Source organism: Rhodanobacter sp. MP1X3, from assembly GCF_014207165.1.
GTDB lineage: Bacteria > Pseudomonadota > Gammaproteobacteria > Xanthomonadales > Rhodanobacteraceae > Rhodanobacter.
This window is the reverse complement of record NZ_JACHCO010000008.1, coordinates 173014-230684: the sequence shown is the minus strand read 5'-3', so window position 1 is coordinate 230684 and position 57671 is coordinate 173014. Positions and strand designations below refer to the sequence as shown.

48 protein-coding genes (2 of these 48 only partly in view) are annotated in these 57671 nt (G+C 55.5%); 19 read left to right on the top strand and 29 right to left on the bottom strand.

Translation table 11 applies throughout. The features are described 5' to 3' along the window. The 4 genes in view from HDE79_RS19210 to lexA are tightly spaced (at most 12 nt apart) and all read right to left on the bottom strand, a layout consistent with a single transcriptional unit that may run on beyond the window. Nucleotides 1–2420, bottom strand: the 5' portion of a protein-coding gene (locus tag HDE79_RS19210; protein ID WP_184604445.1) for an error-prone DNA polymerase. The gene continues 685 nt to the left of window position 1, outside the view; the window shows 2420 of its 3105 coding nt (coding positions 1–2420); its start codon is at nt 2418–2420; its stop codon lies off the left edge, out of view. Next, on the bottom strand, nt 2393–3790 hold the full coding sequence (locus HDE79_RS19205; protein ID WP_184604443.1) for a DNA polymerase Y family protein: 1398 nt from the start codon (nt 3788–3790) through the stop codon (nt 2393–2395). The genes HDE79_RS19210 and HDE79_RS19205 overlap by 28 nt, the downstream gene beginning before the upstream one ends. A 12-nt stretch (nt 3791–3802) precedes the next feature. Then, nucleotides 3803–4426, bottom strand: coding sequence for a translesion DNA synthesis-associated protein ImuA (imuA, locus tag HDE79_RS19200; RefSeq protein ID WP_184604442.1), 624 nt, complete (start codon nt 4424–4426; stop codon nt 3803–3805). Continuing rightward, nucleotides 4426–5046 carry a transcriptional repressor LexA gene (gene lexA, locus HDE79_RS19195; RefSeq protein ID WP_184604440.1) on the bottom strand — a complete coding sequence of 207 codons (621 nt, stop codon included), beginning with the start codon at nt 5044–5046 and terminating at the stop codon, nt 4426–4428. Before lexA ends, imuA begins: the two co-directional genes overlap by 1 nt. A gap of 199 nt (nt 5047–5245) precedes the next feature. Between lexA and HDE79_RS19190 the strand changes: the two genes are divergently transcribed. The 6 genes from HDE79_RS19190 to HDE79_RS19165 all read left to right on the top strand — a co-directional run bounded on the left by HDE79_RS19190 (nt 5246) and on the right by HDE79_RS19165 (nt 10816). Beyond that, nucleotides 5246–7654, top strand: coding sequence for a DEAD/DEAH box helicase (locus HDE79_RS19190; RefSeq protein ID WP_184604438.1), 2409 nt, complete (start codon nt 5246–5248; stop codon nt 7652–7654). After that, nucleotides 7651–8475, top strand: coding sequence for a ribonuclease H-like domain-containing protein (locus tag HDE79_RS19185; RefSeq protein WP_184604437.1), 825 nt, complete (start codon nt 7651–7653; stop codon nt 8473–8475). Before HDE79_RS19190 ends, HDE79_RS19185 begins: the two co-directional genes overlap by 4 nt. A gap of 131 nt (nt 8476–8606) precedes the next feature. Beyond that, the gene (locus HDE79_RS19180; protein WP_184604435.1) at nt 8607–9212 is read left to right on the top strand and encodes a flavodoxin family protein; all 606 of its coding nucleotides are present in this window, start codon (nt 8607–8609) and stop codon (nt 9210–9212) included. A 47-nt stretch (nt 9213–9259) separates the two neighbouring features. Then, nucleotides 9260–9490 carry a hypothetical protein gene (locus tag HDE79_RS19175; protein WP_184604434.1) on the top strand — a complete coding sequence of 77 codons (231 nt, stop codon included), beginning with the start codon at nt 9260–9262 and terminating at the stop codon, nt 9488–9490. Nucleotides 9491–9547: 57 nt separating this feature from the next. After that, nucleotides 9548–10186: a GIY-YIG nuclease family protein gene (locus tag HDE79_RS19170; RefSeq protein WP_184604432.1), complete on the top strand. Its 639-nt coding sequence runs from the start codon at nt 9548–9550 to the stop codon at nt 10184–10186. A 54-nt stretch (nt 10187–10240) separates the two neighbouring features. Then, nucleotides 10241–10816, top strand: a complete 576-nt coding sequence (locus HDE79_RS19165) for an alpha-ketoglutarate-dependent dioxygenase AlkB (RefSeq protein WP_184604430.1) — start codon at nt 10241–10243, stop codon at nt 10814–10816. A 30-nt stretch (nt 10817–10846) separates the two neighbouring features. On the opposite strand, the gene HDE79_RS19160 is transcribed toward HDE79_RS19165, so the two are convergent. Beyond that, nucleotides 10847–11830, bottom strand: a complete 984-nt coding sequence (locus HDE79_RS19160) for an SDR family oxidoreductase (RefSeq protein ID WP_184604429.1) — start codon at nt 11828–11830, stop codon at nt 10847–10849. A 281-nt stretch (nt 11831–12111) separates the two neighbouring features. Between HDE79_RS19160 and HDE79_RS19155 the strand changes: the two genes are divergently transcribed. Continuing rightward, a complete protein-coding gene (locus HDE79_RS19155; protein WP_184604428.1) occupies nt 12112–12381 on the top strand; it encodes a hypothetical protein in 270 nt (89 codons plus the stop codon). Then, complete coding sequence (ligD, locus tag HDE79_RS19150; RefSeq protein WP_184604426.1) at nt 12378–14939, top strand: DNA ligase D; 2562 nt, start codon at nt 12378–12380, stop codon at nt 14937–14939. Before HDE79_RS19155 ends, ligD begins: the two co-directional genes overlap by 4 nt. A gap of 10 nt (nt 14940–14949) precedes the next feature. Here the strand turns inward: ligD and HDE79_RS19145 are convergent, their stop codons facing one another. Then, nucleotides 14950–15879 (bottom strand): Ku protein, encoded by a 930-nt coding sequence (locus HDE79_RS19145; protein WP_184604425.1) that lies wholly within the window; start codon nt 15877–15879, stop codon nt 14950–14952. Nucleotides 15880–16789: 910 nt separating this feature from the next. On the opposite strand from HDE79_RS19145, the gene HDE79_RS19140 reads away from it, so the two are divergent. Next, nucleotides 16790–17632, top strand: a complete 843-nt coding sequence (locus HDE79_RS19140; RefSeq protein ID WP_184604420.1) for a hypothetical protein — start codon at nt 16790–16792, stop codon at nt 17630–17632. Nucleotides 17633–17864: 232 nt separating this feature from the next. Here HDE79_RS19140 and HDE79_RS19135 read toward each other — a convergent pair whose 3' ends face one another. Beyond that, nucleotides 17865–18182: a helix-turn-helix transcriptional regulator gene (locus HDE79_RS19135; RefSeq protein ID WP_184604418.1), complete on the bottom strand. Its 318-nt coding sequence runs from the start codon at nt 18180–18182 to the stop codon at nt 17865–17867. Nucleotides 18183–18342: 160 nt separating this feature from the next. Between HDE79_RS19135 and HDE79_RS19130 the strand changes: the two genes are divergently transcribed. Both HDE79_RS19130 and HDE79_RS19125 read left to right on the top strand, forming a co-directional pair. Further along, complete coding sequence (locus HDE79_RS19130) at nt 18343–19122, top strand: hypothetical protein (protein ID WP_255488506.1); 780 nt, start codon at nt 18343–18345, stop codon at nt 19120–19122. A gap of 382 nt (nt 19123–19504) precedes the next feature. Beyond that, complete coding sequence (locus HDE79_RS19125; RefSeq protein WP_184604416.1) at nt 19505–22582, top strand: Tn3 family transposase; 3078 nt, start codon at nt 19505–19507, stop codon at nt 22580–22582. Nucleotides 22583–22742: 160 nt separating this feature from the next. Here HDE79_RS19125 and HDE79_RS19120 read toward each other — a convergent pair whose 3' ends face one another. Beyond that, entirely contained in the window at nt 22743–23318 is a 576-nt protein-coding gene (locus HDE79_RS19120; RefSeq protein ID WP_184604414.1) for a hypothetical protein, read from the bottom strand. Nucleotides 23319–23449: 131 nt separating this feature from the next. Between HDE79_RS19120 and HDE79_RS19115 the strand changes: the two genes are divergently transcribed. Together HDE79_RS19115 and HDE79_RS22115 are read left to right on the top strand one after the other, a co-directional pair. Beyond that, a protein-coding gene (locus HDE79_RS19115) for an IS3 family transposase (RefSeq protein WP_255488505.1) occupies nt 23450–24537 on the top strand; the annotation gives its coding sequence in 2 pieces (ribosomal slippage) (nt 23450–23702 and nt 23702–24537; 1089 coding nt in all). 261 nt (nt 24538–24798) lie between these two features. Then, on the top strand, nt 24799–25230 hold the full coding sequence (locus tag HDE79_RS22115; protein ID WP_343206007.1) for a DUF3253 domain-containing protein: 432 nt from the start codon (nt 24799–24801) through the stop codon (nt 25228–25230). An 83-nt stretch (nt 25231–25313) separates the two neighbouring features. Here the strand turns inward: HDE79_RS22115 and HDE79_RS19105 are convergent, their stop codons facing one another. Continuing rightward, nucleotides 25314–27512, bottom strand: a complete 2199-nt coding sequence (locus HDE79_RS19105; RefSeq protein ID WP_184604412.1) for a S8 family serine peptidase — start codon at nt 27510–27512, stop codon at nt 25314–25316. A gap of 1065 nt (nt 27513–28577) precedes the next feature. Between HDE79_RS19105 and HDE79_RS19100 the strand changes: the two genes are divergently transcribed. Next, on the top strand, nt 28578–29591 hold the full coding sequence (locus HDE79_RS19100) for a methyltransferase (protein WP_184604410.1): 1014 nt from the start codon (nt 28578–28580) through the stop codon (nt 29589–29591). A gap of 806 nt (nt 29592–30397) precedes the next feature. Here the strand turns inward: HDE79_RS19100 and HDE79_RS19095 are convergent. From HDE79_RS19095 to HDE79_RS19055, 9 genes are all read right to left on the bottom strand, one after another. Then, entirely contained in the window at nt 30398–31663 is a 1266-nt protein-coding gene (locus HDE79_RS19095) for an MFS transporter (protein WP_184604408.1), read from the bottom strand. A gap of 53 nt (nt 31664–31716) precedes the next feature. Then, nucleotides 31717–33162, bottom strand: coding sequence for a 3-deoxy-7-phosphoheptulonate synthase class II (locus HDE79_RS19090; protein WP_343206006.1), 1446 nt, complete (start codon nt 33160–33162; stop codon nt 31717–31719). 197 nt (nt 33163–33359) lie between these two features. Further along, nucleotides 33360–34571 (bottom strand): cation:proton antiporter, encoded by a 1212-nt coding sequence (locus tag HDE79_RS19085; RefSeq protein WP_343206005.1) that lies wholly within the window; start codon nt 34569–34571, stop codon nt 33360–33362. Nucleotides 34572–34648: 77 nt separating this feature from the next. Continuing rightward, nucleotides 34649–35170, bottom strand: coding sequence for a flavin reductase family protein (locus tag HDE79_RS19080; protein WP_184604406.1), 522 nt, complete (start codon nt 35168–35170; stop codon nt 34649–34651). A gap of 34 nt (nt 35171–35204) precedes the next feature. Further along, nucleotides 35205–36746 carry a tryptophan 7-halogenase gene (locus HDE79_RS19075; RefSeq protein ID WP_184604405.1) on the bottom strand — a complete coding sequence of 514 codons (1542 nt, stop codon included), beginning with the start codon at nt 36744–36746 and terminating at the stop codon, nt 35205–35207. 90 nt (nt 36747–36836) lie between these two features. Beyond that, the gene (locus tag HDE79_RS19070; RefSeq protein ID WP_184604403.1) at nt 36837–37847 is read right to left on the bottom strand and encodes an iron-containing redox enzyme family protein; all 1011 of its coding nucleotides are present in this window, start codon (nt 37845–37847) and stop codon (nt 36837–36839) included. Nucleotides 37848–37898: 51 nt separating this feature from the next. Continuing rightward, nucleotides 37899–39533: an AMP-binding protein gene (locus tag HDE79_RS19065; protein WP_184604401.1), complete on the bottom strand. Its 1635-nt coding sequence runs from the start codon at nt 39531–39533 to the stop codon at nt 37899–37901. A 58-nt stretch (nt 39534–39591) separates the two neighbouring features. After that, on the bottom strand, nt 39592–40089 hold the full coding sequence (locus HDE79_RS19060) for a heme-binding protein (RefSeq protein ID WP_184604399.1): 498 nt from the start codon (nt 40087–40089) through the stop codon (nt 39592–39594). Nucleotides 40090–40173: 84 nt separating this feature from the next. Next, entirely contained in the window at nt 40174–42723 is a 2550-nt protein-coding gene (locus HDE79_RS19055) for a beta-propeller fold lactonase family protein (RefSeq protein WP_184604397.1), read from the bottom strand. A 712-nt stretch (nt 42724–43435) separates the two neighbouring features. On the opposite strand from HDE79_RS19055, the gene HDE79_RS19050 reads away from it, so the two are divergent. Beyond that, on the top strand, nt 43436–44047 hold the full coding sequence (locus HDE79_RS19050; RefSeq protein ID WP_184604395.1) for a TetR/AcrR family transcriptional regulator: 612 nt from the start codon (nt 43436–43438) through the stop codon (nt 44045–44047). 85 nt (nt 44048–44132) lie between these two features. On the opposite strand, the gene HDE79_RS19045 is transcribed toward HDE79_RS19050, so the two are convergent. The 5 genes from HDE79_RS19045 to HDE79_RS19025 form a co-directional block, all read right to left on the bottom strand. Continuing rightward, entirely contained in the window at nt 44133–44534 is a 402-nt protein-coding gene (locus HDE79_RS19045) for a VOC family protein (RefSeq protein WP_184604393.1), read from the bottom strand. Nucleotides 44535–44546: 12 nt separating this feature from the next. Continuing rightward, nucleotides 44547–45962, bottom strand: a complete 1416-nt coding sequence (locus tag HDE79_RS19040) for a chorismate-binding protein (protein ID WP_184604391.1) — start codon at nt 45960–45962, stop codon at nt 44547–44549. Beyond that, complete coding sequence (locus HDE79_RS19035; protein WP_255483878.1) at nt 45959–47113, bottom strand: 3-deoxy-7-phosphoheptulonate synthase; 1155 nt, start codon at nt 47111–47113, stop codon at nt 45959–45961. The genes HDE79_RS19040 and HDE79_RS19035 overlap by 4 nt, the downstream gene beginning before the upstream one ends. Nucleotides 47114–47170: 57 nt before the next feature. Further along, nucleotides 47171–47947 carry a 2,3-dihydro-2,3-dihydroxybenzoate dehydrogenase gene (locus HDE79_RS19030; RefSeq protein ID WP_184604387.1) on the bottom strand — a complete coding sequence of 259 codons (777 nt, stop codon included), beginning with the start codon at nt 47945–47947 and terminating at the stop codon, nt 47171–47173. Between the two features lie 210 nt (nt 47948–48157). Then, entirely contained in the window at nt 48158–48796 is a 639-nt protein-coding gene (locus HDE79_RS19025) for an isochorismatase family protein (RefSeq protein ID WP_184604385.1), read from the bottom strand. 128 nt (nt 48797–48924) lie between these two features. Here HDE79_RS19025 and HDE79_RS19020 point away from each other — a divergent pair, with 128 nt between their 5' ends. Further along, a complete protein-coding gene (locus tag HDE79_RS19020) occupies nt 48925–49707 on the top strand; it encodes an aldolase (protein ID WP_184604384.1) in 783 nt (260 codons plus the stop codon). Nucleotides 49708–49925: 218 nt separating this feature from the next. Here the strand turns inward: HDE79_RS19020 and HDE79_RS19015 are convergent, their stop codons facing one another. Further along, nucleotides 49926–51224, bottom strand: a complete 1299-nt coding sequence (locus HDE79_RS19015) for a hypothetical protein (RefSeq protein WP_221437674.1) — start codon at nt 51222–51224, stop codon at nt 49926–49928. Nucleotides 51225–51794: 570 nt separating this feature from the next. Here HDE79_RS19015 and HDE79_RS19010 point away from each other — a divergent pair. Beyond that, on the top strand, nt 51795–52277 hold the full coding sequence (locus HDE79_RS19010; RefSeq protein ID WP_184604381.1) for a cupin domain-containing protein: 483 nt from the start codon (nt 51795–51797) through the stop codon (nt 52275–52277). A 409-nt stretch (nt 52278–52686) separates the two neighbouring features. Here HDE79_RS19010 and HDE79_RS19005 read toward each other — a convergent pair whose 3' ends face one another. Further along, nucleotides 52687–53103: a 4-oxalocrotonate tautomerase gene (locus tag HDE79_RS19005; protein ID WP_179476494.1), complete on the bottom strand. Its 417-nt coding sequence runs from the start codon at nt 53101–53103 to the stop codon at nt 52687–52689. Nucleotides 53104–53439: 336 nt separating this feature from the next. Next, complete coding sequence (locus HDE79_RS19000) at nt 53440–54294, bottom strand: SDR family oxidoreductase (protein WP_184604379.1); 855 nt, start codon at nt 54292–54294, stop codon at nt 53440–53442. 101 nt (nt 54295–54395) lie between these two features. On the opposite strand from HDE79_RS19000, the gene HDE79_RS18995 reads away from it, so the two are divergent. Together HDE79_RS18995 and HDE79_RS18990 are read left to right on the top strand one after the other, a co-directional pair. Then, nucleotides 54396–55337, top strand: coding sequence for a LysR family transcriptional regulator (locus HDE79_RS18995; RefSeq protein WP_184604377.1), 942 nt, complete (start codon nt 54396–54398; stop codon nt 55335–55337). A 529-nt stretch (nt 55338–55866) separates the two neighbouring features. Further along, nucleotides 55867–56151, top strand: coding sequence for a hypothetical protein (locus HDE79_RS18990; protein WP_184604375.1), 285 nt, complete (start codon nt 55867–55869; stop codon nt 56149–56151). Here HDE79_RS18990 and HDE79_RS18985 read toward each other — a convergent pair. The 3 genes from HDE79_RS18985 to HDE79_RS18975 all read right to left on the bottom strand — a co-directional run. Beyond that, complete coding sequence (locus tag HDE79_RS18985; protein WP_343206004.1) at nt 56133–56630, bottom strand: GNAT family N-acetyltransferase; 498 nt, start codon at nt 56628–56630, stop codon at nt 56133–56135. The genes HDE79_RS18990 and HDE79_RS18985 overlap by 19 nt on opposite strands. Before the next feature lie 68 nt (nt 56631–56698). Next, nucleotides 56699–57232 (bottom strand): tail fiber protein, encoded by a 534-nt coding sequence (locus HDE79_RS18980; protein WP_184604374.1) that lies wholly within the window; start codon nt 57230–57232, stop codon nt 56699–56701. 52 nt (nt 57233–57284) lie between these two features. Further along, nucleotides 57285–57671, bottom strand: the 3' portion of a protein-coding gene (locus HDE79_RS18975) for a tail fiber protein (RefSeq protein WP_184604372.1). It continues 144 nt past the right edge of the window; 387 of the gene's 531 nt are visible here — the last part of the coding sequence; the start codon falls outside the window, past its right edge; its stop codon occupies nt 57285–57287.

Genomic DNA, 57671 nt, shown 5'->3' with positions numbered 1-57671 from the left:
AAGCCCAATCGAATCAGCGGCGAGCCATCGGCCTGTCGCGGATCGCTTTCCAGCGTGCAATCCCAGTGGCTGTAACGCACATCCACGGGATGGACACGAATGCGATGCCGCTGGGCATCCTGGACGATCTGACTGGCCGAGTAAAAGCCCATGGGCTGGCTGTTCAACAGTGCGCAGGCAAAGGCGGCTGGCTCGTTTGACTTGAGCCAGCACGAGGCGTAGACGATGCCCGCAAAACTGGCCGAGTGTGACTCAGGAAAGCCATAGGAACCGAAGCCCTTGATCTGCTCGAAGAGCTGCGCCGCAAACTCGACGGTATACCCCCGTTCGACCATGCCGGTCATGATGCGCTCGCGATGCTTTTCCATCCCGCCGTGACGCTTCCACGCGGCCATGGCACGTCGCAGTTGATCGGCTTCACCGGGCGTGTAGCCGGCTGCCACGATGGCCAGCTTCATCACCTGCTCCTGAAACAGCGGCACGCCCAATGTGCGCTCAAAAACTTCTTTGAGGTCGTCGGAGGGATACGTCACTGGCTCTTCGCCGCGCCGCCGCCGCAGATACGGATGCACCATGTCGCCTTGAATGGGGCCGGGCCGCACAATGGCCACTTGAATCACCAGATCGTAGAAGTTCTCGGGTCGATGCCGCGGCAGCATCGACATCTGCGCCCGGCTCTCGATCTGAAAGACGCCCAGCGTGTCGGCGCGCTGGATCATCGCGTAGGTCTGAGGATCTTCCGATGGCAGGGTAGCCATGGTGTAGTCCTGCCCTCGATGCTGGCGCAGCAGGTCCAGACATTTACGCACGCAGGTCAGCATGCCCAACGCGAGGCAATCGACCTTAAGCAGCTTCATGGTGTCCAGATCATCCTTATCCCACTGAATGATCGTGCGGTCGGGCATCGCCGCGTTTTCCACGGGCACCAATTCGCTCAACGGTGCATCGGCGATCACAAACCCACCCACATGCTGTGACAGATGCCGCGGCTTGTTCAGCAGCTCGCCGGTGAGCCGAAGGACCCGACGCATCACGGCACTCTCAGGATCAAAGCCGCGCTCACGAAGTAGGTCGGCGATATCCGCGTGGCCATCCCACCACGCAAACACGCGACTGAGCTGGTCCACCTGATCCAGCGGCAGCCCCAAGGTCTTGGCCACATCGCGCACTGCACTCTTGCCCCGATAACAAATGACGGTGGCGGCCAGCGCCGCCCGGTCCCGGCCATATTTCGCATAGATGTATTGAATGACTTCTTCGCGCCGTTCGTGCTCGAAGTCGATATCGATGTCCGGGGGTTCGTTGCGCTCTTTGCTGATGAAGCGTTCGACCAACAGGTTCATGCGTGCTGGATCCACTTCCGTCACGCCCAGCACAAAGCAGATCACGGAGTTGGCGGCCGATCCCCTGCCCTGACACAGGATGCCAACGCTTCGTGCAAACCGCACGATGTCTTGAACGGTCAGGAAATACGATTCGTAGCGAAGGTCCTCGATAAGGGCGAGCTCGTGTTCAATCTGAAGACGGACTTTTTCGGTCGGACCCTCAGGCCATCGCCAGTGCGTGCCCACCTCGGTTAACTGACGCAACCAACTGATGCCCGTGTGCCCCTCAGGAACCAGCTCGGCGGGGTAGCGGTATTGCAGCTCGGCGAGCGTAAATGTGCAGCGCGCGGCGATCACCGCACTCTCGGCCAACAGCGCTTCGGGGTAGATTGACGCCAGCTTGGGTAGCGCGCGCAGGTGTCGCTCGCCGTTGCGCGCCAGCACTGCGCCCGCTTCGGCGATCGGCAAGCGATGGCGGATCGCCGTGAGGGTGTGCTGTAACGCCAAACGCTTGCGGATGTGCATGTGAACATCGCCCGTTGCCACCATCGGAAGGTTCAGCACATGACTGAGGCGTTCGAGCTCGCGCAGCCGCTTGGCGTCATCGGGACCGTGATGAAGTTCAACCGCCATCCATGCGCGATCGCCAAATCGATCGCGCACCCAACGCCCCTGCTCCACCGCCAGCTCGGGATCGGGCACCCACAAGACCAACGTGCCAGGCAGCCCGTTGTCGAGATCCGCGCAACGCAATCGATACGTACCTTTTTCAGAGGCACGCCGTCCCGTGGTGATGAGCTGACACAGCGAGGTATAGCCCTGCTTGGTCTCGCACAACACGACGATCGTGGGGCCATCGACCAACTGGATTTCGCTGCCGACGATGAGTGGCATCCCGGTGTCGCGTGATGCCTCGAGCGCACGCACGATGCCCGCCAGCGAACACTCGTCGGTGATGGCCAGCCCGCTATAGCCACACGCCTTGGCACGCTCAAACAATTCGCGCGCACTCGACGCGCCACGTCCGAACGAAAAGTCGGAGAGGCAATGCAGTTCCGCATACGCGCTCACGCAAACCAGCCGTGAATCATCCATCCCGCTTGCTCGCCCGGTGGGCAAAACGCCCAAGCATGCTGACCCTGCGCGGTCTCGACGACGTAGTAATCCCGACAGACCTCGCCGTCATCCCACCAGCCGGTTTCGAGCCGCTCGGGTCCCGACAAAATCAGCGGTGCCATCCCCCGCAGTGGAATCGGACGATCCAGCAGCCACGTAGGGCGTGGATGGACTTCAACGGTCACGTACGCGCTAGCAGCGACCTGTTGCGCCCGTTCCGGTCGTGGGTCGGTTGTGCTTCCCAGGCGATAGACGGCCGAATCCCCCAGACGGGCACGCAACCGTTCTCGTAGTTGTTCAATAGGCAATGCGTTCGCGGGCCGCTCATCGAAAAGATCTCGACCGACTGGCACGAAAGCCGGCAGATCACGCGCAATCAAACGCAACGCGATCACGGGTCCCGGTAGCGCCACGTGTTCCAATCGGCCACGGGCAAACTCAAACAGCATGCCGGCATCGCGCTCGGCGGCAAGCAGACCCACAGAAATATCCGTATGGCCACCATCGCGATGTTCAAGCCGCAGCAGGAACCGTTGGACACCGCCATCACGACCAGCCAAATACGCCGCCAGGTCACCCGTCATGCGGCGAACAGGAAAGACCAGCATCGCTTGATTTTCTACTTCGTGAAGCAACTCGATGCGCAGATCGAAGACATCCGGCGGTCGAAAGCTTTCCAATCCCGACGGGATGTCACCGGTCAGACGATCCAGCGTCACCAACAGTTCGGCGCCGAAGCGTCGGCGAAGGCCATCGCGCGGGAGCGCCATGAGTTGGCCGAGGGTTCGAACGCCCATCCCTGGCAAGCTGGCGGAGGATGCAGGAAGACGACTTTTGAGGATGGGTACGTGGCGAAGCGCACCTCTGAGCGTGTCGGCGGTCAGCACCGCTTGCCCATCGCTCACGCCGGCCAACACGTAGGCCGCATGCGGTGTCGGTGCGGCGGCGATGCGGTGCCGAAAACCCAGATCCGTGAGGTCTGAACGCAGGAGCGATTCGAGTTTGGGCCAGGGGCCAAACAACCCCATGCTTTTGTTTACCTCCAGCACGATGGCATGGGGTAGCAAGCAAACCTCGGAGCTGTAACGGTAGGCGACAGCGGCGAGAAACCGATGCCAGTTGTCGACGCCGTCCCTGTCGTAAGGCACCGCATCAAACTGAGCCAACAACGCCTGTGCGGCGGTCAGTCGTTGGCCGATTCGCAAGCCCGCCGCACGCGCCGATTCATTGGCGGCAACGATCGTGCGTGCATTGACTGGTCCATCCACCAAGACCAACGGTCCGTCGTTGGGCCGGCGTCGGAGGATCCCATCCAGTGCCAGATGCGGCAGTAAGAGACACGCCCACATCGCCGGCCGCCATCAATGCACGTGGCGCGGGAGGGGAATGGGCTGGCTGGGCACGTTGGCACCGCGACATTTGCGCACCCAGATCTGAGCATGCGGCGTCGCTTCCAGTTCCAACCGCAGGGCGGCGGGTGACGCATTGGACAGATGGCGACGGTCGCGAAATACAAAGGCCAGTGCCTTGCCGGTATCCGCTGCCACTTGAAGTCGGCGTAGCGCACGATCGTCCGCCCGATGCGGCCACGCCAGCACCGCCGAACAACTGCCCGAACGCAGGCATTGCTCGGTTGCCCAAAGCACATCGTTCTCCGCCGAATTCACAATCTCCACTCGGCGCATGTCCACGCCGTGTTGCCGCCAACCCGCGACACAGGGCACGTAGGGCGGTGCCACGATCACCACGCTGCGCTTGTTCTTCGTCAAACGCGCCAGCGTTGGCAGCACCAGTTGGAGTTCGCCCACGCCATCCACCGGCAACAGGATTTCCGAGAGTGACGCGTCTGGCCAGCCGCCCGTCGGTAACACGGCGTCCAACGCATGCCAGCCCGTCGGCTGATCGCCGGTGGGAACCGGTGCTGCCCGTCCACGCCAAACTTGACGTGCATCGAACATCGAAGAAAGTTGAACCACGGCGCTCATCAGCTGCCCCGCAACAGGCCTGCAAATAGACCTTCAATCGCAAAGTCTTCCGTGGGGTCCACATCGATGGGTTTGAAGCCGGGACTGTTCGGCATCAATCGGATCACATCGCCTTTCCAGTGAAGACGCTTGATCGTGAAGCGGTCGCCGTCCACGCGTGCTGCAACTACTTGGCCATGGCGAGCCACGGGCGTGGCATGCACCGCCACCAGATCCCCATCCAGGATCCCCTCCCCACGCATCGAATCGCCAACCACTTTCACCAGGTAGTCCGGTCGCAAACGAAACAGCGAACGGGACACGCGCAGGCTGCGATCGACCCGCGCTTCCGAAAACATGGGTTCGCCCGCCGCAATCCGGCCGATCAAAGGAAGTTCCAACGTATCCGCATCCATTGGATCGGGTTCGCGCACCAGCCGAATGCTCCGAGCGTGGTTGGGTTCGACCGTCAGTCGGCCCTTCGCTTCCAGCGACCGGACGTGTTTGAGCACCGCGCTGACATTGCCAATCCCCAACGCATCACCGATTTCTTCCAGTGTGGGCGACTGCCCATCCCGCTCGATTCGTGCGCGGATGAAAGCCAGGACGTTCGATTGGCGACTGGTGATCTGGATGGTCATGGTTCGCATAGTTTCACCTAAATAGGTGAAAATGGAAGATAGAAAAATGCCGCGTTGATTCGCTCCAAGCGGATCAATGACTTACGTCGCCGATCGCATCCGACTTTGAGTGCGGGTTCGTCCCAGCGTCGCGCGGAGCGATCTCACGGGATGAGATAGCTCCCGGATTAACTCCTTCCACCGTCCAATAGGCCTTCCCATGAACGCTCTACCCGACCGCTATGCTTCCGACGAACTGGTGCTGCGTCATCCCAGCGATGGCCGCACACTGGCTCAGCGCCTCTCGAAGCGGTATGCGGCGAGGATCACCGGTGCATTCATGGTGCCGGGGCGCGAGGGTTCATTCGCGCAGCTGCCGGATGCTCTGCCACGAGCTCTCGCCGAAGCCCTGCGCTTGCGTGGCATCGACCAGTTGTATAGCCATCAAGCTGAAGCATGGGCGGTGACGCAATCGGGCGCCCATGCCGCCATCGTCACGCCTACGGCCTCCGGCAAGTCGCTCTGCTACACCCTGCCCGTCATCACTGCCGCGATGACGCAGCACGCCAAGGCGCTGTATCTGTTTCCGACAAAAGCGCTGGCCCAAGATCAGGTTGCCGAGCTACTCGAACTCAATCAAGCCGGTGATCTGGGCGTCAAAGCCTTTACCTTCGATGGCGATACCCCGGGCGACGCGCGCCAAGCCATCCGGCTGCATGGCGACATTGTGGTGAGCAATCCGGACATGCTGCATCAGGCGATCTTGCCGCATCACACCAAGTGGGCGCAGTTCTTCGAGAACCTGCGCTATGTCGTGATCGACGAAGTGCACACCTATCGCGGCGTATTCGGCTCGCATGTGGCCAATGTGATTCGTCGGCTGAAACGCGTGTGCGCATTCTACGGAGTCACCCCGCAGTTCATTTTGTGCTCCGCCACGATCGGTAACCCGAAGGAACACGCCGAAGCGCTGATTGAGGATGCAGTCATCGCGATCACTGAGAGTGGAGCCCCCACGGGTGATAAGCATGTGCTGCTATGGAACCCGCCAGTGGTCAATCCGGATCTCGGCCTGCGTGCTTCGGCGCGTTCGCAAACCAATCGCATTGCACGGCTGGCCATCAAGTCCGGGATGAAAACGCTGGTGTTTGCCCAGTCACGCACGATGGTCGAAGTGCTGACCAAGTATCTGAAAGACGTGTTCGACAACGATCCACGCAAACCCGCGCGCATTCGCGCCTACCGGGGCGGCTACCTTCCCAAGGAACGACGTGCCGCGGAACGCGAGATGCGTGCCGGCACCATCGACGGCATCGTGAGCACTTCAGCACTGGAACTGGGCGTGGACATTGGCAGCCTCGATGTCGTGGTCCTCAACGGGTATCCCGGCTCGGTGGCTGCTACATGGCAGCGGTTTGGACGCGCGGGTCGGCGTCAGCAATCCGCGTTAGGCGTGTTGGTGGCCAGCTCTGATCCGTTGGATCAATACCTCGTGCGTCACCCTGAGTTTTTCCAAGGTGCCTCACCCGAACATGCGCGCATCCTGCCCGATCAGCCGCTTATTCTGCTCGATCACATCCGATGCGCCGCGTTCGAGTTGCCCTTCGTGGGCGATGAGCTGTTCGGCAACGAGTTGGCCACACCCTGGCTCGAAGTCCTCGGCGAGGAAGGCGTGCTCCACCACGAAAGTGACCGATGGGAATGGATCGCCGACAGCTATCCCGCCATCGCGGTGTCCCTGCGTTCGGTGTCCGACGGTAATTTCGTCGTTGTTGATCGCACGAACGGTCGGCAAACCATCATCGCGGAAGTCGATTTCACTGCGGTACCCGTCACGCTCTACGAAGGTGCCATCCATATGATCCAGTCCGTTCCCTACCAAGTGGAACGACTGGATTGGGAGGGCCGCAAGGCGTACGTCACACGCACGCAAGTGGACTACTACACCGACGCGATCGACTACACCAAGCTCAAGGTACTCGATTGTTTTGACACTTCTTCTGCCGGCTGTGGCCAAGCCCATCACGGTGAAGTGCACGTGGTGCGGCGTGTGCCAGGCTACAAGAAAATTCGCTTCTACTCGCACGAAAACATTGGCTACGGTCGGGTTAATCTGCCTGATCAGGAACTACATACGACCGCCGTCTGGTGGCAGCTCGCCCAAAACGTCTTGGGCGCCGCCTTCGAAGATCGTCAGCAGGCGCTCGATGGTTTCTTGGGCGCTGCTTACGCTCTGCATGTAGTTGCTACGGTGGCCGTCATGGCGGAAGCGCGCGATCTGCAAAAATCCGTGGGCAGCGGCGATGGCGCATGGTTTGTCAGCGCGGATATCAGCGGGCGTGGGCAACTTCGCGGTGGAGACGGTCAGCCGACCACATTGGCTCCCGATGCGCCGTTTACACCAACGGTCTATCTCTACGACGCCTTCCCCGGTGGCATCGGCCAGAGCGAGCCCTTGTTTGAACGCCGTGAGGATTTGATTGCACAATCGGTCACCCTCATCGAACGTTGCGACTGTCGCGTCGGCTGTCCTGGCTGTGTCGGCCCTGTGTTGGCTGCAGACGAAGACGCGGCAACCACACCCAAGGCCCTCGCGCTACGCGTCTTGGCCTTACTGGTTGCCTTATGAGCGTCGCCGTCGACAAATTGCGCTTGCTCCGCGCGCAAGCGGGACAGACTTCGACATCAAAGATAGCCACGCCGACGATGCCTGCGAATGTGCGCCTCTTGCTCCAGCGACATGCGCAGCTCAAACAAGGGCTAACGGTGGTGCGCGCATCGCGCGACCGCGAGGTGCCCGGAGAAGAAATCGCTCCAGGTCTGCGCTACACCGAAGCCTTCATGGATTGGTTACAACCTCCCTCATGGATTGACACGACCTTTGCTCGATGGATCGATCCCGTTCATCACGGCAGGCTTTTGCATTTCGATACGGAAACCACCGGCTTAGCCGGTGGCACGGGTACGCGTGCCTTTATGATTGGTGCGGCCGATTGGGTCGATGGGCGATTTCGGTTGAGGCAACTCACCATCACTTCGATGGCGGCGGAAGTCGCCATGCTGCGGGTGTTTGCCGGATGGTTCAACGAAGACACCGTACTGGTGAGCTACAACGGCAAGAGCTATGACGCGCCGCTGCTGTCAACCCGTTATCGCCTCGCGCGACTGCAAAACCCCCTGCAAGGTCTAGGTCATCTGGATCTGCTTCATCCCGTTCGCCGACGCTGGAAAGGAGCTTGGGACAACTGCAAGTTGGCCACGGCTGAGCGGCAGCTGTTGGGCGTGGTGAGAGAGGATGATTTACCGGGATCTGAAGCCCCCGCTGCATGGCTAACGTATCTGCGAGGCGGCTCTGCTGCCAACTTGCGCCGAGTCGCCCAACACAACGCACAAGATCTAAAAAGTCTCACAGGTATTTTGCTTCACCTAGCGACAATGTCTCAAACGTAATAGGCCATTTCTCGCGGTGCCATCGGCGATGGCCATCAGAACGGCGCAAGCTCGTAAAGTTTGTCTCAATGACATCCGCTCCACGAACGGCGGAGCAGTCTGGATTTCATTGACGATTAGGAGGCATCACGATGGCGCTAAAGGCTTACGGTTTGAACTGCACCCTGAAAGCAGGGCCTAAAACATCGTCCACGCAAAAACTATTGGACCAGTTGCTGAGCTCTCTGGAAGAACATGGTGTCAAATGCTCGTATGACCGCGTTGTGGATCACGACATTAAACCCGGTGTCAGCAAGGATGAAGGCAACGGTGACACGTGGCCGGCGATGCTCAAAAAGATTATGGATGCGGACATTTTCGTTGTGGCTACGCCAATATGGATGGGCCAGCCCTCCAGCGTGAGCAAACGCGTGATGGAGCGCTTGGATGCCGTGCTCGATGACATTGACAAGCAGGGTCGCTATCCGACTTTCGGCAAGGTCGGCATTGTCGCCGTGGTCGGTAATGAAGATGGTGCTCATCATGTTACCGCCGAGATTTACCAAGCGCTCGCTGACGTCGGATTTACGATACCCGGAGGAAGCAGCACCTATTGGGTGGGCGAAGCGATGGGTAGGAAAGAATACAAAGGCCTCAAGAGCACGCCAAAGAAAGTTGCGGAGGCTACGAAGACCTTGGCGAGCAACGCTGCACACCTTGCGAAGCTTCTGAAAAAGTCACCTTATCCGGCACCGTGAATATGTCGAAATTCCCCTGCCTTTAGATTTAACAGGAGGGTTGCCCTTTGGAAATTTTTTACATCCCATTAAACGCCGATGCAAAGCATGGATGGACGATTCCCATACCACGAGACGGTGAAAAGCAGTTTGCCACTCGTCTGGAGGCGCTCGCTTTCGCCCGCAAGCTTGCGCAAGAGGAGAGCTCCATCAAGCGCGAAAATAACTACCTTTGCGTGGAAGGTGGCGACAGGAGATGGCGACTATTTACGGCTGACCTTATGCCCGTCGCCGAGTAAGGACGGTTGCCTGAATTCAGATTTCACGCCGATGGCCGCTAGCGCGAATAGAAAGCGATGAAGTCAGAGCCTGCGCAAGAAAACTTTTTTAACCTTCCCCGCCGAGCACATCAGGGGCGCACATTCGTGTACGTGCTTCGATGCAAAGGAGAAGATTTACTCAAGGTTGGCTTTTCCCATGATCCGATAAGTCGGTTTCATACGCTACATCCGAAGTTCTACAAATTCTTCGACTTTAACGAAAGCCTGTTGATCGAAACCGACCGGATTAAGGAAGCGCGTCGTCTTGAGCGACTCTTTATCGAGCGTTGGCCTGAGCATCGCGCACCAGCGCCACTGACCATAAATCCTCAGGCCGGCGGACATACGGAGTGGTTCCGCGGTATTGGCGATTCCATTACTACGGTCGGAGAGCGGCTGACCGAACGCTACGGCCATCGCATGTATTCACCATTATTTGGCTGGATCCGTGACCGATTGTTGGAGCGAACCGATTTGCTCTTTGCATGGTCCGACCGCATGTACCAGATTATCGACTGGCAACTGCAAAATCAGCATGCACTGGTGCGAGATACAAGCTATGCCGATAGCCTCCGCGACGCACTCGATGCGGTCGAAGCGGTTGGCATAGATAGCGAACCTCTGGTGCCCGAATCCGTATACCAATGGTATCTGACGCACCGTTTAACGCTGTGATGCCGCGCAGCTGCATTCTTAAATCTTGATACGAACATTGCGCAGAATAAATTCATGGTTCAGCCCTCTCTCTTCTGCACTGATTCCGCGCCCCTGTTGAGCGGTGACGAGGGAGAAGTCAGTTACTACCCGAACGTCATATCATCGGAAAAGGCGGCTCAGTGGTTTGCTTATTTCCATGAACACATGGCATGGCAGGCCGAGCGTCGTCAAATGTATGACCGAGAAGTCGACGTCCCAAGACTTCATACCCATTTTTCGCTGAGCGACAACGTGGACCCGCCACTGCGTGAGGCCTTCGGCTTAGTAAGCCACTATCTCCACACGCCTTTCAACAGTGTCGGTATGAATCTGTATCGGAATCAGCACGACAGTGTGGCTTCGCATCACGACAAACTCGAATTCCTCCGAGCCGGTCAGCCCATTGCGATTCTTTCACTGGGCGCCACACGTCGAATGGTTATCCGCCAAAAGAAAGTGTCTCGTCGGCACCTGAACTTCGATCTGGAAGAGGGAAGCCTCCTTGTGATGTCGTGGACAAGCCAGTTGCACTATGACCATGGCATACCCAAGGAACGTGACACCGTCGGGCCACGAATCAGCCTCGCATTCCGTGTAAGCGGAACGTAAGGTCGAGCTACCAATTCGAGACCAGCCCATTTAGTTTGATGGGCCACCCATCACAGGAAGTATGGCTCCGGATATGTAACTGGAGCAGGAAGGCGCGGCAAGGAAGACATAAGCAGGCGCGATCTCCTCTGGCTGTGCTGGACGCCCCATGGGGCTCGATTTGCCGAAATCTTTTATTTTCTTGGATGATTGATCGGCGGGGTTGAGTGGCGTCCAGACGGGTCCCGGTGCCACCGCATTGACGCGGATGCCCTTAGCGACGAGATTTCGCGCAAGCGCTTTGGTGAACGCGTGGATGCCGCCTTTGGTCATGGAGTAATCGAGCAGATTTTCGTTACCGAATAACCCCGTCTCCGAACCGGTATTGATGATGCAATCACCGCTTGTAAGATGGGGAAGCGATGCCTTGGCCATGTGGAAGTAGCCGAACAAATTTGTTCTCAAGGTTAGGTCGAAGTGCTGTTCGGTAATGTCTTCCAATTGATCCGCATGCTCCTGAAAGGCTGCGTTATTGATCAGGATCGATAGTTTTCCGAGCTTCTTGATGGTCTTCGCAACGGCTTTCTTGCAAAAACTGAAGTCCCGCACGTCTCCATCTATCAATAAGCATCGGCGACCTTCGGCTTCTACGTAATCCCTAGTTTTTCGAGCGTCCTTATGCTCATTCAAATACACAATGGCTACGTCTGCCCCCTCCCGTGCGAAAAGCACCGCAACAGCGCGGCCAATACCCGAGTCGCCACCGGTGATAATGGCGACGCGACCGTCCAGTTTGCCGCTGCCATGATAAGCAGCGGCTTCAAACTGCGGCGCTAGAACAAGATCAGCTTCCAAGCCAGGCTTTCGTAAATGCTTCTTGGGTAATGGATTGGTCGGATAATTTTTTGCACCGGCTTGTGCCGGCTTTTTGGCTTTCTTTCGACTGTTCTTGGTTGCGTCTTTTGCATCCGTCGCACTCTGGATTCGGCGTTGCTGGCGCGCCGTTTTTAAAGCAGCCCTTTTTGTTGATGCCATGCTTATCTCCACCTTTCCGCTGTTACCCGATCGAGCGACGGGTGCAGCGTCATCATCAGCCACATGAAATGAAAGCCACGTCGCATGCGAGAGAGCAAAACGTGAAGGCAGGTCTCCTTCTCACCGCCTGCAATGAGTATTGGTCTGTGCATCTACCTCGGAATGAAAATAGGCGATTCGGCGAAGCGTTAGAGAGATTGAAGGCGGAGATGGCCGACCTAAAGTTCTCGGTACTTTCACAGACGCGGTCGCACTTTAGCGGCAGTTGCCGGAGGCCACCCATGCTTCAACTCAACCCGCCCATTCCGATGAATACGCCTAAAGGCGAAGGGTTTGCTCACGTGATGCTCGATTACGGCCCGGAGTCTGATCTGTATTGGGTCGTGCTGATCACAGAAACCGGTGAAATCTGGACCTATGCCAATCGCTACGTGCGAGCGTCAAAAAACATTACGCTCGGACGAACAAACCCTACGCTTCCTATGACCCCAACGGTGGTCGAACGCACCCCGATGAGGCCGCGCGCCGTGGAAACATCGGATAACGCGTGAGTCTCCACGACTACCAGCGCAAACGCGATTTCAGCAGAACCTCGGAACCCAGTCCCGATGGTCCCAAAGGGAAAGCGAGCCGCGCGATCTTTGTGGTCCAGCTGCATCATGCCAGTAGCCGTCATTTTGACTTTCGCCTCCAAGTTGGCGACACCCTGAAAAGTTGGGCCGTGCCCAAAGGCCCCAGTTATGATCCCGCGGTTAAGCGTCTCGCGGTCGAGGTGGAAGACCATCCTGTGGCCTACGCCGATTTTGAAGGCGACATTGAGGAAGGCTACGGCAAGGGACACGTGGATCAGTTCGACAAAGGGGTATGGGCGACACAGGGCAATCCAGAGGCCCAGCTTCAAAAAGGCCACCTTGAGTTCGAGCTGTTCGGAAAACGCCTCAAAGGTCGTTGGCACCTGGTTCGCAGCGGCCGCAAAGAACGGCAGCCGGCATGGTTCCTCATCAAAGCCAAGGACGCGTTCGCGGGTGACATCGAAGCCAACGATCTTCTGGACGCAACCATGAAGGCGAGCACTCGCAAGGCGGCGAAGACACCGATCACGAAGGTCGCTGCTAAAAAGGCAACCTCGCGGAAAAGGGCCGCGCCGAAGCCAAGGGCGGTGGGAAGCTTAGCGCTCGCGAAATCGGCAGCTAGCTTGGAAGGTGTCGTCAAGGCACGGCCAAAAGCTGAGTTCTTCCAACCCCAACTGGCGAAACTGCACGAGCATCCACCTGCCGGAGATGAGTGGATTCATGAGGTCAAATGGGACGGCTATCGTATCCTCACTACGGTCACAAATGGGGTTGTCCAGCTCTGGTCTCGCAATGGCTTGCCGTGGAACGACAAGCTTCCTGAAGTCGTCCAGGCTATCGAAGGGCTAGGTTTGTCTTCGGCGCAACTGGACGGCGAACTGATCGCGCTCGATAGCAAAGGTCATAGTGATTTCAACGGGCTGCAGAGGACGCTTTCAGGCGACGCGCAACTCCCATTGGCCTACATGATCTTCGACCTGCCCGCCTTCGAAGGCCTAGATTTATCGCGTGCGCCGTTGATCAAGCGAAAGGCATTCCTCAAACGATTGCTTGCTCACGCGTCGCATCCATTGGTCTTCGGCAGTCACAGCGTGGGCAATGGCGAGGCAGCATTTGAGATGGCCAATGAGCAGAAGCTTGAGGGCATCATCTCCAAGCGCGCGGATGGTGACTATCACGCCGGCCGTAGTGGCGATTGGCTGAAGGTTAAGCGACTGGAGAGTGACGAGTTCGCCGTCTTGGGCTATACGCATCCCAAAGGCAGCCGCACGGGTTTTGGTTCGCTTTTGTTGGCGATGCCTGATCCAAAGAATGCACGCGGATGGATCTACGTGGGCCGAGTCGGCACGGGCTTCACTGATACTCAACTGGGCGATCTCGCCAAGACACTCGCCACAAAAGGTTCCAAGCAGCCACCGGTGCCGCTCACCGCGGTCGATCCGCAACTGAGGGGTGCACTCTGGATCAAGCCAACTGCCGTAGTCGAAGTGTTTTACCGCGGCATCGGCAATCATCAGCTGCTCCGCCAGCCGAGCCTAAAAACCTTGCGCTCCGACAAAACGCCATCTGATCTGCGTGACTCCGATCGAAGCGTGCCAGCGACGAAATCATCTAGCAGACCCACGAAAAAGTCCAAGGCCATAACGACGGCGGCCATCAGAATCACACACCCGGATCGGGTGGTCTACGCCGACGAAGCCATCACCAAGCAAGATGTCGCCGATTACTACACCAAGGTCATGGATTGGTTCTTGCCCGGCGTGATCGATCGGCCGACCTCAGTGATCCGCTGTCCCGAGGGCACAGCCAAAGTGTGCTTTTTTCAGAAGCATTTGATTCAAGGTTTGCATCACGTCGGAAGCACGAAACTCAAGGAAGAGAACGGCGCACAAGCGGTATATATCTATCCGGAAAGTGCCGTCTCAGTTATCGAGTTGGTCCAATTCGGTGCTTTGGAGTTTCACCCATGGGGATCCAAGGTAATAGACACTGACAACGCCGATCGCATCGTGTTCGACCTGGACCCAGGACCTAACGTGCCATGGGATCGCGTGGTCACTACCGCACGTTTAGTGCGCAAGCTGCTCTTGCAAATGGGTTTGGAATCATTAGTGCGCACGACCGGGGGCAAAGGCCTTCACGTCGTTGTTCCACTCAAACCTAGCTGTGCATGGGACACCGTCCGGACCTTCGCCGAGGCGTTTGCCAACACCCTTGCGAACGCACACCCGCTGGAGTTAGTGGCAACGGCAACTAAAGCCAAACGTGGTGGAAAAATCTATGTGGACTACCTGCGCAATGGACGTGGCGCCACCAGTGTGGCGTCCTATTCGCTTCGCGCACGACCGCATGCGCCCGTGGCCACACCATTGCGATGGGAAGAGCTGGGCAAGATAAAAAGCGGCGCAGCGTTCACCATAAAAAACCTTCCAGCGCGCCTCGCCAGACTACACAGCGATCCATGGAAAGCTCTCGCTTCTATTAAGCAAGATCTATCAGCGGTGATGAAAAAGCTGCAGCGTTCGCAGAAAGCTTAGATCTTCCGCCTCATCCCGCCCTTCGGACAACCTTCTTAACCGCTTTCTTGGCAGATTTTCTTGGCGCAGCCTTTTTTGCCGTCTTCTTCGCTTTCGATTTAGCGCCGCCTCCGGCGCGCCTCTTGGCCGGTGTCCTTTTGTTGGTGGCCAAGCTTTTTTCCAACAGCGCCATGAAGTCGACAACGTTAGTCGACGTGCCATCGGACGCGTCGTTGTCTGCATCGTCCTTGGCGGGCGTGACCAGACCCTTTGACTTCATGCGCTTCGCGATCACTTTCTGCAATCGCTCGCGAAATTCATCTCGAAAATCGCCTGGCTTCCATTCACCCGACATCGACTCGATCAGCTTCTCCGCCATATCGAGTTCTTTCGGAGCAATTCGATATTGGGAAATCCCACCCTCGGGAATCTTGTACTCCGACACATCGATCAGCTCTTGCGGAAATCGCAGAATCATCAGGACAAGCGCCTTATCCTTTGGCATAACGGCGGACAGGTATTCCCTGGTCCGGATGATCACTCGGGCAATGCCGATCTTCCCGGTCCGCTTTAGCGTTTCGCGCAGCAACACGTAACCTTTCTCAGCCTTCTTACCAGGAACCAGAATGTAAGGCTTTTCGTAATACTCCGGCCCGATAGAAGAGGCATCCACGAAGGCTTCGACTTCAACCGCCTCTCGACCTTCAGAGGCAGCGGACTTTAGATCCTCTTTCTCCAGCACGACATAACTCCCCTTCTTGTATTCGAAAGCCTTGACGATGTCCTTCCAGGGCACCTCATCACCGGTTTCAGCGTTGACGCGTTCGTAACGGATCGGTGTTTTGCTGCGGCTATCGAGCATTCGGAAATGAAGATCGACGGTACGTGAGCCCGTCATCAGGGAGACCGGCACATTCAACAAGCCGAAGGACAGAGTGCCAGTCCAAATGGGGCGCGCCATGACCGATCTCCGCAGGGTTGGTCGCATGAAGTTAAGGACCAACCGCGTGAACCGCCTGTGACACTCGAAAGCCACTTACACAATTCTAGATCGCCGTCCGTTCACCGCCCCCCGACAGAGCCCGCACTAGCGTCCACGCCTATTGCTGCTCATGCCGAGCAACGGTAGACAGAGGGCTCCACTCATGAAGCAACCAACTGACCAAGGCAAAGCACGTTGGCCCACGTCCGAGGGCTATCTTCCAGTCCTCCCGCAAAATCCAGGCGAACCCGGGCAGCTGCCGTGCACGTGCGAGGCCGCCTGCATAGAACCCGACTGCAAAGGGTCATGTGGTTGCGAAGCATGTTGGTTGGCGTGGCTCGTTTACCACGACGATCACGCCATATGGGATGACGAGGGAAACTTGGTTTTACCTAAGGACAAGCAATTGGAAGGTCCATGGCGACGGATCAAGGAACCTGGCTTGGTGCATGCCCGCTACCATTCCCGATCAGACACGATCTGACCCTGAAAGCTCGGCGAGCCAAACGCGGCGACGAATCGATATCAAAATTTCTCGGACAATACATTGGTCTTCACGTCTTAGAGTAAGTCCGAAGATCGGTTGGAGGTACTCGGTTATTTTCTCAGAACCGTTGCGTTGTCCTCGGTGAAACCAAACTTTACAGGTGCCAGTTTCTGCGGGCGCCGCTTCGTTATCTTCCGCTACCCATTGTTCAACTATTAATCACCGGAGGTTGCGAATTTTGGGGTGAGTTTGCCATGACCGCGATACGGCGGATTCAGCCACGACATAGCTGCTTCCAACTTCGGATACTGCAAGCGACGAACGAGAATTGTTTCTCTACAAAATTTGCACAAGATTCTCTCTAGATTGCCATTCTTAGATCAGTCAGTACGGAAACGCCCCATGAATTCGAATCCTTCACAGCTTCGTTTGCGCTGCCGTCACCTTTTGATTGCGCCCCTTCTTTTGGCCAGTTCCGCATCGTTCGCCGACGTGTCGCCAGCCCTTGATCGCTTCGACCTTTCACTCGGCGGCTACTACGCCAACACCGACACCACGATCGGTGCTGGTGTCAGAAGCGGTCAGTTCAGCGCCAAAGGCGATGTGAATCTCGAACGTGATCTCGGCTTTGAAGATCACAAGACTGTGCCGCGTGTGAAGCTCGATTTTCTCATCGGTGATCATCAGGGCTTTTCGTTCGACTACTTCAGCATCAATCGTTCGAGGACCAAGACGCTCAGCGACGATATCAGCTACGGCGGCAATGACTACGACGCCTCGGCTTCGGTTCGCGGCAAACTCGATTTCGATTTCGGCAGCGCGGCGTATCGCTGGTGGTTTGGCAGTGGCAACGATGTCTTCGGCCTGGGCATCGGTGCGGCTTATTACCGTGTGCGCGCCGGCATTAGCGGCATTGCCACGCTGGATGGCGAAAGCGCCCAGGCTTCGACCAGCTATAGCGAAACCGCTGGAGCGCCTCTGCTACAGCTAGGCTGGCGCCATGCTTTCAACGACAGCTTGCGCATGTACTTCGACGCGTCGGGCGTCAAGAAAAACGGCGGCGATCTCAACGGCCATATATACAATGCCGCCCTGGGCCTGGAATGGTATCCCTGGAAAAATCTCGGATTTGGTGCGGAATACGCATATACCCGCATCAAGCTCAACGACGAGCAGGATAGCTACAACGCGAACCTGGACTTGAAGCTGCACGGTCCGTCGGCGTTCGTGAAATTCCGCTTCTGATGGCTACCGTTGAATGATTGACCTCAGGAGGTCACGGTTTCCTGACCGTGACCTTTCTTTTTGAATTGTGTCGGATCAGTTCTTCATATTCGCCATAAAACCGGGAACGCGAATAGTTTAATCGCGCGTCGATCACCTCGTAGTTTTCCCCACACAGGTCTTTCGGCAGATGGCTGGCCATCAAATGCACGTTGCCATCGCACCGAGCGAGGTTCTAGCTGCTAACTAACGGTCAGATTTTTGGCAACGTCGCTATAAGGCGCCGACGAGCAGCGGCCGAAGACCGGTGAAAGGCGACGATGACAAGAGCAAGGTCCTCGTCTTCCGCATAGAAGTAGGCGATTGGCACATTCAGTACTTGGCCGAGTTTACCTAGCGTGCTCGAATCCGGGGTGTGCTTGCCGCGTTCGTACTGATTCACGCGGGGAGAGGCGACCGAAGGATCCATACCGGCTCGGACACCGAGTTCCCGCTGGGATAAACCGGCCTCAGCCCTTGCCGCGCCTAAGCGGGCCGCAACGACAGCTTCCTTTTTGCCTCCACGCGCCACTGATACGCCTACATTCGCTGGGTGACGAGCAGCTTCGTGGGCGTGGGTTTGCCTGCATACTAAGAGTTCCTTAATATAGGGGCGCTTTTTGTCTCTCTTGCACCCATGCCCGGTGCACCGCTCTTCAACGAACCTAGGTTGCGCCGTGACTCCGAATGACTTGACCGCCAGCCTCTATTTCTCGGCGGCCGTGAGGGTGGGAGGCGATATTTCCCTGACGCGCCTGCTTCCGCTGGACGCGCTGCACAAACCGCTCGCACCGCACGATAATTTCTCCCAGCGCGTTCTGCTGTCACTTCATGCGTTGGGCGTCATCGAACCAGAACTCTCATTCGCTCACGCAGAAGATTGGCTACGGGCCCGAGACTGGATGCACTACGGCTTTGAAAGCATCGCGTGGCGTATTCGCTGGGCACCAAAAAACTGCTTACGCCAGCACGAAGAGGTGAAAGAACTTCTCAAAGACATTGAGTTGTCCGAAGAGGTCCTGCAGGCACTTTTGGCGCTCTGGGAGGATCTGGCCCAGGCGGAAGTCGCCCAGTACGCGCGCTGGAGCTTGGCCAAATCCGGCTACAACCCGGAATGGACCAATTTAGCAACCGACGTACTGCGCCGCGCGTTAGAAGGTTTCAGCGTCAACCAGGTGATGTACTTGATCTACCTGGCCATGCGCAACGTAGCAACCACACATCAACAAGGTGGTTCGGATGCCGCGCGTCTGGGTCGCGTCTTTGCTGACTCCATTGCTAACTATGCCCAGCGTGCCCATGCCGAACGCTGGACTGTTCGTGGCATGACACGACCAGCTGAGCTTCCAATGAGTACTTTGGCGTTGATTTTCGCCCACGAAGTCACGCGGCTCGACGATGAGTATCTGACCTTACGACCTTCCATGGATTCACTACTGGCAGCGATGACAAGGCATCGGACAGTTCACTAACCAAGCGAGCAAAATATTCGTAGTGTGATTGGCTGCACTATTTAACTCATCGATTCAGACCTCTTTCCACCAAGCCCGAGCCAGATCATCAACATTGCGCGAGCGCTCAACATTGCCCTTTAGGCTGAAGTCTTGATGACGGCGAGCCATTTTCCCAGCTGCGAGTTGAGGCATCACTTAAGCGCAGTAGCCGACTTCTGATTCCGGCCCCACACCAGTAGTTGCGGTTCGTTTCTCGCCAAGAACATAGCCAGCACGATGATCGCGCTCACGGTTGACGACAATCCGGGGCCCTGGGGTATGGTGCGCAATTCCCGTTTAGTCTGCGCGGTGGCAGGGGCCACCGCGTATTGCGTGCACGATAGCTCAACTCCAGGACACCATGACGGCTCCCTCACATCGACTTTCGATTCTGTCGGCGGAAGAAATCGAGGATCTCTACTCGCCGCCTCGGTTCACAGACAACGAACGCGCCGTCTATTTTGTCCTGAGCGAGGAAGAGCAAGCTTTCGTCACCTCCCGGCGCGGTGCGATAGGCGTGTACTTCATCGTGCTCCTCGGATACTTCAAAGCGAAGCGACAGTTTTTTGATCTCGATACCGAGTTAGTACATGCTGATGTCGCGTATCTCGTGGCGCGGTACTTCCCTGACATCCGCGAACGTCTTGTGCAACTGCCAAGCCGGCCCACATTGGCAGCGCTCCAGGATAAGATCCTCGAACTTCATAAGTTTCGACGCTGGCATTCGGATGTCAAACCGGCCGTCCTCAAGCGTCTGGCGCAACTCGCCATCCGCTCAACACATCCGCGCTACCTCGTTCGCGAAGCGTTACAGCATTTTGAACGTGAGAGCATCGTCCTTCCACCGTACTCTGTGCTGCAGGACTGCGTTGGCGCAGTGGTCTCCGCAGAGCGAAACCGACTTACGTTCCTTCTGAAGAAGGCGCTCACGCGCTCTGCGAAGGAGCATTTGAAAGCGTTGCTCGAAGCCGATGGTTCGATGTATCGCATCAGCGTGCTGAAGCAGGACCTCAACGATTTCAGCTACACCGCACTGAAGGAAGAGGTATCACGCAGGCAGGCGTTTCAGCCACTCCACGCTTTTGCGGCCAAGTTCATTGCCGGCGTGGGCATCTCACAAGAGAGCAGCAAGTACTACGCCTCCTTGGTCGCGTACTACACGGTATACAAGTTACAGCGCATGGAACCGCTGGTGGCACGCCTGTACCTACTGTGTTACGCCTACCATCGATATCGAGAAATCAACGACCATCTGGTCGAGGCGTTTACTGTGCGCGTGGAAAACTACGCGCGCGCGGCCCGCCAGGCGAGCGACGACGCAATGCAACAGGCTCTGATCGAGGGCAGCCAGAGCCTCAAAGCAGCTGGCGAAATCCTGAACCTCTTCGTCGACATCTCGCTTCCCGATTCAGCTAGTTTCGGAGCCATCAAGACTAAAGCTTATACATACCTCTCACCAGAGCGCATTCCGGTCGTCGCGGACTACATGCGCAACATCGCCTTCGACAAGACGGGTTTCCAATGGAAGTACTACACGTCGCTATCACTCACGATCAAGAAAAACCTACGCCACCTCTTTGTGGAACTCGACTTTGCTGGCCGTGTCGAGGATGCGCCGCTCATGGAAGCAGTTGCGTTCCTTCAGGAGCACCTCCGCCAAGGGCGCTCACCGCGCCAGATCGACGTGAGGGAATTTCCAACCACTATTGTGGCGAAGCGCTTACGCCGATACATCTTCATAAAGGACGAAGACAGCAGCAAGCGACGTCTAGATGTCGATCGCTACGAGTTCCTGGTGTATCGGCTCCTGTGCGACGCCATCGCTGGCGGCAACATTTACGTCGGGGAGAGTAATGAGTATCGACGTTTCGAAGACGATCTCATCAGCGATGAGCGCTGGAGGCAAAAGGACTCCATTCTTCGGGACCTCGCCGCACCAATGCTCAGGGCTCCGATTCAGATCACGCTCGATGGTCTACGGACAGAACTCGAAGAGCTCTATGTGCGAGTCAACGATCGCATAGTCGATCGCTCCAACGCGCACATCAAGCTACGAGGACAGGAGAAGCGTCGCTGGAACCTTATTTATCCTTCCGCTCAAGACTCCGACGAAAATCCCTTCTACAAACAGCTCCCAATTGCCGGCATTGCAGACCTCTTCTGGTTTGCAGCGCCGCGTACGGGATATCTCAAAGCGTTCACCCACGTGATCGAGCGGTTCGTAAAACAGGCTCCAGATCCCCGTGAGATCCTGGCATGCGCCACTGCGATGGGGACCAACATGGGCCTGTTGAAAATGGCTGAGGTCTCCGGCATTAGCTACTCGAAGCTGCTAAACACAGCGCGAAGTTTTTTTCGTTCCGAGACAATTCGCGCCGCTAACGACCATGTAGCCAACGCCACAGCGACGCTGTCGGCGTTTCCGCTGTTCAATATCCGCAATGAAGTACATTCCAGCAGTGACGGGCAGAGATTCGAGACACAAGTACATACTCATAAGTCGCGTTACTCACCCAAATACTTCGGACTGAAGAAGGGTGTGAGCGTCTGTACGGTTGTGGCCAATCATGTTCCGATCAATGGAACCGTCATCGGCGCACATGAGCACGAAAGCCACTTCGTGTTTGATTTGCTCTTCAATAATACGACGGATATTCGCCCAGAATGGCACTCTACAGATACCCACGGCACTAACCAGATCAACTTCCTCGCGCTGGCGTGTTACGGCTATCAGTTTGCGCCACGATATCGCGACGTGCAGTCGAAAGCCGAAAAAATCGTTGGGTTCCATGTTCCATCGCATTACGGCAAAGCGCTCGTCAAACCGGCTCGCAAGATCAACGAGTCCCTGATCATCTCCGAGTGGCCTAACATTCAGCGCATCCTGGCCTCGTTAGGGCAGAAGGAGGTCACGCAATCGACCATTGTCCGAAAGCTCAGCAGTTACGATCGACAAAACCGCACGAAGAAGGCGATGTGGGAACTCGACTCAATTTATCGCACGATCTATCTGCTCAAATTCATCGATGATGTGGAATTAAGGCAGAGTGTCCAGAAAGCGCTCAACCGCGGTGAGGCATACCATCGGTTTCGCAGAGCGATTGCGTTCGTCAATAGTGGTAAGTTCCGCGTCCAGACGGAAGAACAGCAACAGCTCTGGAATGACTGCTCGCGCTTGATAGCCAACATCATCATCTTCTACAACATGTCGCTGCTATCGAGGATCTATGATCAGATGGTAGCAACAGGTGACCTCGCAGGTATCGAATTACTGAAAGGCGTAGCGCCTGTCGCATGGCAGCACGTCAACCTATTTGGGAACCTCGAGTTCTCTGAGCGGGACGCTCACGTTGACCTTGATGCATTAGCCGCACTCTTCGCAGATCCGGCCAAATGGCTCCAGACGGCGATGGAAGCAGCGGAAACAGGTTTTGATTGAAAACCTGCCCAATTATTCAATATAAATACTTGATTTATAAGAAATATTTATCTTATTTTACATTTATGGGGGTTGGGTAAACCTGGCCAACTTCCTCGGAAGGCAGTTAAGGCTGGCACTATCTTCGAAAAGGCCCTCAATAGCTGTACAAGGTCTCGGGTTATGCGCCACCACCCAGCACTGAAACATCGCACGTCAGCTGATCTGCATCCTCATTGGCTAAGTCGATCACTGCTAGGCAATCATCCGAGAAAACTTCTGCAGGAGTTCGCGCGTCATTCGCCAACGTAGCAAAGCGTTCCGGGTTTTCCTGCACCTCCTTGAGTTTGGCGGCCCGCAGCTCAAGCGCTTGCACGCTGAGGCGTTTGCGGGGCTGATAGAGCCAGAATGCGCGTTCCCAGCCACTTTTGTCATAGCGCGGATGTAGACCAGGCTGGCGCGCCAGCGCTTCCATCAGCTCTAACAGCTGCGGGTGTACCAAGCCGCTTTTCAGAAACTGGAAAGGCGGATAGCGGTAACCGCCGCGGTCGCGCCCTGCCCAGACACCAAACATCGGCGTGTCTTCATTTCCACGATCAGAGGTGGCTTTGGACTCCGCATGGGCATTGGCGGTGAGGCCCAAGATGCTTCCAATGGTTTCGGAATCCGGCCAGTTCTGCGCGAGGAGCGTCTCGCGAAGGTTCCAGATGGCCGCTACGTCATCCGCGTTTGGCCCGAAATCAGTTGATGCATGCATGCATTTCTCCCTGACCCAAACGACCCGATTAGTGTGATTCTGCGCCTGATCGATGCTGATGAGGTAATCCCCCCACCAAATAGCTGACGCCAGAAGTGGAATTTTCTCGTAGTCTGACCCGAGGAGGTTCCATGAAAAAGTCTCGATTCACCGACAGCCAGATCCTGGCGGTGCTCAAGCAAGCCGAGGCCGGCACGCCGGTACCACAGTTGTGCCGCGAGCACGGCATCAGCTCAGCAACGTTCTACAAGTGGCGCAGCAAGTTCGGCGGCATGGACGTATCGCTGATGTCCCAGCTTAAAGAGTTGCAGGACGAGAATCGGCGCCTGAAGAAGATGTACGCCGACGCGCAGCTCAGTGCGGAGCTGCTGAAGGAGGCGATGGCAAAAAAATGGTGAGGCCATCTCAACGCCGGGAGATGGCCCGATGGGTCGTGGAGAGTGGGCGCACAAGCATCCGGCACGCCTGCCAGACGTTCGCGCTAAGCGAAACCGGCTATCGCTATCAGGCCAAGACGCGCGAGGAAAACGCGACGATCACTGACTGGCTGGTCCGGCTGACCACCGCTTATCGCGACTGGGGCTTCGGCTTGTGCTTCCTGCACCTGCGCAACGTCAAGGGATTCAGCTGGAATCACAAGCGGGTCTATCGCATCTATAGGGAGCTGGAATTGAACCTACGGATCAAGCCGAAGAAGCGACTGCTGCGTGAGCGACCAGAACCGCTGTCGGTGCCCGAGACGATCAACCAGACCTGGTCGATGGACTTCATGCACGACCAGCTCAGCGACGGGCGTAGCTTCCGTCTGTTCAACGTGCTGGACGATTTCAACCGCGAAGGTTTGGGCATTGAGGTCGACTTGTCGTTGCCATCGGCGCGCGTGATCCGCTCGCTGGAGCAGATCATAGAGTGGCGTGGCAAGCCCGTCGCGATCCGCTGTGACAACGGGCCCGAATACGTCAGCGGCGCGTTGCTGGGTTGGGCCGCACAGCGCAACATCCGGATCGATCATATCCAGCCGGGCAAGCCGCAGCAGAATGCCTACGTCGAACGCTACAACCGAACGGTGCGTTATGCATGGCTTGCACGAACCTTGTTCGACTCGATCGAACAGGTGCAGGACATGGCCACCCGCTGGCTATGGACATACAACCACGAGCGCCCGAACATGGCGCTCGGCGGCATCACGCCCATGCAGAAATTGGCGCTTGCCGTGTAGCTCCACTTTTGGTGCCAGCTAAAAATGGGGGGATTACCCTACCCCCGATAACAGCGGCTAATCGCCCTCCCCCGAGGTCCGGAATCGGCCAGAAGCAGACGTTCACAAGATGCATGTTGCCATGGCTTTCGTATCTACCCGAGCCCTCCATCAACTGCAATCGCACCGCCCGTCATGTAAAACGTCTCGGAATACGACAAAAAGAACCGCACGAGCTACCTCTTCGGCTTCGCTCCCACGTCCTAGCGGCACCTGTCCTTCATGATGATGTCTAGGGAGGTGCCAGCCCAGCCAACGGGCTCATCACCATGTCATCGCTATGGTTGGCCCATGGATATGGCAGGGAAGATTATCGACCTCCTGTCGATGCGTGGGCCCAAGGCTTCAATCTGCCCGTCAGACATTGCGCGCGCGCTGGCTGACGGTGAGATGGCGTGGCGGGCACTGATGCCAGCCGTGCGTGAGGCGGCCGCATCGTCATCACACAAGGCGATCAGCGAATTGACCCCAATGACGCCTATCGCGGCCTCGTACGACTGCGGCGACGGCCTGCATACCGATGAGCGCACGGGACACCCGCCGCCAAAGGCTATAACCGGCTTCGCCCGATACCGTTTGGATACGCACAAGCGGACCATAGACATGGCCGCCCGACTTCCACAGTCGGGCCAACCATCTAGACATACCGAATAACACGAGGCCTCATTCCAGTAACGATAACCTCCTTACGAAATTTGGCTAGCATCTATTGGATAAAAACTGCTTGCGCAATCCCCTCAATGTGAGGAGGTGTCGCCACCCCCAGGCGTTACGATGCTGGACACCGCCAGTTTCGGATTGATCCTGCGGATCGTCGGACTTTCCCCCGGGTCAGCCGTGCGGGTTATCACCGCGATCAACTGCTCCGGCGTCAGCTTGGGGTCGATCGCAAGTAGCTTGGCCGCAAGATTGGTTACCTCGGGCGCCGCCATCGAGGTACCCGACATATGGACCTTGGCACCACCCGGCACCACGCTTTCGACTTCGTAACCATCGGCGTAAACGCCGATATTCTGACCCGTGCTGGTGAAGTTCGTCTGCTGGCCCGCCTGGTCGACCGCGCCCACGACGAGCAGATTCGGCAGTTTGAATGAGGACGGGATTGTCTCCTCGAACGCGTTGTCCGAGTTGTTGTTGCCGGCGATCGTCACGAAAAGAATGTCGGGCGCGCTCTTGAGCGCCGCGTAAAGACCATCGCGCTCCATGTTGAAATAATGTCTGGCGAACGCTTTGCGCTCGTCCGGCGTCTTGCCGATTCCATTTTTTTCCAGAAGATCTTCGTAACTGGATGGGCGAGACCACCAACTCATATTGACGACGCGGATGTGATGGGCGCGGAACCATGCCACGGTATCGCGGTAGGCCGCCACATTGCGCTTCAACTCCTCGTCCGTCGGTGGCGCGGGTACTAGCCGGGTGTCGTAAGTGATGCGCGCGTTGACCAGACGAATGGCTGGGTTTCCGCTTGCCGCAATACCGGCCACATGCGTACCGTGCATGTAGGACTCCAGGCTGGAGTAAGCCTGCATGAAATCTTTCATCTGGGCTGGCGACATGGCGGAAGCCTGCTGACGGAAGGCAGCGGCCGCGGGGCTATCGATACCGGTCTGAAGGTCGGAAATGCCGTTGGAGTCGGCCACAATTTTCGAATAGACCGCTTTGTCCTGCGCTGACAATGGCGCTAGCGGCTCGTGCGTTGGACGGTAGTCAATATCGTAAGCTGGCCCCATCAACTGCTTATTATCTTTCGAAAGAAGCAACTGCCCGGGAAACAGCGACGCATCGAAGCCGGAATCCCAGATGGCTACTGGCATCGGCGTCAGCTTGGCGTCTTGCTGGAGTACCGCGTCGCGCGCAGACCAGATGTCGGCTTTCTGCACGGCGCTATGGTGGATGTAACTGTCCGTGGCTGCCACGATCTGCGTGCGGCACGGGACGATGACGTCCATGTTCGTACGTGCAGCCATCAACTGCCACGCAGGCAGGCTTGAAAGCGTATGCGAGCGATCCAACGTCGGCTCGATATCTTGCGCGGTCATACCAATGACGAAATTGTTATTGGCAACCTGGGCCAGGCCTTTCAAACGCGTTTCAGCAACGCCGACGGTCGCCCATGGCAACGCATCCAATTTCTTTGCATAGATGCTTTCGAAACTTTTTGGGCAGGTGCCCGGCGACGTGCCGTCCGCCATGCGCGCCTCTAGAAAGGCCTGCGGCGCCAGGCCCGCGATAAGGCGAGCTTCTTCTTTGTCTTGGTGTGATCGCAGTTGCTCAATCGTCGCCAATGCCGCCTTGTCTTCCTTACCCGAGGCGATCTGTGCGCCAAGCTTTGCCTGCAGCAAACCACGCAGCGTGGCGCTGTCGTGGATATCGTAATCATTGAGCACGCGATCGATGTCGACGCGCATCTGTGACACGGTGGCTTCGAACGAAGCCGGCGGCGATGAAAGCACGTCCGCGACCGTGCCTTTTATCGGATAGGAAAACTGCGGGAGATCGTCGATGGAACGCACCTCCTTCTTAGTCTGCCCGTTCGCTGCGCCCGATAGTGCCAATGTGGTCAGCGCCACGTTGATTGCCCTATTCAACTTCGACATGCTCACATCCCTCTTCTGGTGAATGCACTGCAGTAAACAAAGCTCGAAACCGGGAAATGGCCCGCTAAAAAGTGCATTGAAGACCCGAAACGGCCCCAGTAGCCTCCGCCAGGGTCGAATCAGGTAAGTCGCATGAATCGGTTTTATCCCCGGAACAGTCTTGAATAAAAACTGGAAAAGCCTGAGGAGCTGCCAATGTAGGCAGCTGCAGCTTTTCCCTTCCAAATCGTAACAACTTAATTGCGGATGTACAAAAGCCGCAAGAGATTCCCCAGACGGCTTGATTCCTATCCGAGCTGTAAAAGCCAGCGCCGAGCCAGAGCTCAGGCGCTCAGTCATGGCAACTTCAACTTATCAGCGGGATATCCCCAGTTCCTATCTCTGAAGCTACAGTCCTCCTGTATTGCGTTCACTCTAAGGCAATCTCAGGAAATCCGCATCCAGATAGTGGACCTTCACGACCGGCAGCAATGGGTCGGAAGCGGCCGCCCGCCCTACCCCCGATAACCCGCCCTAATCGACAGAGAACGCACGCGCGTTTGGTCTACACGCGTCGCTTCCGAATGAAATCGGCCGACCAAGCGATAACACTGAAGTTTGTTTTCTGGCAGCAGAGAATGCCCCGCCGTCTCAGGTACCGTAGAACTAGACTCAGGTCCGCAACCAGTTGCATGAGCTTACTGTTCTCCTCCTCCACTGCCTCAACCGGTTTCGTGTCGTAGCCGACGATCAGGCAAATGACCTAGCATCGCTCGGTCGCCAGCGCGATGGGGTATTTTCAGGCAGGCTCGGCGTCAGATAACCCCGCCACTCGATTGCTAGTATTCGCAGGCGTTTAGCATAGACCTTCGACCTCAATCATAAATCCTAGTCGCCCGTTGACTAAGTGACGATCGTCATCTAGTCTCACGTAACGATCGTTATTTAAGTATTAGTACTCATAAACGCACGTCACGTGATAGCAATTTCTTACTGGAAGCCTATAGGCATCTCTAAATCGAGCGTCTTTATAACGTGAGTGTTCTGCGTATGCCGGAGGCCAATTGATGATCAGCCTGTTTGACAGAGAAGAACACAGTGCTAAGCCTGATCGACTGAGTGATCCGAGACGCGTATTCGATTGAGTTGATGATTGGGCCGTTAGTATTGTATGTCCGATGACGTCATAGAGTATTCGCTGTTGGATCGCGCCACCCTCCAGCGTTTTGCCGGTCTGGAGATCAGCGACTAGTTGGCACTAGCTGACTTCGTTGCACGTGGTGGTCATATCATTGTGGAGTATCTTTTCACGAATAAGAAGTATTGAAAAATCTTTCAGTTTTACAATTTGTAAAGTTTCGTTGTTCGATTAAACACGTGCGGAATGACGATTCTTAACTTTCATCATTTGCTGGAATAAATGTGATGTCGCCAGATGTAGGATCTAAGACATCCCCACTTCCTGAGTTGATTCAGATGATATGGGGATTTATGGCTAGCCAGGCTATTTATGTTGCGTCTTGCCTTGGAATATTTGATTTTTTATCAAATGGTGAAAAGAGTGCAAATGAACTAGCCATAGATTGTGAAGTTAACGCGGATGCACTGGGTAGGCTGTTGAGCTTTCTCTCCTCGTTAGACTTGTTATTCGAGAATAGCAGTGGGCATTATTCTCTTACTGAACGTGGCGACTATCTACGGTCCGACCATTCACAATCTATACGAGGTATGGCTTTGCTCTATGGGCAATCTTTTTTCTGGGAACCTTGGGGCAACCTGCTAGAGACGGTCAAAACTGGGAAGCCCGCCTTCGACAAGATCTATGGCGAGGGCTTGTTCGACTACCTTGAGAAAAACCCATCTGCAGCTGCGATCTTCCATATCGCCATGGAAGGTGGCAGCAAGATTAGCTTGCAGTCGGCCCTCGACACCTACGATTTCTCCATCTTCGAGAAGATAGTGGACGTGGGCGGCGGGTCGGGGGCGTTTCTGCGTGGCATCTTGGAAAATAACACGCGGTCAAAGGGAGTGTTATGCGACTTACCTTCTGTTGTGGAGAGGGTTAAGTCAGAAGATCTACCATCTAGGATTGAAGTAGTATGCTCCGATATGTTCGTATCAGTTCCCAAAGGTGGGGATGCGTATATATATAAACGCATTCTGCACGACTGGGACGACGATGAGTCAGTGCGAATTTTGAGTAACTGTCGCAAAGCAATTGTTCGCCACGGACGACTTTTGGTTATTGAGTCCGTATTGAAACCGTCTGGCCAAGCGGATCCCGCGCGTTGGATGGATATAAATATGCTGGTTATGCTTACAGGACGAGAGCGGACCGAAGAAGATTACCGGCGTATATTCAAAGCAGCGGGTTTTACATTAACTTGTGTGACGTATATCGGTCGGGAATCGATCGTTGAAGGACGTCCGTATGAGTAGATGTCCCCTCGGCAAAGGCCTGTCTCTTTATCGCATCTCCGAGTCGACGCTTGGAAGCATTTGATACGACTCATGCAGTCGTACCCGGTCGAGCCCACAAAGTGTCCAATTATGGACGTCCCGTGCGCTTAGTGTTGGAAATATCTTCGGGTCATATTCCCTGCCGCTTTCGGCGCAGGCTTTGTTTCATGGCAATCTTGATACCTAGCAGCAAGCTGCAGGGGGATTATCCACCCAGGTTGGCTACGATCAAGCACGCTCATCATGCCGATGGAGGGGCGTGGACGGTTTGCTACGTTGCTCTATCCGCCGCAGCAACTGCCATTGCTCGGTGTTCAACACTCTGTCACAGGGAACGGACGAGTGCTACTCATTTGCGGGACGCGTATTGGCCAGTCCGCCTTCAAAATGTCGCTCGATGGATCTATGAGCGGTTTCAGGTGAGCACGCGACGCGCTTGTGGGCTGGCCTCACATTTTTTTGAATCACCTCATACAGGATCTGCTTGCCCAAGGTCAGGTCTTCGACCAATCGCTTGAGACGGCTATTCTCTCTTGCAGCTGCTGCAGTTCAGCTGCACCCATATTCGCGTACTTCTTCTTCCTAACGTAGAGCGTCGCTTCGCTGATGCCCATCGGCCGGCGGACATCGGCTACCTAGGTAGGAGTTCTTCATCTCCTAGAGATTAACTTTGACTCGCTTTTTCGACACCACTAAAAAGTAGAGTTACGGTCGCTTCATTCCAGACCCAGAAGGCTCAAAGGTGGAGCGATGAAGAAGTCACGATTTACCGAAGAACAGGTTACCTACTGCTTTCGGCTGGTCGAGTCCGACACCTGGGGTCTGATGAGCACCCGATGTTCAGTGAAGTAATAAAGTAACGCCAGCACTGGCAGCGCAAATCCGATCCATGAAGTAAACAGCCAACCAGACTTCGTGAAAGTCCACGCGCCGACGGCAGAGCCCGTGGCGCCACCCATAAAAAAAATGGCGATATATATGCCATTGAGCCGGCCTCGGTATTCTGGGGCCAAAGCGAAGATTGCCCGCTGGCCAACCACAAAATTCATCGATACCCCAAAATCGAGCACGATGGCGGCCACCACGAACATTGCTAGCCGGGTCGAAAAATCGCCCTTTCCATACGTCATCAAGAATGAGAGCGCCACAAGCAAGATCGCGAAACCTGTAAGCAGTCGACTCAGCCCCTTGTCGGCAAACTTTCCCGCAATCGGCGCTGCAATCGCACCGGCAACACCTGCCAATGCAAACCACGCAATGCCAGCTTGCGACAATCCAAATTCCGGCCCAGCCAACAATAGTGGAACGGTCGTCCAGAATAAGCTGAAGGCGCCGAACAGGCACGCGTGATAGAAAGCGCGTCGTCGTAACAGCGGCGTCTGGATAAAAAGCCGTAGCATCGACCTGAGCAATGCACCGTATGTCAGGCCGGGCTCGGGGCGCCGTGCTGGCAGCAAAAGGATCAGCACACCAGCCAGAACCGCCATGCCGATAGCTGCCAGGTAGAACACTGTGCGCCATGAGCCGAGATGGGTCAGGAAGCTCGCCGCGGGACGCGACAGCATAATCCCCAGCATAAGGCCGCTCACCACTTTTCCGAGCGCGTGACCACGCGCGGCCGGCGCGACAAGATGTGAGGCGTAAGGCATGACGATCTGCGCCGCGACAGCGCTCAACCCGATAAAGAACATTGCCAACATAAAGATCGGTGCGTGCTGCGAGATGCCGGCAACGAACAAGGCAAACGTGCTGGCGATCAAAGCCATGACGATCAGGCGTCGATTTTCAACGATGTCAGCCAGCGGCACGACAAGAATCAGGCTCACCCCATAACCCACTTGGGTCATCGTGACGATTAATCCCGCTGACTGCGGGGGCAGACCCAAGGCTCCGCTGATGGGGCCAATCAACGGTTGAACATAATAGAGGCTGGCGACGATCATTCCGCAGGCAGTCGCCAACAACAAGGTGATCCACCTCGGCAATAATGCCGTCGTTACTTCAGGCTCTAGCTGCTCGACATATGCCGTTTCTATGCATTCCGTTTCCATCTAGCGTAGCTCTTCGCTGACTATGGCGACGTCGGCGCTTACCTCTCCGACCATCATGCCGTCGTCACCGGAGAACGTGATTCCATAAAATGACTTGCCTGCGACATCGACAGGTTTCCTGCATCCAAATGGCCCGACTTGCGTACGATCAACATCGCGAGTTCCAATGATTGCTCGTAGTTGAGCCGCGGATCGACCATCGATTTATATGCTCGGGCAAGGTCGGTTTCATTGAGATCGCGCGCACCGCCGATGCATTCGGTGACTGCTTCGCCAGTAAGCTCCAGGTGCACACCGCCCAATCGGGTTCCTTCCGCGGCATGGATGTCGAACGCTTGTTCCAGCTCGCCACGAATATTGTCGAAGCGACGCGTTTTGTAGCCATTCGACGTGCTTTCGGTGTTGCCGTGCATCGGATCGGCCACCCAAAGAACGCGCCTTCCTGCACTCTGCACGGCGCGCAGCAGAGGTGGCAACCCGCTGGCAATTTGCGCATAGCCCATGCGGTGAATAAGGGTCAGACGTCCTGGTTCGTCGCCCGGATTGAGTACGTCAATCAGCCGCAGCAGCGCGTCAGGCTCCATCGAAGGTCCAACCTTCACAGCGATCGGGTTGCGTATGCCGCGAAAATATTCGGTATGAGCACCATCTAGGGCCGCCGTACGCATGCCGATCCAAGGAAAGTGCGTGGACAGATTGAACCAGCCGTGGTGACGCGGCACCTGGCGGGTCATGGTCTGCTCGTAGTGCAATAGCAAAGCCTCGTGGGACGTGAAGAAATCCACGCGTGCACAACCATCAATGGGTCCCGCCAGCGTTTCCATGAAGCGCAGCGAGTCGCCGATATTCACGACCATATGGCGATACTCGGCCGCCAGCGGCGCATGTTCGACCCAGGCTAGCTCCCAGTATTCCGGATGACGTAAATCAGCAAAGCCGCCATCGACCAGAGCACGCACAAAGTTCATGGTCAGGGCCGAATGCGCATGCGCCTGCGTTAATCGTCGTGGATCAGCGAGGCGCGCCTCGGGCGTAAAAGCCAATCCGTTGACCATATCGCCGCGGAAGCTCGGTAGCGTCACGCCGTCGCGTGTCTCGCTATCGGTCGAACGCGGCTTGGCATATTGCCCGGCAAAACGCCCTACCCGCAACACCGGCATCTTGAGCCCGTGCACCAGCACCAGACTCATTTGCAGCAGTAACTTTAACCGGTTGGAAATGATCGGGCTGACGCAATCGGCAAATGCTTCCGCGCAATCGCCACCCTGTAGCAGAAAACTTCGTCCTTCCTGCGCTTCGGCCAACGCATGCTTTAAGGCTAGCACTTCATTTGAGGTCACCAGCGGCGGAAGCTGACTCAGCTTGGTGGTTACCCGAGAAAGCTCGTTCATATCTTCGTACTGCGGCTGTTGCAAAGCGACGCGCCGCCGCCATGAGTCGGGAGCCCAGTCTTTGATGGGGTTCGCCCGTGGATAAGGGAAATTCACTGCAATCGTCACGAGCCAGGCTCCCTATTCAAGTGCGCATGCTCGTCCGCGAGAATCGCAATCGGCCCGGTTCATGCGCGTAAATTTAAATAAACAAGCTACGTATCGGTCTTCATCATTTCGCTCCCCGCAATAATTTCAGCACTTCCGCGCAATATCCTCTTCCTTTTTGATAAAGATAGTCTTGCCCGACCAGAGCTATATTTCGTTCAACTCGTCTTGGTCGCCAGATCCGGATCCAACGCCAGCTTCGGAGAAACGACTGGAACGGTCAGCATCGTGCTCACTAGCGACATGATCAACAACGCCGTAAAGGCATCATTCGAAATGATCCCCTTGTCCAGCAGGATATTCGCGAACACGATGGTGATTAGCGACTTGGTTTGTAGCAGCCAGCCGATGATCGACGCTTCGCCGTCGCCCCACTTCAAGATGCGGCCGGCAATATGCACGCCGATCAATTTGCCCAGCACTGCCGCTATCAGCAGCAAGCCGGCCACCACAAACACTGTCAAACCACCGATCGACCAATTCGTTTTCAAGCCAGTAATGAGAAAGAACACCGGCATCATCATCAACAGCACGTAATGCCGCAGCAGATCCATCTTCTTTTGATCGAACCAGCGCAGATCAATCACGGCGCCCGCCATGAATGCGCCGACCATGAAATGTAGCCCCGCCCATTCCGCGCTGAACGCAACAGTAGCCAGCCATATAATCGCCGCGAACCAGCGATCAACTTCCGATATGGCTGCCATGAGCTTACGGAAAAGAACAGTCACCACCCCAAAGCTCACCAGAAACAGCAACTGGGTTTTGAGTCGCTCGAGATCGAGCATGACCACCGCCAACACAGTCCAGATCAGAACATCGTCCAAACTGGCATAGCGCAGAACGCGCTGACCGATGGGCTGGCGGAGCAATTCCATCTTTTCCAAGAAAACGATCAGAATCGGCAACGCGGTGATCGAGCAAGACATGCCTATAGCGAGCGTGAATTGCCAGGTATGCGCCTGCACTCCGATCCAGCCCGGATGCTGCGCAAGAAGAAATCCCACAATGCACCCTAGCGAGAGGGGGACGCCAAGCGCGAGGCCTGCCGTAATGCCGCTCTCGCGCCGGTAGCGCCACACATTGCTAAGATCCAGTTCCAAGCCGGCCACGAATACGAAAATCATGACAGCCCAGGACGCTATGCCGTTCAAATTCTGAATCGTGACTTCACTGAAAACCTGTCTGTAATAGTCTTTGAAATACGCCCCCAACGCGCCGGGCCCAAGCACAATCCCGGTAACGATCTGCACCACTACCATCGGGGCGAAATAGTCGGTTCGAAAATAACGCCAGATCAGGAACGGAATACTGAATATGATCAGCATCGCGATCAAGAATGCTTCTGGCTGCGTGATATGAAATGTCACAACAAACTCCTGTCAGACACCGAAGTCCAAACGCTATAGCCCCCAGGTACGGCGCACCTCTCATCGGCACGCCGCACCTATTCAATTAGCAAGGGCCGATAAGCGCCTCCAAAGAACACCAGCGGCTTGCCTTCCGTATCGCTGGAAAATTTGTCGACGATGGCGATAAGGATGTCGTGATCGCCAGCCTCCATCCTTCCCCAACTGCAGCATTCGAAATGTGCCAGCGCTCCCTTGATAAAGGGCGCGCCGTTCCCGGAGCTCGAATAATCCTCCGGGCTCATCACATGGTCTCCCGCCCTCGCATACCGATGAGATATATGTGCCTGACGATCCGATAGCACGCTTATCGAGTAGCTTTCCAGATGTGAGAAAAGTGGATAGCACAGCGATTGCTTCTTGATGCTCCACTGAATCAGGGAAGGATCCAGTGACAGAGACGAAAAGGAATTGATCGTCATGCCGATCGGTGCACCCACGTCGTTGACAGCCGACACGACGCAAACCCCGGTCGTGAAACGGCCCAAAGCATTGCGATACTGCTTCTCCTCAAGGTCCATAGCGCCACCCTTCGTATCATCGTATTCGCACGTCTGCATGCCGCTTCCGGCATGCAACCCTTGCTCGGCAGAATTACCCGATCGCCGCAAGTTCCGCCGGCTCTTCGTCATACTCATACATGTGCATGACCCTTCTCGGATGCACACCGTGCATATCGGGATCGCCGTATTTGCGGAAGTTAAACGGCTTCATGTCTTCGCGAATGAACTTGGCGAGCGCCTCGGCATCATCCTGGCTCACCACGTCGAGCTTCGAGTACTCGATGACCTTGTTGTAGATCGCCTCGAACTTCTTGACGAATTCCTTATCGCCGGCGCTCAACAGAAGGTGGTTGAGGTCCATGGCCTTGCCCGCACCGCCCTTCTCCAGATAGCTCTCGGTACCCATGAAGCAGAAGAAGCAGTAGTTCTTGAAGATCTCGAAGTGCTTGAAGGTCTTGTACATGCCGTCCACCATCTTGGCGACATGGAAATATTCCGTCTTGATGGCTTTTTCGTAATCGAGCAGCAATTTTCGTTCGAAATGCTTCTTGGGGAACATCTGCGTGTGCAGGATGTCGACCAACCGGTGCACGGACATGAATGTTGCCGCCAGACCCGTGCTGAACCACGCATCCAGCCCGTAAGCGGATGCCGGCAACATCGCCCAGCGGTCTCCAGCCAGTTCCTTGTTGATAAACTGCAGCCGCTTGGTCTTGATAAACGGCATCAGGGTTTCGCGCCCTTTTAGCAGCTCCGAAACCATGGGGTACTTGTCGATGATTTCCCAGAATTCCGCGCTGGCTTCCTTATCGTTCATCGGATACAGATCAATGTCCAGATTGACGCCGACACTGGTCACCCCGTTGTCGAATGGAATGAACCATATCCAGCCACCATCGAAGCAATGATGCTGGGTCGCCCGCGATCTTGGCACCGGCGAACGATCCGCGTAGGCAGGATGCTTTTTGATGGTGTCGTCGAAGGCGCCGATATCCTTGAAATGGGTAAAGATGCACCGGCTCTTGAGCGGCGTATCCAAAGCGTCGCCTTCCAGCTTGAGATCGAATTTCCGGCCGATCACGGAATTGAATCCGGTGGCGTCGATCACAAAGTCTGTCACGACGGTATAGCTCACCTCGCCCTTCTTGCAGTCGAGTTCCGCGCATTCCTTCTTGAACACGATGTCTTCCACCGAGGTCTTGTCCGAGTACTCAACGCCATACTTGATGGCGATATGGACCATGCGCTCGTCTGAATAGGCACGGTTGTATTGCGCATCGACTTCCGGCGTCTGGACGATCACTTCCGGAAACGGACCGTATTGATCGGGAGTCGTCTGACCTTCCTTGTGCACAAAGTACTGGAACAATTCTTTTGGACCGCATACGACATCTTTCTGCGTAGCGATGATGCTGTCGTAGGTCGACATCTGGTCGATTTCGGGAATGTCGTACTTACGGCTGATGTACCGCATCTTCCTGCTCAGCGCCGGCGTGCCGGATTCCCCCAACGCAAATCGACGATGGGTCCCTCTCTCGATTAGCAGTACTTCGTAGCCGAGTTTTGCCAGCACCAAAGCACACGCGCTGCCGCCCATTCCACTGCCGATAACCGTGACATCATATTTCTTCATGACCAAGATCCTCGTGACGATTGGCTACACCGATCCGTCTCCGCCGCTTTGCGGCGGAGTTCCGTGATCGCGTAAATAGAGAGTCGGCTGCTACGCGGTCTGCGCTTGCGGCTCCAATTGATCGGCAGCGATCTTCCGGCCCTGCGACTCAAGCCTGCGCCGAAGAATTCCTGACAAAATACCGTCGTATACGCCAGCGCGGGCATCCAGCATGCGCATGGCAGCGGTGTAAGTCTTCTCGAAATCCGAACGAGAGCGGATATAGGGAAGGCCCGCGGCGAACCATCCATCACCGTGCGATTCATCCAATTCGCAATGCACTACGAAAAACTTGACCAGCTTCTCGCTCAATCCACGCTTGCGAAGATTCGCCAGAATCCTCCTCTGCTGCGCGGGAATCGTCAGCTCGAGTGCCCCCATGCCGCCCAGGCCATACTGCAGACCATCCGCGAACCAGCAAAGGTTCATCTTGGTATTGAGCAGATGATAGGTCTCCGGATTCCAGTCGTCCTCTCGCGCACCGCCGAAGTGCTCCATCAGCGGCTCGAACAGGTTGGGATGCGCCTGCTCAAAATCGCCTTGGCCGAATTCGTCGTGCAGGTTTTCGTACAGTTCCTCGCGCATCTTGAATGGCACAAACAGACTGTATGCAGCAACATGCAGATGGAAACGCTGCATGTTCACTCGATAGTTCGACAAAAAGTAGCGAATTTCCTCATCGCTTAAATCATTTTTGTCGAAATAGACAAACAATTCGTGGTCGGTGACACGATGCTCGTGAATTCGAGCCTTGAGCCATTCGATGAACTCTTCCGCGTCGACGATGTGCGCCGGAATATGCGCCTTGGGGGCCATTTCTTTTTCGACATTCTCAATTAGGGAGCGAATCTTCCATTCCAGCTCGCCTCGCGGGGTGCCCAAGGCAAAACCTTCCGACATCAACTTGATGTTGAGATGGAATAAGGTTTCCTGCAGCGCGCCCCACAGGGGAGATCTTTTATTGGAGAGAGCCTCCCTAACGATCCCGTCGACTTCGCCGATATATCCTAACGATCGCATCACGTCGAATTTTGCTTGCGGATAGCTGGCCAACTGTTTCATATATAGTCCTTAATAGAAATGAAATAGGGGGAGATAAGCAGCGATTTGACGTCAAACCACTCCCAGCTTAGCCGTCTGTCGCTTCATGACTTCGTCTTTCAATACGCCTTTAATGACTTTTCCCGTCGCTGTCTTCGGAATAACAGCCTCCAGCACAAGGCCGGGAACCTTGAAATCGGGGAGATTCTTCCTGCAATGATCCAAGATCGCCTGTTCATCGACTTCCGCATGGACAGCGCGCTCGTAAAATAAAATTATTATTGGCTTTTGCCCCTCGCCGTCCATGCCGACGACGGCCACGTCCTTGATGCCGGGGAGCTGGCTTGCTAAGTTTTCGATTTCAACTGATGAAATGTTTTCCCATCCATAGGGTGTTTCTACGTAGATCAAATCCTTCATGCGATCCTTTATTTCCAGATAACCATCCGGATGCACCACCGCCATGTCGCCGCTATGGAACCATCCATCCTTAAAGGCATTTTCCGTTGCACGCAGATTGTCGAAATAACCTTGCGCAACGGTGTTGCCAGCCATCAGCACCTCGCCCAGCGTTTCGCCATCCCATGCCACATCGCGCATGTTCTGATCGACAACCCGAAGACCGATGCCTGCATGAATCCCTGCGATACCCTGGCGTATACGCAGCTTCATTTGACGCTCCTGGGGTAGGTAATCCCATTCGTCGCGCGCCTCGCAAACGACAAAAGGTCCGCAGGTTTCATTCAAGCCGTACTGGTGAATTAGATCGACGCCTAGTCCCTTCATGGCTTTGATCAGGTGCGGTGTCGGGCTGGCGCCGCCGGTCAAGACCGTCACCCCGTGCAGTATCGACGCGTTGAACATCTCGTCCGTCAGATGGCGTACCAGCCGCGGCGAACCTGCAAGATGCGTAACATGATTCGACATAATGCCGTGCTTCAGCGAAGCCGGCGTCAGCTGGATCGCATGCTCGTCAACAATTTGCCTTGCACCCACAGCGACCGCGGCCCACATATGTCCCCAGCCATTGACGTGGAACATTGGTAGCGACCAGTAGTACACCGATGACGAAACCAGGTTCATCATCATCACTTCGCCCAAGGCATGCAGGTAGGCCGCGCGGTGGCTGTAAATCACCCCTTTCGGATCGCCCGTTGTTCCCGACGTGAAGTTGATGGCGATCGGATCGTTTTCCGAACGAATGTATCGATCGAGCGGGATAACGGAATCGTACCTATGCTGCTCGACGTCGAAACACCGCGATTTGGTGTCGATATCATTTGGTTCCGACGACGCGTCAAGCAACACCACGATGTGACTGGACAATTCCTTAAACAGCTCGCGATGCTGACGAACAAGTGAACCGCTCGCCAGGATCACGCGTGCTCCGCTGTAGAGAATCTGCTTGCGGATGTCCTGCGAGGGAAGCCACGGATTGAAGGAGACAATGATGCCGCCGACCGCAGGAATGGCGTAATGAGCTTCGATGGATCGCGTGGAATTATGGGTAAGAAGCCCCACCCGGTGACCATATTCGATACCCAGGCTTCGCAATAGCGCGGCCATGCGGCGGGCACGCAGCAACAGTTCTCCAAAACTGATATCGCCATTACCGGACGTCACTGCGACCTTATCTGATAGATAACGGCCGCATCGCTCCAGGAATGTAACCGGAGTCAAATTCACAAAGGAGTGCGTATTCTTCACGTCGTTTCCTCTCGATCCATCAAATAGAAAAAACTCTTCGAATAGCGATTATTCGGTGCTATCTAGGTAATTTTCCGGCGATCGTCCTTACGCCTTCCGCGGCGCATGCTTCATCCTTATCGCCACCGGGAGCACCGCCGACACCCAGCGCAGCGACGATCGCGCCATTCGCCTTAATCGCGACCGCTCCGGGCAATAAAGCGATGTTGGGGATGGTTAAAAAGGACGGCTCGCTCGGCTTTCCGTTGAAGGCGGCGGCAGCCTGGGAGCTGGTGTCAAATTTAAACACCGGCCCCAGCGTCACGACCGTATAAGCCTTGCGGAACGCGGTGTCCTTGGTGTGAACCGTGCTGCCGTCGCTCCTCAACAGGACGCGCATCTCACCGCTCATATCGACCACAGCGGCACCAACGTGATATCCGCGCGCTGCGCAATATTCAACCGCCCCTTGCGCCGCTTGCAACGCAAGATTCAACGGGAGCTCATATTGCTGCTGTGCATGTACTTCGCCACCGAGCGCACATAGGGCTACCGCCAACCATACCAATCGATTCATTTGCCACCTCTAAAAAATAACGGCTTATTTGACGAGCAATGACATCTTATGAAGAGCATGACGATGGAACAGACCGCTACGCGCTTAAAACGGATCCGTACTTGCATCGATCGATTCGATAAATTTCACCAACACAGCCTGTGCTTTGGGATCGAATAGCGAATCCGTTTGTGCCGACAATCCGGCACTGCGATGATTGACATCGGAAACAACACATCTCAGCGTTTCGCAGGCTCCGTTGTGGTAATACGGCTGTAGGTTGTAAGTCCCCAGGATGGACGAGACGCTGTAGCCCGATCCCTTGCCGTCGCCGTTGAAATCGAAGCCAAGTGCCTTCAGCCCGCCCGAATCCGTCTCGACACCGCCAATCGCCGGATAGCCTTCGATTGCATTGCCGGAACCGGTGACGTTCAAGTTGTACGAATTGATACTTTTCAAGTATCGGTACAGGAACTGCGATTGATTGGCGCCAGTGGACGCGGCCTCCGTCTCGATATCGCTATCAGCCGGCGGTGAGATGAAATCCTTGGAACTTGCGCTCCACTTACCACTGGAATGACAACTGCTGCATCTGGCGCGCTGAAAAAGTTGCCGGCCCGCGGCGATATCCGCTTCGTCGACACCGCCAGCCGGATCGCCGCCGCGCATCAACAACTCCTGCTTCGTCAGCGGGCGGCTGGGAGTACGAATGCCGTAATGCTGCCATTCTTTCATTGCATCCAGTCCCGGCACTTCGACCGTGCTGCCCGGCAACTCCACCGTCGGCTGGGGTCGGCCCGCATTCGGCACCGTGAAAGCCGTCATGATGCACGGAGCTTCGGCAAAGTCGTGCCACTGGCCGATGACTAATCCATGGTCGGGATCGATCGTGCTTTCGGTAACGGACGGATAACCCGGCGTCACCACGCAAGGCAAAGCTTCGGTCAACGGACCGGGACCCGAGACATTCCGCGTGTTGAAGTCGGCGTCCTGCACTTCGTCGAAGATCGCCGAAGCGTCGATGATGCGCTGATCAAGCGGATTTCTTGGATTAAATGTGCCATTGAGAGCCAGGGTTTTTCGCGGGCCGGTATTGAATTGCCAGATCACTCCATCAGTCAGTCCTACCGGATGGCAGCTCGCGCAGCTCTGCCGCCCTTTCTCGGACATGCGATTCCTGCTTGATCCAATTCCTGAGGGATTGACGAAGTTGCCGCGCGAAGAAAAGAACAACTCCGCGCCGACCAGTATTTTCTCGGCTTCCGAACCCGGCGTCGGCAGGCTTTCTGTTTGAATAACCTTAACGACTTTGTCGGCATCGAGATCGACCACCGACACATTGCGCGAGACATAATTCAGCACGTAGGCAAGACGGCCCGCTTTATTGATTACCAGGCCGATCGGATTCTTGCCAGCATTCTCGCCGCTGGTTGCCAGCACATCTGGATCATTGAGATCGACATAACGGGTGGTTGTGCCATTGACGGTAAAGCCAAGCGCACCGTTATCGAGCACTCGCAGCTTCACTAGCAGATCGCTGCCGCCGGAAGCCACATAGGCATAGCCGCCACCGCTCTGCGTGGTAAAGGCAATCGCATCCAGGTTGGCGAAATAAAGCTCTTGCTTGCCGGACTCGGGAACCCTGCCACCCAAGTGAAGATTAAGGTCGCCAGCGTCGCCAGGCTTGCCTTCAACGTTATCAATCGCGTTAACGAAAGCCTGCGTGTCGGTCTTATAATACAAAGGACCTGAAGGAGACGCCGCAATATTGGGAAGATATGCGGCCTGTCCACGTATCACGATGCTGTGCAGCTGATTAGGGAACGCGTAGGTAGCATTCCCTTTCGTATCAAGAAAGCCGCTGTTCTGTGGCGCCATGCGGACGACCACCGGATTTGCCAACGCAGTCGCCGCTGTGCTCCAGGTGTCCATGCTTAGTCGGCATACGACGCCCTCTTTCCCCATATCGTCGCGCTGCACGCCACCGGTGGAGGTGAACGATAGGTAGCGCGTAACTAACAGATAGCGGCTGTCCCCTGTGATGGCCAGCGCACCCGGCTGAAAGTGCCTTTCATGATTGGGTTGATTGCACGCACTGTTTCTCAGGTCGTAAGTACCCAGGATGCGTTGGTCTTTGGCATCGATCCAGGTGATGGTGTCTTGGCTGCGGTTTGCGACCAACACTCTTTTGCCGTCGGGCGAGACCACGACGCTTCTCGGTTCCGACCCGGTTGTCAGTCTGCCGTCCTGAGCTGCGCTCCGATCCAACGCAGCGAAAAATCGATTCGGGTCGGCATTAATCACTTTGATCACGGAAATCGTGCCATCGGCAGCGTTGGCCACATAGGCGTATCGTCCATCAGGCGATACGGCTACGCTCCTAGGGTCCCTGCCTACCGCAATTGTTGCAATCACTCGCTGGGTGTCGGTACGAACGACTGTTACGCTATCGAAGTCCGGATTCACCGACCACAGAAACAAGTCGTCCGAACTAAGTGCTATCGGACTCGAATAACTCGACTTCAAGCCACCGAGGTCAGTTGAGCGGGAGCTCTGTGCATAAGCCGAAAACACCATCGCATGCAACGCAACGCCTAACAACAGCAACGCATAGCGGCTGACTTTATGCACAACACTCATATATGCGTGAAACATATGGCCAATCCCTTTAAGCCGAATAAGTTTTAAATGCCTGTATATCATCCAGCGAGCCCCTCCCGCCATGCATGGCAATACGTGCCTGCGCCTTGCGCAACCATCACCGCGGTGTTCGGCTTTTATATAGCCCCCACAAACCCTCAGCTTCGGACGAAGTCGTCATTATTCCGAATGACTATCAATCCCTGCCTCGAATAACCAAAAAATTCCGCGCGCCATCTGCGAATCATGCTGCCATGATCCGTATTATTAAGATTTACATATGAAACGACACAAACATCACCGGTTACTAATATGTTACTGCCGGATCAGCTAGGCAACTTACATAAATATGCTACTCAAAAAGCATTACAGATTAATAAAAAAAAGAAACGATTTGGATTGCATTACATAATTCTCGATGTTACGATCGAATTACATGAAACGCATCAGTTCACTATTTCAAATAGAGCACACCTACAGAGTGCTTAAGATGCAGCCTATGGCGCATAGAACGAGGCTTACCGCTCTTCAGCAACCATTTTTCGAACGCAATAAAAGCACCACCATTACAATGAATGGGCAAATCCAACAAATCCATCCCCGTCGATGGCCATTGAAGCCATCCACTAATTTTCCATAGCAACATAACTATCGTTATCCGATCTTACATAACGATAGTTATGCTGTCAACAATATCTACGACTGAATCTACAGCGATTTGCAAGCCATGGATTATAGAGACGAACAAAAGAAGTTGACGCGTCAGCGCATTGTGGACGCCGCAGGTCGCGGTTTTCGCAGAGGCGGCTACGGCGGCATCGGCGTGGATGGGCTGGCGAAAGAAGCTGGCATGACCTCCGGTGCGTTCTACGTACACTTCGATTCGAAGAAAGCGGCATTCCGGGAATCGATGCTCTTGGGGATCGCCGAGTTGCACGATGGCGTGAAATATCTGCAAGCCGAGCACGGTGCCGCGTGGTGGCCCGAGTTCGTGCGCTACTACCTGAGCGTCAAGCGCACCTGCGACCTTTCTGATAGCTGCGCCTTGCAAAGCTTGCCGCCGGAAGTCGCCCGACTAGACGACTCGCTGCGCGAGGAATTCGAAGCCGGCCTGCGCCGCATTGCCAAGACCATCGTGGAAGGCCCTTCGTCACCGATGACACCTGCAGACGAAGATGCTGCTTGCGCGGCCCTGGCCTTGCTCACCGGCGCCGTCACTCTGGCTCGCGCCGTTGCCAGCGAGGATCTAGCCGAAAAGATCGCGCAAGGCGCTCTGCGCGTATTGCTGCCGACATCGGCAAAGAAGAAAATAGTGGCGGCGAAGAAGAAAAAGAAATAATCGACTCGCTGCTTTTATCCTTAAGTATTGCGCCTGCGTAAGCTGGGTTACCCGGACTTGATCTGGGGTAACCCAGCATCCAAAGCTAAGCCCTCGCTGTGCAGTTCAGCATCCACTGCACGCCAAATTTATCGGTGAATTTTCCGTAATAGTCACCCCAGGGCTGCACCGCCAGCGCTGTCGTGACATTGCCTCCTTCCGACAAGCTATTGAAAAGAAGCTCCGTTTGCGCCCGATTTTCGAGCATGAAGATCATGGCTGAGCCCCTCATAGGCTCGGCATCGTCATTGTCCGAGGCAAATAAATTGACGCCCTGCCCCTTAAATTGGGCATGCATGATTTTTCCGCGCATCGCTTCCGTTCGCACCGGCATGCCGTTCTCGCCATGGCGGACCATGGAGACGACCTTGCCCATACCGCACTCGGTATAGAACCGCAGTGCTTCTTCGCAGTGCACCGTAAAAAATAGATAGTTTGAAAGTTGCATCGCCGCCTCCGTTTACAAATACACCGCAAACTCGTTATTTAGGAACGGCTGCATCTTGTTCGACGTCTCAAGCCATTCCCGGTACGGATCGCTGCGTTTGACGATACCGCTGCCCGCGTAAACGCGCACTTCATCGCCGGTCATTCTCGCTGTGCGAATAGCCAGCGCAAAATTGGCGTCATCACCTAAAGTGAAAAAGCCAAAGCCACCGGTAAAGAAACCGCGCTCGATCTGTTCGTGACTGCGTATGCGCGCTCCACTCAGTAGCACGGGTTTCCCCCAGATCGTCGCCGGTGGATAAATCGCGGCCAGCAAATGAAACACGTTGATGTCAGGTCTAAGCTGACCAGTTATGGTGCTTTTGAGATGCTGCACATAACCAAGATCGAGGACGCCTCGCGATTCAAGCTGCTCGATTGACTCGGGAATGCATACGCTACTCAAATTATCGTAGAACATGCGTGCCGCGGTCTCGTGCTCCTCGATTTCCTTACCATCGCTAAGCAGCTCGTTACGATAGCGCTCGCTCTTGTCCTTGAAGTTAGAGCCTTTTCGCGTACCCGCCAACGGTTCCACCACAACTTTTTCGCGCTGCTTCTTTACCAGCATTTCGGGCGAAACCCCGACCCATGCATCGCCACCGGACCATCGAAAGACGTATTCGTAATGAGCAGTTTTCTTCCCTGAGGCAGCCATCTGCAACAGCTCGACAGGCGAAAGCTCGGATTGGTGGAACAGCCTCACCTCGCGGCAGATCACCACCTTGTCTAACGCTTCCTGCGAGAGCTCGCCTATAAGATCTACCAGGTTATCGATGTACTCCCTGCACTCGGGTATGTCCCTGCGACGACTCACCCTAAGCTGGCTACTGGGCGATATGTCGCGCGGGAGGTCGACGATAGCTCCACCGGGATACGGACATTCCTTGCTGTCGAAAAAACTGAATTGACACTCTTCGGCACTCACCCGGCACGTTATGCGCGGTATGGTGAAGATCAGCGGCTCCTCCAGGTTTTCCGGGTGAGTGCCGCATCGCCATCCGCCAAGCAGAACGGTTGAAGGCGGCAATCGATGATGCCCTGAGAGAAAGGAACGCAGTTCGTCGATAAAGCTCGCCGCATGGCGAAACACTTCCTCGTGCAAATCGCCGCCGTCGAGCCGATAGGTAGATTCACGCTCGACGACATCCCGATGCATGAGCCGCATGCGAAGCGTGCTGCCCTCCTTGTGCGTCTCGACCTGGAACTCACTGCCCACCCCGATGATCGAGAGCGTTTCTTCTGGCGATACATAACTGAATAAGCCAAGGAATTCGTTTGACAGGCCCGGGTACAGAATCTCAAACCGTTGCGCGATGGCTGCGCCGACGACACCTGTCGCCAGGTCCGGATGTGGATTGTTGAAAGTTTGGTGCTGCAGCGTAGTCACTGAATGCCCCTGTACGCACGCGCCAGATCGCTACAGACATGAAGTACCTGGAGGAAATCGAGCCGCGAAGCACGCGATGCAACACCTTTTTCATGTTGTATTTGCGTGGCATGTTCAATTTCCAGCCGCAGGCCAGCCAACACACTGCCCTCGTCGGCGTGCAGCAGCCCAGTATGTTCGACCTCCGCGATGACATCGTCTATCAGCGGGCAGGTCTCGTCATGTCGGTCCACCGAATTTGCCCACCATGGATCGCACATCCATACCGCCGGCGCCGCCGCTTCTCGCAGCACCTGTATTAGATGTCTCAACCCGCTCAATTGCCTCCCAAGGCTTGTCACCAGCACGATCTTGCCCGGTTCCCGGGTAGGATTGAGTTGCATGTAGATGTCGAGAAGCTGTGCTGCCGAAAGTTGCGGACCAACACGTATCCCTATCGGGTTGAGCACGCCCCGCAGAAATTCCAGATAGCTGCTACCCGAAAAGAGATTGATGCTCTCGAGCCACAGCAAATGCGCGCTGGAGGCGTAAAATCCATCAGCGATGCTGCCACGACGGACCAGCGCCTCCTCGAAGTGCAGGTTCGCACCTTCGTGTGAGATGTACGGCTTGAATCTACCGTGGCGAATCGCCCTCAATGCGTGCAGCGAAGCCTCGTAGGCCATCAGCATGCGGTTGGCGTTCGGGCTGCGTCCGCGCGGATCTGGCGAAACTTCATTCACCATGTCCCCGTAGTAACTCGTCATCGTGATGCCGTCGATGACTTCAGTCGGGTGCACGCAAGATCGCGCATAATTGCCGGCAAGCACACCGATTGGCAGCACCGGCATGTCGAGCATGATGGTCAGATACTTGTGCACCGATTCAAGGTTCTTCACCTGTTCGCGCACGAGACCGGAACCGACATCCTCGAAACACTCCTCGGCATTGCCAAGCTGAAGGACAAACACCTGACCCTCTGCCGCCGCTCGCAGCTCGACCTTAAGCGCGTGCACTTCCGCCGCGTCCACTAGGCCCGGCAGGCGCGACAAGCTCGTCACGACCGTGGCGAGGTTCTCCTCCTGCGGGTATGAGGGCATATGCTTCGGTTCCTTGTCACGCCACCCGTTCGGAAGCCATCGGCCGTGTTCCTGCGACTCATGACTATTCATATCCTTTCGCCCGTATGGAGAAGAGTAAAGAGTGGATCGCGTGTTAGGTCGGATCGATCAGAAGGTGGCGCCGCCGTCGACAACGAGGTCATGCAAGGTGATGTGATTCGCCTCGTCGGAAAGCAGAAACGCGACAGCCTTGGCGATATCCTCAGGTTCTGCAATCTTTCGCAAAGGGATACCTGTTCGATACAAATTCTGGTCGCCGTCAATCAGCTTGCGGTGCCGCTCATCCGGATGCCCAGCCATCGCTGCCAGCATGGCCGTATTGGTCGAGCCAGGAGAAACAACGTTGCAGCGGATACCGTGCTTGCCAAGTTCAAGACCCATGCATTTAGTAAGCATCGCGACGGCAGCTTTCGATGCGCAGTACGCCGACATGTTTATACGCGGTGTCGCAGCTGCATTGGACGCAATGGTGACGACTACGCCGCCTCCTCGCAAAATCATCCGGCGGGTGACGCTATGCGATACGAAAAACGTACCATGCACATTGATGTTGAATGTATCGGCCCATTCCTTTTCCGTTACGGCCTCGAAGGAACGCGTAAACAGCACGCCGGCGCCATTGACTAGGCCATCAATCGGGCGCTTGCTTTCGATATGGTCCACAGCTGCATCGACGCTATCCCTTTGTGAGATATCAACTGCAACAGCCTCCATGACGGGGCCGGCCTTATTCATCTCGATGGATAGCTGTGTCAGTCGCTCTCGATGGATATCCAATGCGTAAACAAACGCTCCCTCATCAATCAGCTGGCGGGTCACAGCTTCGCCAATACCCTGCGCAGCGCCGGTCACGGCGATCGTTTTCCCTGCGAATCGTTGTCGCATTGACCGCCCCTATTTTTATCCCGCACCTTTGGGCGACGATTCGCCGCAACTGATTCGTTTAGCTTTCACAAAACTTCCCAGCGAAGCCAATGTTCATTACTTGGGATGACGGCAAAAATAACCAATGTCCGTTTTAAATACGAACATTAAATGTGCCAAATAATCGTCGCCATCAAAAAAATGATATTTCAGGATGTTACATAACGATCGCTATGCAGTCAACTCGAACACCACATCAGCCGACGACAAAACACGTCCCGAGCAATGCGCAACGTGCCGCAACGCCATCTCATGATGATTCAACGAAAAATCGCCTAGTGCGTCCGAAACGAAGAATGGTTTGATATCCGCCATAAATGCATCCGTCGCGGTAACCAGGCAACCGATGTGCGCATATACGCCGCAAATGATGAGCTGGGTGCGCTGGTGTTTCCGTAACCGATCCAGTAAATCGCTCCGAGCAAAAGCGCTGTAGCGATGCTTTACCAGCACCTGATCTTTCCCTTCAACAGGCGCTAGCCCGCGCACAATCGCCTGCGCCTCGCCTTCGCTCGGCATCCCAGCACCCCAGAAATCCAACAGCAGTCCCCTGCTTTCCATGGCTTGTCCGCCGGGCTGCGCGGTATAGAAAGTGGGAATTCCAAGCCGATGGCATGCCTGCCTAATGACATTGATGTTCATCACGATCCGGTTGACGAAATCGGTCGACTCGTAGGGCTTTAGAAAATAATTCTGCATATCATGGACTAGCAACGCTGCATTGTTTGCGTCCACTTTCCATGGAAGTGGCGTACGAGCAAGCGCAACATCGGTAGGTAGCTCGTAATGCTTGATCTTGGGAATAGCCATCCGTGCCCTCGTTTTCTTGAATTTCGCTCTTTCAATCAGATTGAATTATTTTTGACCTATAAACGAACTTGTCCGCATATTTTGATATAAGGCATATCCATCATTAACCAGTCACCTTGGCGAAAACCATGGCATCAACCATCGCTCTGCAGAAATCCGAACTTATCGACAAAGCACATGCGTCGATGGAGCAAGTGTTTGTCGATCAAACATGGACCCTGCGTCAAAAATTGGCCTTGACCTGTCGCATTCTGTTCGATGCCGGCCACAGCTCGTCACTGTCCGGACAAGTCAGTGCCCGCGCCGTGCCTAACGGCACGTTCTATACCCAGCAGTTCGGCCTGGGACTTGATGAGATACGTGAATCGAATCTTGTTCACGTCAACGAAGACCTCGAAGTGATCGACGGCAGGGGCATGGCAAATCCAGCTAACCGGTTTCATGCCTGGATCTATCGGCACCGAGCGGATACACGCTGCATCGTCCACACGCATTCCCCACACGTCTCGGCGCTATCGATGTTGGAGACTCCTCTGGTGGTGTCGCACATGGATTTCTGCCCGCTTTACGATGATTGCGCATTCCTGTCGTCCTGGCCTGGTGTGCCGGTCGGAAACGAAGAAGGTGAAATCATCACGCTCGCACTCGACAACAAACACGCGGTACTGCTTGCCCATCATGGTTACCTGGTTGCGGGAAGAACCATCGAAGAAGCATGCATTCTTGCCCTTCTGATCGAGCGCGCCGCTAAAGCCCAGCTACTCGCCATGGCCGCAGGAGAAATCAAACACCTTGCGCCGGAGCTCGCATTGGAAGCCAGGACCTGGATGACCACTGAGAAACGCTATGCGGCAACCTTTGCCTATTACGTCCGCGCTGCCCTGCGCCATCACGCCGACTGTTTGACCTAGATCACAGCCCCCTGCCCGTGGGCGGCGCTCCGCCCACGGGGCCTGAAGCATTGCAAAACACACGCACAACTTCAGCTACTTTCGTTGATCACTCATCAATACATCGATCGATGCTTGCATAACCCTCCTAGCTAAAGTTATCGGAGCATTCCGCTTCGGTGGATAAGAACAACCCACAAAATAGGAATATCCATCCGGCTCATCACGAGCGGCTGCGCTCAACGTTGGGGAGGAACATCAACCTCGGTCGTAGCGATAGTCGTAAGACCGTGATTGTTAGAAGCGATATAGGTAATCGTGTAGTACTGCTCAGTACCGCTCTTATTCGAGAAATCAAGATCAAAGCTGTAATCCGCTTCGCCGATATGCGCGTTCCGCACCGACTTGTTGATGTCGACATTCTTGTCCGAAGAAACAATGGACATCAATTCGGCATGCGACGACGGATCGCTGTAGTCCTTGAGATGGTGCTCGATGAAAACGTGCCTGAAGTCGTGCATAGCGCTAAGTGAACTGCTCCCCGCCACGTGGGAAAACACATTGAAGATCGGACGCGGCGTAAAGGTCAGTCCCCTAGCCTCCGACAATCCATCCGGATTTCCGTCCGCGATGATGCCCAGGAATTTACCGGTGACACGGTCGTACTCCATGACCTGGTTAGTACCGGTGCTGACTACATACAAATTGCTGTTGGGGCCACCGAAGCGAATCGCGTGCGGATCGACAATGCCGCCGTATCCAGGCGGAACGAATATATCCATGAAGGCCAGGGTCTTGCCATTGAAACGCAGTACTGCGTTGGTCCCCGCGCTCCCTACATATAGATTACCGTCGGGACCGAACTCCAATCCAATCGGTTGAACCAGATCGCTGGGATTCGGAGGTGCGATCGCACCGAGAAATTTCTTGGTCTGCAGGTCATAGTGCAGGACGCTGTTGGTGCCGCCGCTGGCCATATACATGGATGTCTGATCGAACGTTTGCATGAAGGGCTGGGTTAGGCCACCGTCCGCTTGATCGTGAGTGGCGAAGACATCGATGAACTTGCCATCGCTGTCGTAGCGCAATATCTGATTTAAGGTCGAGTCGCCAACGTACACCTTGTTATCTGGTCCGAAATTCGGGGCCGAAGGTGAGATCAGCCCACCGTTGCCCTTGTCGATGTACACACCTTTATACGCACCGCTATACCCATCAAAACGCAGCACCTGCCCCGATCCGGATGCAGAGAGGAACAGGTCGCCGCGAAAGCCGATCTGCGATGCGACCGGTCCGGATACAGCGGCAATCACGCCGAGAAACTTGCCGGTATCCTCATTGAACGACATGACTTGGTTGCTACCAAAGCTGCTAATGAAATAGGTCGCATAAGGGTCATTGGAGTCATTGCAATAGCCTGCTTGAGGAACTATGCAAGCTCCCAGCAAAGCCGTGGCTATCAACAGCGAAAAGGCTTTCCGCCCGGGGCTGGCCACAAATCCTTCAACATGTGAAGCAACTCGGGAAAACATAAACATCACCTCCTGTGTGGGAAAAAGTTTGTCTGTTTTTCGCAAGAGCGGCTGCGACGCATCAGCTCGCTGGGCCAGCCCCTTTCAGCTTTCGGCCGTACTTGTCTACGTTAGGCAACACTTGCCCATGCGTGACTTGATGTCTCGCATAACGCTCATTTCAATGTGCCCCCACTTGCGTTATCTTTCTAGAAGATAACGATAGTTATTTGACTATAGATAACGATTTACATCTAGTCAATAGAAAATGTGCATTAAAAATCGGATTGGCGCGCAAGATTAAAAAATCGACGTTTAGATCGTGACAATTGATGATTCGAGAGCTTTTGGCCATATCACTGTAATGTGGATATGCCTTCACGCCATCGAATAAAACAACATCTGGTAGATCAGATGGATGTTGTGATACGCATCACATGGCTTGTATACGAAATATTTACACCTGTCGCATATTTTGCGGCATTCAAAAACAGATTACGGAACATTTCAATAAGGTGGACGTGACTGTATCCATCGTTTTTCAAGCACAAAAAAGTATCAAATTGCAGTCCATTAGAGGAAGCCACAGGAGGATCCATGCGAACTACTTATAATCATCAAACTCTCTTCACTCGCAATATGTCTGGACTGAAGACGCGCCGACTGCCCGCACAAACGCTATTGCTCGTCGCGATGTTATGCGTGACATTACTCTTTGATGCGAGATTTTCGCATGCTTCGGAAGTAGCCGCGGTCCAGCCGATCACTCGCTCAATACTTGAACGACGGCCGATACTCGGCACTAATCTGGAACGGGAAGTCATCCTCGTCGCCTTTCAACCGGGGGTGATCGCGCCGCCGCATCACCATACCGATGCAGGCTTCAACTACGTCATCGAAGGCACGGCTGAATCGGGTTACGGCAACGAAACACCCAAGCTCTATCATGCCGGCGAAACGTTCCTGGATCAGGCCGATGTGCCGCACACTGTTTTCATGAACCCCGACAAAAACAAAGTGCTACGGTTTCTGATCGTGGCCAGCGTCCAGGCTGATAAGCCTTACACCATAGTGCCCTAGCCGAAGATTTCGGGCTAACTGATTTCGCAAACCAAAAGCCCGTGACTGGCGTTGCCACGGGCTCAGCAAAAGATGATGCTTGTGTTGCCGCTAGTCGGAGCTCAGGCACTTATTGCCAGAGCATCGCCCCCTGACTGCTGTGGAGGAACACCGACTTCCGTCGTGTTGGGCTAAGGAACCGTGTAATCGCTGAGACGAATCCGTATTTTATTAGCATCGAATATTTGTATTAGCTACTATCCATTCCGCCAAAGTGCTTTACAACGGTTAGCTGGACTTTAAAGCTGATAAATAATTAGACGAAGCCCTACAAAAATTCACACCTCAGCTAGGGATTGAGCATTGGAACAACTTGCTAACTAGCGAAAGGCCTCATACATGGGGCCTTTCGCTAGATGCTTGCAACTTATTAGGCGGCCGGAGCGCCACTCGTCAGCTGTGCATTGGTCAACGCGTGACCAGCAATGCCCCACGCCCCATCCACGGCATGTACGACATTCACCCAGATACGATCCTTAGGTTGTTTACCCTTGGACGCCTCATGGACGATATCGGTGGCTTCTTCGATATAGCCCTGCTGGATTTCACGGGTCGCAAAGGCAAACCCCGGAACTTTCCATTCGATAAACACTACCGGGCCTTCCATCGACCCAGAGAACGTATGGTCCTTGGGCACCACGTGGATCGAACCGACGATATTGCGCTTCAGATCCAAATTTTCAGACTGTCCATGCCACTTGAGCATGCAATCAGAGAGACGGGAAAACGTTGCCTTTTCGGTTCCTTTCGGCAGAACGCCTTCGGTGAGGGTCAGTGTGAGCGGCATGGGAGTCTCCCGATAGTAGTTAGGGACACACACAATGCGTGACCCTCACGAGCGCATACATAACGATCGTGATTTCATCATAAATAACGATCGTTATTTAGTCAACTAACGGCTGGGACGTGATTCAGGTGCAGGCCGACACAACTCTACAGTCTCGGCCTTGCTATCAAGCGTCTCCTGCTCTGTCGTGTTGAAACGACGAAGCCTGCTGGCGATGATCTGATCTCGAACATGGTGCGTCTCACATCAAGGAGAAACGCCCCGAGAGTAACCGTGTGATTTTACTTAGGGTAGGCCTTTTGGAGGCAATAGGGAGGATCTTGGCTACTGACACGGTTAAGGGAGCTCGGCAGCATGCTCCGACCTAGGGGCAAAGAAGCCACGCATAAAACGCATGTACTCTGCTTCGGATGTTTCACGCCGCGCCGTGATGAAGGGTTTGATGTCATCGGTCAGTACGTAGCGCAACTGATCGGATTCATCCGTGGCGGCATTAAAAATGCCTGCGGCAACCTTCTCCACCGCGTCCTCGTCGGCACCGTTCCTGAAGCCGCTGTAGATCCTGCCCATGTCTACGAGGAAGGCATCGTAGTCATCCGGTGTAGTCGAGTGCTGGGCTTCAGAGCCGCTGCGTGACGGGAATCCGGTGCTTGGCGCCGCACCGGGTTCGACGATCTTTACCATCACGTTGACCGCGGCCAATTCGTAGGAGAGCGCCTCGGAAAAACCTTCCAATGCGAACTTCGACGCGTTGTAGAGCGAGGCCATCGGCAAGCCGAACACCCCGACGCCTGAGCTGACATTGAGGATTACACCCGAACGTTTGGCACGGTAATGCGGCAGGATCGCGCGGACAACATCCATCGCGCCGAACACGTTCACCTCGAACTGCTCCAGCACCTTGGCGCGGGGGATACCTTCGAACACGGCATTCATACCAAAGCCTGCGTTGTTCACCACCACGTCGATGCGGCCGAAACGCGCGATGCCTTCTTCGATCGCGGCTGAAATGCTGGATTGATCCTGCACGTCCAGGCGCGTTACCAGCACTCTTTCGAGTCTGGCTAGGTCGGCGCCGGCCTCAGGCCGGCGCATGGTGGCGATCACATTCCAGCCGCGGTCGGCAAAGACACGGGCTGTCGCCTCGCCAAAGCCAGAGGAACAACCAGTGATCAGTACGGTGCGGGTCATGCTCATGCTCCTGAAAATAAGATTCAAACTTCAGGCTACGCGCCGCGCGTTGATATTAGAACCCGTACAATGTGATACAAGATGATGAGAATTACCGTACAGTGAACACCTTCGGCCTGCACGAGTTCACGGCAGTGAACGCTGTCGCCATCCATCGCAGCTTCCGCAGCGCTGCCGCGAGCCTAGAAGTATCCCCATCTTCGCTGAGCCACATTGTTGCCAGCGTCGAGCGGCGACTCGGCATTCGGCTATTTCAACGAAATACTCGTAACGTTTCCCTTACCGAAGCAGGCGAAGCTTTTCTTTCGCGCATGCGGCCGGCGTTGCGCGAGATGACTGATGCCATCGATAGCGTGAATCAGTTTCGCGATAAACCCACTGGGCAGCTACGACTCAACTCGTCGGCATGGGCGGCTGGCCGGGTGTTGCCGATCATTCTCGACTTCATGCACGAGTATCCTGATGTGAAAGTGGATGTGGTGGCTGACGGACGATTGATCGACATCGTCGCCGAGGGCTTCGATGCCGGCCTACGACTGGCCGAGGCGGTACCGCAGGACATGATCGCGTTACCGTTGGGTGGCGATGAGGCGCTGATCATCGTTGCCGCACCGGCTTATCTGAAGAAACACGGTAAACCGAAGGCGCCCGCTGACTTGCTGGCGCACGACTGTATCTGCGCGCGTTTACCTAGCGGAAGCATGATGCGATGGGAAGTACAGAAGGCTGGTGAACAAAGCTGGGTGAATGTCAGTGGTCGACTCATTCTAGGCACCGCCGAACTCACACTCAAAGCAGCCGTGGCGGGCGCAGGTATCGCATACGTTTTGGCGCGCGATGCCGAGCCACTGGTCAAGGCAGGCAAACTCGTGCAACTACTCGCAGACTGGACACCTCCGTTTGCCGGCATCTGCCTGTACTACCCGCGGCAGCATCTCCCGACTGCCACGTTTCGCGCGTTCGTCGATTTCCTTAAATCACATCCAGCAAGGGAACATATCGGCAAACAACAGGATCGGCGTCGCCGTGCAATCAGTGGCTGAATTGACGCGCTTGTCCGCCCCCGTCCTGAAATACGTGCGGCGCGGACTGGGCTTTTGGCGGTTCGATTTGAGTGATTACGAGTGCCGCATGAGCGCCACCACCGAAAAGGCACAAGCGACGCTTACCGACTTGCAAAATAGCGTGAATGCGTCGATTAAATGAAGGTCGACGATCAGCCAGACAGAGACAAGAACCAGCGCACCACGACAGACTGATGACCATCGCTAGACTGTCGCGACCGAGCTACGAGATTGACTGGCAAGGAATGTGACACATCAGTGTTTCACTCCATTGAGGATCGAAGATCCAGCCCGCCCTAGCCCCGATAACACTGGCTAATCGTCTTGCCCTAGCGAACTTGTGCCCCTGGAATCGGACGTCGCGCACATGTCCAGCGTTAGGGGGCAAAGTGTCCGTGTTATCGGGGTAGAACGCCTCTCCAATAAGTAGCTGGCTGTGATCAAGCGCTGGCCGTCTTGCGCATTAAACTTGCGCAAGCCACTATGCGGCCTGACACGGGGAAGCCCTATGAATTATCTTGAGCTGCATCACTTCTTGCCGCATCTCAACGAGATCTTTGCGGCCACCCGTAATAGTGAATCACTGTCCTTCGTGTTGGTGGAAGCAAAGCCGCTAGGCACGTCATCAACTTCCCGTCAGCCCTTTAGTCTCCTGTTCTTTTGTGAGGGAACGGAAGTTATGCCACAAAGCATTTACCAGCTAAGGCATTCCAGCATTGGCGAGTTCGGAGTCTTCCTCGTGCCTATCGACCGGAATGCGAAGGGAGTGGTCTATCAGGCGGTCTTCAACTGATCCGCTGACCAGCGCATGGCCAGGTGCGAAGAATTTTCGCCCTCGTCGTCGACCACCACGAAACCCAATCGTTCGTAGAGGCTACGTGCACCGGCATTGCGCCGATCCACATGCAAGCTCATGGCTAGCCCAAGCGAGGCGGCAGTGGATTGAGCGTGCGTGATCAACGCACTGGCAATTCCCCGGCCCCGGGCCGCTTCGACCAGCGCGATGTCGATGATGAGGAATCCGGGCGGTTCGCGCAGCAGGTATAGCCGTCCGATCGGTTCGCCCTGACGCTCGATCAGCAGAAAATCCGCGTTAGCGAAAAAGCCGACGTAATGGCGATGCTGCAAGTCGAACTGGTCGTCCAGAAACTTCTGCTTGAACTCGGCCGGCCATGGCACGGGCGCCAGTTCGGCGGCGCGCGTCTGCGCGTAGAGCATGCGCAGGAATGGAATATCAGCATCCACAATGGGACGCAAGGTGATAGCGCGCACACCAAGTTCCGCCGACGCGCGCAGCCTATCGCCACGCGCGTCTGGGAATGAAGGTAGCGCCACGCCGTTCAACCGAAGCTTGGGAATACGCCCTGCAAAGCGATGCAGTAGTTCAACGCGAGATAAGGCTGGCGATTTTCATGTGGCTGTCCGCCGCCGGTCACACCGATCGTTATCGGCGCAAAGCTGGTATTGGGCGTTACGCCGCTTACGAACGGGTTTACATTTTCCGGCGGTATCGGTGCGTAATTCGCAGCGGGCGACGCACTTCGCTTGGTCGTATCGGGTTGATTGAATACATTCAAGCTATGGATATGCGAAGGGATGGTGGTCTGGGTGAGCGTCACCCCATTTTCCCCGAAAGTCTCGCCGGCAGTGCGCGGACTCAAGCCCGGCCCCGTGCCCTGGCTGCATGGCGCTCGCGCGATGAGATTGGGCAGATTGAAGGTGGTTGTTCCGTTGCCGCCGTAGTAGGTTCCTATCAGCGAGAACAGCGCACTGAACTGCCTGATCTGCAAGGTCGCACCGTTGCACAACGCCCATCCCACAGGCGCGAAGTTGAATGCAAACAACTGGATTTCGCCCAAATAAGGTTCGGTCACATCGTTCTCCTCAAGATTTTAGCATCGCGGCGGTTCGATCCATGTGTTCGATTCAACCCTGCGACGGGTAAATGCCGGCCCAGGCAATACAGAACGATGCGGTCAACGTCGGCATCGTATTGTCGTGCGGCAGGTTGCCACCGGTTGCGCTGATTGCCGTGGGAGACATGCCGTATGCATGAGCGCCAGTGAGGTCTTTGGCATACATGAGATCGCCGCTGACCGTACCCAACTCAACGCTGCTCGACAGCGCGTTCGTCGTACCCAGCGAGGTCGTCGCCATAAAGGTATGACTGTGTGACGGTAGATTAGGCGATAGCAGCGTCACGTTCTCAGTACCGCTGGATTCGCCGAGAGCGCGTGGTGTCAGACCAGCCCCCCTTCCCATATCTATCGGAAGCCGCCCGCGCAGATCGGGAACGGCGAACGTATTAATGCC

What these genes read in the sequence shown, in the direction of transcription:
- HDE79_RS19080 (WP_184604406.1), bottom strand. Translation starts at nt 35,170, where the DNA reads ATGCAGACGTGCGAATACGATGATACGAAGGGTGGCGCTATGGACCTT.
- HDE79_RS22115 (WP_343206007.1), top strand. Translation starts at nt 24,799, where the DNA reads ATGATGATGTCTAGGGAGGTGCCAGCCCAGCCAACGGGCTCATCACCA.
- HDE79_RS19105 (WP_184604412.1), bottom strand. Translation starts at nt 27,512, where the DNA reads ATGACTGAGCGCCTGAGCTCTGGCTCGGCGCTGGCTTTTACAGCTCGG.
- HDE79_RS19045 (WP_184604393.1), bottom strand. Translation starts at nt 44,534, where the DNA reads ATGCAACTTTCAAACTATCTATTTTTTACGGTGCACTGCGAAGAAGCA.
- HDE79_RS19070 (WP_184604403.1), bottom strand. Translation starts at nt 37,847, where the DNA reads ATGAAACAGTTGGCCAGCTATCCGCAAGCAAAATTCGACGTGATGCGA.
- HDE79_RS18990 (WP_184604375.1), top strand. Translation starts at nt 55,867, where the DNA reads ATGAATTATCTTGAGCTGCATCACTTCTTGCCGCATCTCAACGAGATC.
- HDE79_RS19000 (WP_184604379.1), bottom strand. Translation starts at nt 54,294, where the DNA reads ATGACCCGCACCGTACTGATCACTGGTTGTTCCTCTGGCTTTGGCGAG.
- HDE79_RS19180 (WP_184604435.1), top strand. Translation starts at nt 8,607, where the DNA reads ATGGCGCTAAAGGCTTACGGTTTGAACTGCACCCTGAAAGCAGGGCCT.
- HDE79_RS19190 (WP_184604438.1), top strand. Translation starts at nt 5,246, where the DNA reads ATGAACGCTCTACCCGACCGCTATGCTTCCGACGAACTGGTGCTGCGT.
- imuA (WP_184604442.1), bottom strand. Translation starts at nt 4,426, where the DNA reads ATGAGCGCCGTGGTTCAACTTTCTTCGATGTTCGATGCACGTCAAGTT.
- HDE79_RS19170 (WP_184604432.1), top strand. Translation starts at nt 9,548, where the DNA reads ATGAAGTCAGAGCCTGCGCAAGAAAACTTTTTTAACCTTCCCCGCCGA.
- HDE79_RS19095 (WP_184604408.1), bottom strand. Translation starts at nt 31,663, where the DNA reads ATGGAAACGGAATGCATAGAAACGGCATATGTCGAGCAGCTAGAGCCT.
- lexA (WP_184604440.1), bottom strand. Translation starts at nt 5,046, where the DNA reads ATGACCATCCAGATCACCAGTCGCCAATCGAACGTCCTGGCTTTCATC.
- HDE79_RS19005 (WP_179476494.1), bottom strand. Translation starts at nt 53,103, where the DNA reads ATGCCGCTCACACTGACCCTCACCGAAGGCGTTCTGCCGAAAGGAACC.
- HDE79_RS19060 (WP_184604399.1), bottom strand. Translation starts at nt 40,089, where the DNA reads ATGAATCGATTGGTATGGTTGGCGGTAGCCCTATGTGCGCTCGGTGGC.
- HDE79_RS19075 (WP_184604405.1), bottom strand. Translation starts at nt 36,746, where the DNA reads ATGAAGAAATATGATGTCACGGTTATCGGCAGTGGAATGGGCGGCAGC.
- HDE79_RS19010 (WP_184604381.1), top strand. Translation starts at nt 51,795, where the DNA reads ATGCGAACTACTTATAATCATCAAACTCTCTTCACTCGCAATATGTCT.
- HDE79_RS19155 (WP_184604428.1), top strand. Translation starts at nt 12,112, where the DNA reads ATGCTTCAACTCAACCCGCCCATTCCGATGAATACGCCTAAAGGCGAA.
- HDE79_RS19055 (WP_184604397.1), bottom strand. Translation starts at nt 42,723, where the DNA reads ATGTTTCACGCATATATGAGTGTTGTGCATAAAGTCAGCCGCTATGCG.
- HDE79_RS19015 (WP_221437674.1), bottom strand. Translation starts at nt 51,224, where the DNA reads ATGTTTATGTTTTCCCGAGTTGCTTCACATGTTGAAGGATTTGTGGCC.
- HDE79_RS19025 (WP_184604385.1), bottom strand. Translation starts at nt 48,796, where the DNA reads ATGGCTATTCCCAAGATCAAGCATTACGAGCTACCTACCGATGTTGCG.
- HDE79_RS19120 (WP_184604414.1), bottom strand. Translation starts at nt 23,318, where the DNA reads ATGCATGCATCAACTGATTTCGGGCCAAACGCGGATGACGTAGCGGCC.
- HDE79_RS19185 (WP_184604437.1), top strand. Translation starts at nt 7,651, where the DNA reads ATGAGCGTCGCCGTCGACAAATTGCGCTTGCTCCGCGCGCAAGCGGGA.
- HDE79_RS19050 (WP_184604395.1), top strand. Translation starts at nt 43,436, where the DNA reads ATGGATTATAGAGACGAACAAAAGAAGTTGACGCGTCAGCGCATTGTG.
- HDE79_RS19160 (WP_184604429.1), bottom strand. Translation starts at nt 11,830, where the DNA reads ATGGCATCAACAAAAAGGGCTGCTTTAAAAACGGCGCGCCAGCAACGC.
- HDE79_RS19125 (WP_184604416.1), top strand. Translation starts at nt 19,505, where the DNA reads ATGACGGCTCCCTCACATCGACTTTCGATTCTGTCGGCGGAAGAAATC.
- HDE79_RS19030 (WP_184604387.1), bottom strand. Translation starts at nt 47,947, where the DNA reads ATGCGACAACGATTCGCAGGGAAAACGATCGCCGTGACCGGCGCTGCG.
- HDE79_RS19145 (WP_184604425.1), bottom strand. Translation starts at nt 15,879, where the DNA reads ATGGCGCGCCCCATTTGGACTGGCACTCTGTCCTTCGGCTTGTTGAAT.
- HDE79_RS19100 (WP_184604410.1), top strand. Translation starts at nt 28,578, where the DNA reads ATGTCGCCAGATGTAGGATCTAAGACATCCCCACTTCCTGAGTTGATT.
- HDE79_RS19205 (WP_184604443.1), bottom strand. Translation starts at nt 3,790, where the DNA reads ATGTGGGCGTGTCTCTTACTGCCGCATCTGGCACTGGATGGGATCCTC.
- HDE79_RS19020 (WP_184604384.1), top strand. Translation starts at nt 48,925, where the DNA reads ATGGCATCAACCATCGCTCTGCAGAAATCCGAACTTATCGACAAAGCA.
- HDE79_RS19035 (WP_255483878.1), bottom strand. Translation starts at nt 47,113, where the DNA reads ATGAATAGTCATGAGTCGCAGGAACACGGCCGATGGCTTCCGAACGGG.
- HDE79_RS19140 (WP_184604420.1), top strand. Translation starts at nt 16,790, where the DNA reads ATGAATTCGAATCCTTCACAGCTTCGTTTGCGCTGCCGTCACCTTTTG.
- HDE79_RS19165 (WP_184604430.1), top strand. Translation starts at nt 10,241, where the DNA reads ATGGTTCAGCCCTCTCTCTTCTGCACTGATTCCGCGCCCCTGTTGAGC.